The 41,464-nt window shown below is 69.1% G+C and carries 42 protein-coding genes and 1 pseudogene; 29 read left to right on the plus strand and 14 right to left on the minus strand.

The features are described 5' to 3' along the window. From WQ56_RS16220 to WQ56_RS16300, 17 genes and pseudogenes are all read left to right on the plus strand, one after another. A pseudogene (locus tag WQ56_RS16220) lies at nt 1-303 on the plus strand (ATP-dependent metalloprotease); the annotation flags it as partial. Between the two features lie 131 nt (nt 304-434). Next, nucleotides 435-1,334: a dihydropteroate synthase gene (gene folP / locus WQ56_RS16225; RefSeq protein WP_047138182.1), complete on the plus strand. Its 900-nt coding sequence runs from the start codon at nt 435-437 to the stop codon at nt 1,332-1,334. Nucleotides 1,335-1,425: 91 nt separating this feature from the next. Beyond that, nucleotides 1,426-2,913 carry a sodium/proline symporter PutP gene (putP, locus tag WQ56_RS16230; protein ID WP_047138183.1) on the plus strand — a complete coding sequence of 496 codons (1,488 nt, stop codon included), beginning with the start codon at nt 1,426-1,428 and terminating at the stop codon, nt 2,911-2,913. Nucleotides 2,914-2,982: 69 nt separating this feature from the next. Then, nucleotides 2,983-3,942 (plus strand): tRNA (adenosine(37)-N6)-dimethylallyltransferase MiaA, encoded by a 960-nt coding sequence (gene miaA / locus WQ56_RS16235; protein WP_047138184.1) that lies wholly within the window; start codon nt 2,983-2,985, stop codon nt 3,940-3,942. A 183-nt stretch (nt 3,943-4,125) separates the two neighbouring features. Continuing rightward, the gene (hfq, locus tag WQ56_RS16240) at nt 4,126-4,404 is read left to right on the plus strand and encodes an RNA chaperone Hfq (RefSeq protein WP_047138185.1); all 279 of its coding nucleotides are present in this window, start codon (nt 4,126-4,128) and stop codon (nt 4,402-4,404) included. Between the two features lie 20 nt (nt 4,405-4,424). Continuing rightward, nucleotides 4,425-5,744: a ribosome rescue GTPase HflX gene (gene hflX, locus WQ56_RS16245; protein WP_047138186.1), complete on the plus strand. Its 1,320-nt coding sequence runs from the start codon at nt 4,425-4,427 to the stop codon at nt 5,742-5,744. A gap of 208 nt (nt 5,745-5,952) precedes the next feature. Further along, nucleotides 5,953-7,113: an FtsH protease activity modulator HflK gene (gene hflK / locus WQ56_RS16250; RefSeq protein ID WP_047138187.1), complete on the plus strand. Its 1,161-nt coding sequence runs from the start codon at nt 5,953-5,955 to the stop codon at nt 7,111-7,113. Further along, nucleotides 7,110-7,973: a protease modulator HflC gene (hflC, locus tag WQ56_RS16255; RefSeq protein ID WP_047138188.1), complete on the plus strand. Its 864-nt coding sequence runs from the start codon at nt 7,110-7,112 to the stop codon at nt 7,971-7,973. The genes hflK and hflC overlap by 4 nt, the downstream gene beginning before the upstream one ends. Further along, nucleotides 7,973-8,164 (plus strand): DUF2065 family protein, encoded by a 192-nt coding sequence (locus WQ56_RS16260; protein ID WP_047138189.1) that lies wholly within the window; start codon nt 7,973-7,975, stop codon nt 8,162-8,164. Before hflC ends, WQ56_RS16260 begins: the two co-directional genes overlap by 1 nt. Before the next feature lie 291 nt (nt 8,165-8,455). Further along, nucleotides 8,456-9,748, plus strand: coding sequence for an adenylosuccinate synthase (locus WQ56_RS16265; RefSeq protein ID WP_047138190.1), 1,293 nt, complete (start codon nt 8,456-8,458; stop codon nt 9,746-9,748). 52 nt (nt 9,749-9,800) lie between these two features. Next, nucleotides 9,801-10,328: a YgjP-like metallopeptidase domain-containing protein gene (locus WQ56_RS16270; protein WP_047138191.1), complete on the plus strand. Its 528-nt coding sequence runs from the start codon at nt 9,801-9,803 to the stop codon at nt 10,326-10,328. A gap of 171 nt (nt 10,329-10,499) precedes the next feature. Then, the gene (locus tag WQ56_RS16275) at nt 10,500-11,135 is read left to right on the plus strand and encodes a hypothetical protein (RefSeq protein ID WP_047138192.1); all 636 of its coding nucleotides are present in this window, start codon (nt 10,500-10,502) and stop codon (nt 11,133-11,135) included. Next, on the plus strand, nt 11,135-11,857 hold the full coding sequence (locus WQ56_RS16280) for a hypothetical protein (RefSeq protein ID WP_047138193.1): 723 nt from the start codon (nt 11,135-11,137) through the stop codon (nt 11,855-11,857). The genes WQ56_RS16275 and WQ56_RS16280 overlap by 1 nt, the downstream gene beginning before the upstream one ends. A gap of 131 nt (nt 11,858-11,988) precedes the next feature. Further along, on the plus strand, nt 11,989-12,429 hold the full coding sequence (locus WQ56_RS16285) for a DUF2231 domain-containing protein (protein WP_047138194.1): 441 nt from the start codon (nt 11,989-11,991) through the stop codon (nt 12,427-12,429). Between the two features lie 14 nt (nt 12,430-12,443). After that, the gene (locus WQ56_RS16290; RefSeq protein WP_047138215.1) at nt 12,444-13,832 is read left to right on the plus strand and encodes a sorbosone dehydrogenase family protein; all 1,389 of its coding nucleotides are present in this window, start codon (nt 12,444-12,446) and stop codon (nt 13,830-13,832) included. 384 nt (nt 13,833-14,216) lie between these two features. After that, entirely contained in the window at nt 14,217-14,984 is a 768-nt protein-coding gene (locus WQ56_RS16295; protein ID WP_047138195.1) for a histidine phosphatase family protein, read from the plus strand. Further along, a complete protein-coding gene (locus WQ56_RS16300) occupies nt 14,981-15,880 on the plus strand; it encodes an NAD(P)H-hydrate dehydratase (RefSeq protein WP_047138196.1) in 900 nt (299 codons plus the stop codon). The genes WQ56_RS16295 and WQ56_RS16300 overlap by 4 nt, the downstream gene beginning before the upstream one ends. Nucleotides 15,881-16,249: 369 nt before the next feature. Here the strand turns inward: WQ56_RS16300 and WQ56_RS16305 are convergent, their stop codons facing one another. Continuing rightward, nucleotides 16,250-17,641 (minus strand): NAD-dependent succinate-semialdehyde dehydrogenase, encoded by a 1,392-nt coding sequence (locus WQ56_RS16305; RefSeq protein ID WP_047138197.1) that lies wholly within the window; start codon nt 17,639-17,641, stop codon nt 16,250-16,252. 289 nt (nt 17,642-17,930) lie between these two features. On the opposite strand from WQ56_RS16305, the gene WQ56_RS16310 reads away from it, so the two are divergent. From WQ56_RS16310 to WQ56_RS16320, 3 genes are all read left to right on the plus strand, one after another. Beyond that, the gene (locus tag WQ56_RS16310; protein ID WP_156170597.1) at nt 17,931-18,440 is read left to right on the plus strand and encodes a hypothetical protein; all 510 of its coding nucleotides are present in this window, start codon (nt 17,931-17,933) and stop codon (nt 18,438-18,440) included. Between the two features lie 68 nt (nt 18,441-18,508). Continuing rightward, complete coding sequence (locus WQ56_RS16315; protein WP_047138198.1) at nt 18,509-19,057, plus strand: YaeQ family protein; 549 nt, start codon at nt 18,509-18,511, stop codon at nt 19,055-19,057. Nucleotides 19,058-19,206: 149 nt separating this feature from the next. Continuing rightward, nucleotides 19,207-20,148, plus strand: a complete 942-nt coding sequence (locus WQ56_RS16320) for a Fic family protein (RefSeq protein WP_047138199.1) — start codon at nt 19,207-19,209, stop codon at nt 20,146-20,148. Between the two features lie 135 nt (nt 20,149-20,283). Here WQ56_RS16320 and WQ56_RS16325 read toward each other — a convergent pair whose 3' ends face one another. From WQ56_RS16325 to WQ56_RS18865, 6 genes are all read right to left on the minus strand, one after another. Continuing rightward, entirely contained in the window at nt 20,284-20,478 is a 195-nt protein-coding gene (locus WQ56_RS16325) for a hypothetical protein (RefSeq protein ID WP_047138200.1), read from the minus strand. 78 nt (nt 20,479-20,556) lie between these two features. Further along, a complete protein-coding gene (locus WQ56_RS16330; RefSeq protein WP_047138201.1) occupies nt 20,557-21,456 on the minus strand; it encodes a hypothetical protein in 900 nt (299 codons plus the stop codon). 212 nt (nt 21,457-21,668) lie between these two features. Continuing rightward, nucleotides 21,669-22,250 carry a His-Xaa-Ser repeat protein HxsA gene (gene hxsA / locus WQ56_RS18300; RefSeq protein ID WP_082132485.1) on the minus strand — a complete coding sequence of 194 codons (582 nt, stop codon included), beginning with the start codon at nt 22,248-22,250 and terminating at the stop codon, nt 21,669-21,671. Continuing rightward, a complete protein-coding gene (gene hxsC / locus WQ56_RS16340; protein ID WP_047138202.1) occupies nt 22,250-23,467 on the minus strand; it encodes a His-Xaa-Ser system radical SAM maturase HxsC in 1,218 nt (405 codons plus the stop codon). The genes hxsA and hxsC overlap by 1 nt, the downstream gene beginning before the upstream one ends. Further along, nucleotides 23,454-24,959: a His-Xaa-Ser system radical SAM maturase HxsB gene (gene hxsB / locus WQ56_RS16345; RefSeq protein ID WP_047138203.1), complete on the minus strand. Its 1,506-nt coding sequence runs from the start codon at nt 24,957-24,959 to the stop codon at nt 23,454-23,456. Before hxsB ends, hxsC begins: the two co-directional genes overlap by 14 nt. Then, nucleotides 24,956-25,261, minus strand: a complete 306-nt coding sequence (locus WQ56_RS18865; RefSeq protein ID WP_156170599.1) for a hypothetical protein — start codon at nt 25,259-25,261, stop codon at nt 24,956-24,958. Before WQ56_RS18865 ends, hxsB begins: the two co-directional genes overlap by 4 nt. Before the next feature lie 229 nt (nt 25,262-25,490). Between WQ56_RS18865 and WQ56_RS16350 the strand changes: the two genes are divergently transcribed. The 4 genes from WQ56_RS16350 to WQ56_RS18875 all read left to right on the plus strand — a co-directional run bounded on the left by WQ56_RS16350 (nt 25,491) and on the right by WQ56_RS18875 (nt 28,933). Continuing rightward, nucleotides 25,491-26,186, plus strand: coding sequence for a DUF429 domain-containing protein (locus tag WQ56_RS16350; protein WP_047138204.1), 696 nt, complete (start codon nt 25,491-25,493; stop codon nt 26,184-26,186). 571 nt (nt 26,187-26,757) lie between these two features. Continuing rightward, entirely contained in the window at nt 26,758-27,426 is a 669-nt protein-coding gene (locus WQ56_RS18870) for a hypothetical protein (RefSeq protein ID WP_047138205.1), read from the plus strand. Between the two features lie 190 nt (nt 27,427-27,616). Beyond that, entirely contained in the window at nt 27,617-28,027 is a 411-nt protein-coding gene (locus WQ56_RS17810) for a hypothetical protein (RefSeq protein ID WP_156170600.1), read from the plus strand. 156 nt (nt 28,028-28,183) lie between these two features. Continuing rightward, on the plus strand, nt 28,184-28,933 hold the full coding sequence (locus WQ56_RS18875) for a hypothetical protein (RefSeq protein WP_156170601.1): 750 nt from the start codon (nt 28,184-28,186) through the stop codon (nt 28,931-28,933). A 122-nt stretch (nt 28,934-29,055) separates the two neighbouring features. Here WQ56_RS18875 and WQ56_RS16370 read toward each other — a convergent pair whose 3' ends face one another. Further along, nucleotides 29,056-29,811 (minus strand): hypothetical protein, encoded by a 756-nt coding sequence (locus tag WQ56_RS16370; RefSeq protein WP_156170602.1) that lies wholly within the window; start codon nt 29,809-29,811, stop codon nt 29,056-29,058. A 49-nt stretch (nt 29,812-29,860) separates the two neighbouring features. Between WQ56_RS16370 and WQ56_RS18315 the strand changes: the two genes are divergently transcribed. The 3 genes from WQ56_RS18315 to WQ56_RS18880 are packed head-to-tail and all read left to right on the plus strand — an operon-like array spanning nt 29,861 to nt 32,118. Next, the gene (locus WQ56_RS18315) at nt 29,861-30,142 is read left to right on the plus strand and encodes a hypothetical protein (protein WP_082132486.1); all 282 of its coding nucleotides are present in this window, start codon (nt 29,861-29,863) and stop codon (nt 30,140-30,142) included. A gap of 3 nt (nt 30,143-30,145) precedes the next feature. Further along, entirely contained in the window at nt 30,146-31,420 is a 1,275-nt protein-coding gene (locus WQ56_RS18320) for an N-acetylmuramoyl-L-alanine amidase (RefSeq protein WP_082132487.1), read from the plus strand. Further along, nucleotides 31,417-32,118, plus strand: a complete 702-nt coding sequence (locus WQ56_RS18880; protein ID WP_156170603.1) for a hypothetical protein — start codon at nt 31,417-31,419, stop codon at nt 32,116-32,118. Before WQ56_RS18320 ends, WQ56_RS18880 begins: the two co-directional genes overlap by 4 nt. Before the next feature lie 180 nt (nt 32,119-32,298). Here the strand turns inward: WQ56_RS18880 and WQ56_RS16385 are convergent, their stop codons facing one another. Beyond that, on the minus strand, nt 32,299-33,228 hold the full coding sequence (locus WQ56_RS16385) for a LysR family transcriptional regulator (RefSeq protein ID WP_047138209.1): 930 nt from the start codon (nt 33,226-33,228) through the stop codon (nt 32,299-32,301). Nucleotides 33,229-33,319: 91 nt separating this feature from the next. On the opposite strand from WQ56_RS16385, the gene WQ56_RS16390 reads away from it, so the two are divergent. Further along, a complete protein-coding gene (locus WQ56_RS16390; RefSeq protein WP_052773066.1) occupies nt 33,320-34,525 on the plus strand; it encodes a serine hydrolase domain-containing protein in 1,206 nt (401 codons plus the stop codon). 203 nt (nt 34,526-34,728) lie between these two features. On the opposite strand, the gene WQ56_RS16395 is transcribed toward WQ56_RS16390, so the two are convergent. Further along, entirely contained in the window at nt 34,729-35,535 is an 807-nt protein-coding gene (locus tag WQ56_RS16395) for a formate/nitrite transporter family protein (protein ID WP_047138210.1), read from the minus strand. 278 nt (nt 35,536-35,813) lie between these two features. Between WQ56_RS16395 and WQ56_RS16400 the strand changes: the two genes are divergently transcribed. Then, the gene (locus WQ56_RS16400; RefSeq protein WP_047138211.1) at nt 35,814-35,999 is read left to right on the plus strand and encodes a hypothetical protein; all 186 of its coding nucleotides are present in this window, start codon (nt 35,814-35,816) and stop codon (nt 35,997-35,999) included. A gap of 24 nt (nt 36,000-36,023) precedes the next feature. Here WQ56_RS16400 and paoC read toward each other — a convergent pair whose 3' ends face one another. The 4 genes from paoC to WQ56_RS16420 form a co-directional block, all read right to left on the minus strand. Next, a complete protein-coding gene (gene paoC, locus WQ56_RS16405; protein ID WP_047138212.1) occupies nt 36,024-38,222 on the minus strand; it encodes an aldehyde oxidoreductase molybdenum-binding subunit PaoC in 2,199 nt (732 codons plus the stop codon). Beyond that, the gene (locus tag WQ56_RS16410; protein WP_047138213.1) at nt 38,219-39,178 is read right to left on the minus strand and encodes a xanthine dehydrogenase family protein subunit M; all 960 of its coding nucleotides are present in this window, start codon (nt 39,176-39,178) and stop codon (nt 38,219-38,221) included. Before WQ56_RS16410 ends, paoC begins: the two co-directional genes overlap by 4 nt. Further along, the gene (gene paoA, locus WQ56_RS16415; protein WP_047138214.1) at nt 39,175-39,828 is read right to left on the minus strand and encodes an aldehyde dehydrogenase iron-sulfur subunit PaoA; all 654 of its coding nucleotides are present in this window, start codon (nt 39,826-39,828) and stop codon (nt 39,175-39,177) included. Before paoA ends, WQ56_RS16410 begins: the two co-directional genes overlap by 4 nt. A gap of 390 nt (nt 39,829-40,218) precedes the next feature. Continuing rightward, nucleotides 40,219-41,265: an XdhC/CoxI family protein gene (locus WQ56_RS16420; RefSeq protein WP_082132489.1), complete on the minus strand. Its 1,047-nt coding sequence runs from the start codon at nt 41,263-41,265 to the stop codon at nt 40,219-40,221. Between the last annotated feature and the right edge of the window lie 199 nt (nt 41,266-41,464).

Genomic DNA, 41,464 nt, shown 5'->3' on the forward strand with positions numbered 1-41,464 from the left:
AGCGTCTCCGACGACACCGCGCGCAAGATCGACGAGGTGGTCCGCGAGATCCTGGACCGGGCCTACGCCCGTACCCGCGAGATCCTGACCGGCAACATCGACAAGCTGCACGCGATGTCCAAGCTGCTGCTCGAGTACGAGACCATCGACGTGCCGCAGATCGACGCGATCATGGAAGGCCGCGACCCGCCGCCACCGATGGGCTGGGGCAAGGCCAACCCGCCCGGCGGCGGTGGCGACGACGGCGACATGGGCGGCAAGCGCCCGCTGCAGCCGATCGGTGGCGCAGCGGAGCAGGCCTGAGGTCCGGGCATCGGGCATCGGGCATCGACAGGGCGGCATCCGGGCGACCGGGTGCCGTTCTGCGTTTGGGGTGATCGCCACGATGCTGGACGTCCGATAATCGAATCCCCGATCCCGATTCCCGAATCCCCATGTTCGACACCGCTCCCCAGCTCGACTGCAACGGCCGCGTCCTGCGGCTCGACCGCCCGCGGGTCATGGGCATCGTCAACGTCACGCCCGATTCGTTCTCCGATGGCGGGGCGCATGCGACGACCGAGGCGGCGGTCGCGCATGGCCTGCGGCTGGCGGAGGAGGGCGCCGACGTGCTCGATGTCGGCGGCGAGTCGACCCGGCCCGGCGCCGACGCGGTGCCGGTCGACGAGGAACTGCGGCGGGTGCTGCCGGTCGTCGAGGCGCTGGTCGCGCGCACCGGGCTGCCGGTCAGCATCGACACCTCCAAGCCCGAGGTCATGCGCGCTGCGGTCGAGGCCGGCGCAGGCATGATCAACGACGTCTACGGCCTGCGCCGCGAAGGCGCGCTCGACGCGGCGGCCGCGCTCGGCGTGCCGGTCGTGCTGATGCACATGCTCGGCGAACCGCGCGGCATGCAGGAGGCACCCGCGTACGACGACGTCGTCGCCGACGTGCACCGGTTCCTGGCCGAGCGCATCTTCGCCGCCGAGATGGCCGGCATCGAGCGCCGGCGCATCGTCGTCGATCCGGGCTTCGGCTTCGGCAAGACGACCGCGCACAACCTCGCGCTGCTCGCGCAGCTCGCGCGCCTGGCCGAGCTCGGTGTGCCGGTGCTGGCCGGCCTGTCGCGCAAGCGCAGCATCGGCGAGCTGACCGGGCGTGACGTGCCGGCCGAGCGCGTCGCCGGGTCGGTCGCCGCGCATCTGATCGCCGCCCAGAACGGCGCACGCCTGCTGCGCGTGCACGACGTCGCGGCCACCGTCGATGCGCTGAAGGTCTGGCGCGCAGTGGATGCGGTGCCCCGGCCGCGCGTCGCTGCCGGCGCGCCGGCGATCCAGTGGCCCGACGACGCCTGAGCGGAAAGAGGTCATCCGGCCGCAATCGCCCGGGTCCCATCCCTTGTAAGCTTCCGCCCCTGTCGCCGCCGCCCGCGGCAGGGGAGCCCGCATGACCGCAAACACGCCGCTGTACGTCACGTTCGCCGCCTATCTGCTGCTGATGGTCGGGATCGGCTTGTGGGCCTGGCACCGCACCCGGACCTTCGACGACTACATCCTGGGCGGACGGTCGCTGGGCAGCTACGTGACCGCGCTGTCGGCCGGTGCCTCGGACATGAGCGGCTGGCTGCTGATGGGCTTGCCGGGGGCGCTGTACCTGACCGGCGTCTCGGAGGCGTGGATCGCCATCGGGCTGACGATCGGCGCATGGTTCAACTGGCGCTACGTCGCCGGGCCGCTGCGGCTCTACACCGAGCGCACCCACAATGCACTGACGTTGCCGGACTATTTCACCCACCGCTTCGACGACCGCCGGAAGCTGCTGCGCGTGCTCGCCGCGCTGGTCATCCTCGTGTTCTTCGCGGTGTATTGCGCGTCGGGCATCGTGGCGGGCGCGCGGCTGTTCGAGAGCGTGTTCGGCATCCCCTATGCGGAGGCGCTGTGGTGGGGCGCGGCGGCGACGATCCTGTACACGCTGGTCGGCGGCTTCCTGGCGGTCAGCTGGACCGACATGGTGCAGGCGACGCTGATGATCTTCGCGCTGCTGCTGGTGCCGACGATCGTCGTCTTCGCCAACGGCGGCATCGGGCCGAGCCTGGCGCTGGTGGAGCAGGTCGATCCGACCCGGCTGGACTGGGTGGGCGCCGGCGGCATCGTCGCGGTGCTCTCCGCGCTCGCCTGGGGGTTCGGCTACTTCGGCCAGCCGCACATCCTTGCGCGCTTCATGGCCGCCGACAGCGTGTCGACGATCCCGCGCGCGCGGCGCATCGGCATGGGCTGGATGATCCTGTGCCTGGTCGGCTCGCTGTCGACCGGATTCTTCGGGGCGGCCTACTTCGCGGCCAATCCCGGCCTTGCCGGCCCGGTCGACGACAATCCCGAACGCGTGTTCATCGTGCTGGCCGAACTGCTGTTCAATCCCTGGATCGCCGGCGTGCTGCTGTCGGCGATCCTCGCCGCGGTGATGAGCACGCTCTCGTGCCAGTTGCTGGTGTGTTCGAGCGCGCTGACCGAAGACTTCTATCGCGGTTTCCTGCGCCCGGGCGCAGGGCATCGCGAGCTGGTGTGGGTCGGCCGGCTGATGGTCGCGGCGATCGCCCTGCTGGCGATCTGGATCGCACGCGATCCCGACAGCCGCGTGCTCGGGCTGGTGGCCTATGCGTGGGCCGGGTTCGGCGCCGCGTTCGGGCCGGTCGTCGTGATGTCGCTGTTCTGGCAACGCATGACCCGCAACGGGGCGATCGCCGGCATGCTCGCCGGCGCCTGCACCGTCGTGCTCTGGCGGCTCACCGGCAGCGCGCTCTACGAGATGGTGCCCGGCGTGGTCGCCTCGGCCGCGGCGATCGTCGTCGTCAGCCTGCTGGGCCGGGCGCCCCCGCAGCACGTCCAGGACACGCATGGGCAGGTGCGGCTGGCGCTGAAGCAGAGCGGGTACTGAGGCGCTGGACACGATCGCTGCGACATCGGCCCGCGGACGGGACGGAGGGAACGCGATGAGGGGGCGCGCATGACCGACGCGCGACCGCCCGCGATCGCGCTGATGGGTCCGACCGCGTCGGGCAAGTCGGCGCTGGCGCTGGCGCTGGCCGAGCGGCTGGGCGGGGAGATCGTCAGCGTCGACTCGGCGCTCGTCTACCGCGGTCTGGACATCGGCGCGGCCAAGCCCGACGCCGCCGAGCGCGCGCGCGTCGCGCACCACATGCTCGACCTGCGCGATCCCTGGCAGACGTACTCTGCCGCGGAATTCGCCGTCGACGCGCGCCGTGCGGTCGACGACGTGCTGGCGCGCGGGCGCCTGCCGATCCTCGCCGGCGGCACCGGGCTGTACTTCGCCGCCCTGCTCGAAGGCCTGTCGCCGATGCCGCCGGCCGATCCGGCCACGCGCGCGGCGATCGCCGCGCAGGCCGCCGCGCTCGGCTGGCCGGCGCTGCACGCGCAGCTCGCGACGGTCGATCCCGAGGCCGCGGCGCGCATCGGCCCGGGCGACCCGCAGCGGATCCAGCGCGCGCTCGAAGTGCATCGCCTCAGCGGCGTGCCGATCAGCGACTGGCAGCGCCGCCCGCCAGAGGGGCCGCGGTTCCCGGCGCGCGTGCTGCAGCTGGCGATCGCGCCGCCCGAGCGTGCCGAGCTGCATGCGCGGATCGCCGCGCGCTTCGATGCCATGCTCGCCGCCGGCTTTCTCGACGAGGTGCGCGCGCTGCGCGCGCTGCCGCAGCTGCGCACCCATCCCGCGCCGCTCGACCTGCCGGCGATCCGCGCAGTCGGCTACCGGCAGGCATGGGAACACCTGGATGGCCTGACCGACGCGGCGACGATGCGCGAGCGCGCGATCGCCGCGACCCGGCAGCTGGCCAAGCGGCAGTTCACCTGGCTGCGCGGCCGCCCGGGCCTGCGCTGGTTCGACCCCGTCCGCGACCGCGTCGCGCTCGAGGCCGCGGTGGACGCGGCGCTGGTGGGCGGGGCATGACGGCCGGGGCGCCCGCATCGGCGGCACGCGGTGCAGGGTCGCGTGACGCGCACCCGCAGCCATCGCAAGACGGACAATCCCGCACGCGCGACGCGGCGGTTGTGTAACATCGGCGGGTCGCGCCGCGGGGAGTGGCGTCGACGGGCCAGCGCCCGACAACAATAACCAAGCTGGGGAAACACCATGTCCAAGGGACAGTCCTTGCAGGATCCTTTCCTGAACGCATTGCGCCGCGAGCGCGTGCCCGTCTCGATTTACCTCGTCAACGGCATCAAACTGCAGGGCACGATCGAGTCGTTCGACCAGTTCGTGGTGCTGCTGCGCAACACCGTGAGCCAGATGGTCTACAAGCATGCGATCTCGACCGTGGTGCCGGCGCGCAACGTGCGCGTGGCGCCCGGTGGTGGCTTCGTGGAGTCCGCGAACGGTGCGGGCGACGAGGCCGCCGAACAGCCCGAATGACCCCAGAGGCCTGACCCCGCTTGTTCGAACGCTCCCGCAAGGGCGAAAACGCGCTGCTGATCCAGCCCCACGCGCACGGCCCGGCAGACGAGGGCGTGCTCGAGGAATTCTCCGAGCTCGCGCGCTCGGCCGGCGCCAACGTCGCCATGGTGATCGCCGCCCGCATCGACCGCCCCAATGCGGCCACGCTGATCGGCAGCGGCAAGCTGGAGGAGGTCAAGGCGGCCGCCGAGGCCAGCGGCGCCGACCTGATCCTCGTCAACCACCGGCTCTCGCCCGGCCAGGAACGCAACCTCGAGCGCGCGCTCGAGCGGCGCGTCGTCGACCGCACCGGCCTGATCCTCGACATCTTCGCCCAGCGCGCCCGCAGCCACGAAGGCAAGCTGCAGGTCGAGCTGGCGCAGCTGCGGCACATGGCCACGCGCCTGGTGCGCGGCTGGACCCACCTGGAGCGCCAGCGCGGCGGCTCGATCGGCCTGCGCGGACCTGGCGAGACCCAGCTCGAGACCGACCGCCGCCTGCTGCAGAAGCGCGTCGAGCAGTTGCAGGCGCGGCTGGGCAAGGTCGAGGTGCAGCGCACCCAGATGCGCCGCGCCCGCGTGCGCAGCGAGCTGCCGCGCGTCGCGTTGGTCGGCTACACCAACGCCGGCAAGTCGACGCTGTTCAACACGCTCAGCGGCGCGGATGCCTACGCGGCCGACCAGCTGTTCGCCACGCTCGATCCCACGGTCCGCCGGGTCGACCTGTCGGGCGGGGCGATCGTGCTCGCCGACACCGTCGGCTTCGTCCGCGACCTGCCGCACGAGCTCGTCGCCGCGTTCCGCTCCACGCTGAGCGAGGCGCGCGAGGCCGACCTGCTGCTGCACGTCATCGACGCCGCCGACCCGCTGCGCAACGAGCGCATCGCCCAGGTCGACGCGGTGCTCGGCGAGATTGGCGCCGGCGATCTGCCGCAGCTGCTGGTGTTCAACAAGATCGACCGGATCGAGGGCGCGACCCCGCGCTACGACGAGGACCCCGCCGCGCTCGCCGACGATGCCGTACGCGAGGCGGTGTGGATCTCCGCGCGCGACGGCCTCGGACTGGACCTGCTGTCGCAGGCGCTCGCGCGTCGGCTGGGCATGCGCCGCATCGTCGGCGACGTGCTGCTGCCGCACGAGGCCGGCAGGCTGCACGCGCGCCTGCACGCGCTCGAGGCGGTGCGCGAGGAGGTCGTGGAGTCGGACGGCTGGCGGCTGCGGGTCGACCTCGCGCATGCCGATGCCGCGCGCCTGGCCGCGCAGCCCGACGGCGCGCCGCTGCGGCCGCTCTTGCCTCCCGACGATCCCGACACCATCTGAATTCCCGACGTCCGGTGCGCTCCCGTTTTTCGGGAAGGCGCCGGGCGCGCCGCACGGACCGCGCTCGACCTCCCCATCGCCGAATTCCACCGCGCCGGCGCGCCTGTCCCGCCGCTGCGGCCGTGGCCTTCGCGGCCCGGGAGCCGGTTAGACTATGCAACCCCCGCGCCGCCGCCGACGCAGGCTGCGCGCCCAGACTGGAGCAGGCATGGCCTGGAACATTCCCGGCAAGAACAAGGACAACGGGTCGCCGGACCGTCGCGGTTCCGGCGGCGGCGACCGCAATCCCTGGCCGCCGCGCCAAAGCGGCGGTGGGCGCGGACGCGGTGGCGGTGCGTTCGATGGCCTGATCGACCAACTGCGCGGCCTGTTCGGCGGTGGCGGTGGCGGCAACCCGCTGCGCTGGATCGCCGTCGCGCTGGTCGTCATCGTGCTGCTCAACTGCTTCGTGCTGGTCGGCGAGCAGCAGCGCGGCGTGGTGCTGCGCTTCGGCCAGGCCACGCGCGTCATGGGCCCGGGCCCGAATTTCAAGCTGCCCTGGCCGATCGAGCGCGTGACCAAGGTCGACGCGACCACCGTGCAGTCCTACAGCAACACCGTGCCGGTGCTCACCCGCGACGAGAACATCGTCGTCGTCTCGTTCAACGTGCAGTACCGGGTCGGCAACCCGATCGAGTACCTCTACGGGACCCGCAACGCCCGCGAGATGCTCGAGCAGACGGCGGTCAGCGCGGTCCGCGAGCAGATCGGCCGCGCCAACCTCGACGCCGCGCTCAACGCGCGCGGTCCGTTGTCGAGCGCCGCGCAGACCTCGCTGCAGGCCTCGCTCGACAGCTACCGCACGGGCCTGGCCGTCACCGAGCTCAACCTGCAGGACGCGCGTCCGCCCGAGGAGGTCAAGCCGGCCTTCGACGAGGTCAACAGCGCCCAGCAGATGAACGAGCAGCTGGTCAAGGAAGCCGGCGCCTACGCCGCCAAGATCGTGCCCGAGGCGCGAGGCGAGGCCGCGCGGATCCGCGCCCAGGCCGAGGGCTACAAGACCGCCGAGATCGCCCGCGCCACCGGTGACGCGACCCGCTTCTCGCTGCTGGTCGAGGAATACGCCAAGGCGCCCGACGTCACCCGCAAGCGCCTGTGGCTCGAGACGGTGCAGCAGGTGCTCGCCGAGAACCGCACCGTGGTCGGCGGCGACGGCCGCCAGCTGATCTACGTCCCGATGGCCGGTGGCGGCACGTCGGCCCAGGCCGCGCCGTCGCTGGTGCCGCCCGAGGTGCTGTCGCCGACCGTCGAGGCGACCCGCGAGCCCGCCCAGGCGCCCGCGCGCGCCTCGCAGCTGCCGCGCCCGCCGCGCGATGGAGCCTCCCGATGAGACTGAACTTCGTCATTCCGCTGCTGATCGTCGTGCTGCTGGGCCTGATGGGCTCGGTGTTCGTGGTCCGAGAGGGCCAGGTCGCGCTGGTGCTCAACCTCGGCCGCGTGGCCCGCACCGACATCGGTCCCGGCCTGCACTTCAAGGTGCCGCTGATCGAGTCGGCGCGGATCTTCGACCGCCGCTTCAACGCCAGCGCGTTCTCGCCCGAGCGCTCGCTGACCTCCGAGCGCAAGGACGTGAGCGTCGACTTCGTCGCGATCGTCACCATCAGCGACCCGGCCGCGTTCTACCGCGCGACCCAGGGCCGCGAGGAGGACGCCAGCCTGCGCCTGGAGCCGATCATCAAGAACTCGTTGCGCAACGAGATCAACGCCAACACGCTGACCGAGTTGGTCTCGGGCAACCGCGCGCAGTTCGTCGAGCGGCAGTTGCCGGGCATCAACGAGGCGGCCAAGTCGCTGGGCATGCAGATCGTCGACATCCGCCTCAAGCAGATCGACCTGCCCACCGACAGCCAGGTCATCGTGCAGGTCTACGACCGCATGCGCGCCGAGCGTCGCGAGGTCGCCACGCGGCTGCGCGCCGAGGGCGAGGAGCAGGCGCGCGCGATCCGCGGCCAGGCCGACCGCGAGCAGACTGTGCTGCTGGCCGAGGCCGAGCGCGACGCGCAGAAGCTGCGAGGCGAGGGCGATGCCGAGGCGACCCGCATCTATGGCGAGGCCGCCAACCGCGACCCGGGGTTCTACGCGTTCCAGCGTAGCCTGGAGTCGTATCGCAAGGCGTTCGAGAAGGGCGACAGCGTGATCGTGCTCGAGCGCAACGACCCGTTCCTGCAGTACCTGCGCAGCGACCGCTGATGTCGCAGCTGTGGGGCGCGCTGTGCCTGGTGGCGGTGATCGAGGGCCTGATCCTGTTCGCCGCGCCGGGCCTGTGGAAGCGCACCGCCGAGCAGATGCTCGCGATGCCGACCGCGTCGCTGCGGCGCATCGGTGGCGTGGTCCTGCTGCTGGGCGTGACCGCGCTGGTGCTGGTGCGCGGCGCGGGCTGACACGCGTCGTCCCGCGCCCGGCGCGTCGGTCCCGGGCGGGGCCCGATGGCCGTCCCGGCGTGCATGAACGCCGGCCGCCACCCCGGGGTGGCCCCGCGCGACGAAAACCCGGAGAATGCACAAAAGCCGGTGGGGCCGCCTCTCGACAGCGCGCGCCCGCCGGCTTTTTCCGTGTACGGGTCCGGCGCGGCGGCAGTCTCCCCGATGGAGCGGTCCGCGGCAGCGCGTCGGTCCCGGACCGGGCCCACCCAGCGGCCCCGATGGCCGCACGCAATCCAGGAGTCATCGAAGATGGGTCAGTCAGTCGTGGTGCTCGGCGCCCAGTGGGGCGACGAAGGCAAGGGCAAGATCGTCGACCTGCTCACCCAGGACATCGGCGCCGTGGTGCGCTTCCAGGGCGGCCACAACGCCGGCCATACGCTGGTCATCGGCGGCAAGAAGACCGTCCTCCACCTCATCCCCTCGGGCATCCTGCGCGATGACGCGCTGTGCCTGATCGGCAACGGCGTGGTGCTCAGCCCGGCCGCGCTGATCAAGGAGATCGGCGAGCTCGAGGCCGCCGGCATCGACGTGCGCTCGCGGCTGAAGATCAGCCCGGCCACGCCGCTGATCATGCCGTACCACATCGCCCTCGATCAGGCCCGCGAGAAGGCCGCCGGCGGCAAGGCCATCGGCACCACCGGCCGCGGCATCGGCCCGGCGTACGAGGACAAGGTCGCCCGTCGCGGCATCCGCGTCGCCGACCTGCACTATCCCAAGCAGCTCGAGGAGCAGCTGCGCGCCGCGCTCGACTACCACAACTTCGTGCTGACCCAGTACCTGGGCGTGGAGGCGGTGGACTTCCAGAAGACCTACGACGAGGCGCTGGCGTTCGGCGAGTACGTCGAGCCGATGAAGTCCGACGTCGCCGGCATCCTTCACGACCTGCGCAAGCAGGGCAAGAAGGTGCTGTTCGAGGGCGCGCAGGGCGCGTTGCTCGACATCGACCACGGCACCTATCCCTACGTCACCAGCTCCAACACCACCGTCGGCGGCGCGCTGGCCGGCACTGGCGTGGGCGCGGACGCGATCGACTACGTGCTCGGCATCGCCAAGGCCTATGCCACGCGCGTGGGCGGCGGCCCGTTCCCGACCGAACTCGACGACGAGATCGGGCAGGGCATCCGCGACCGCGGCCAGGAGTACGGCGCTTCGACCGGCCGCCCGCGCCGCTGCGGCTGGATGGACATCGTCGCGCTCAAGCGCGCGGTCGCCATCAACGGCATCTCCGGCCTGTGCATCACCAAGCTCGACGTGCTCGACGGCATGGAGAAGCTCAAGGTCTGCATCGCGTACGAGTACCGCGGCAAGCGCACCGAGTACGCCCCGCTCGACGCCGCCGGCTGGGACGAGTGCACGCCGGTGTACCTCGAATTCCCGGGCTGGGAGGAGACCACGCACGGCATCACCGAGTGGGACGACCTCCCGCCCGCGGCCCGAGCCTACCTGCGCGCGCTCGAGGAACTGGCCGGCTGTCCGATCAGCATCGTCAGCACGGGCCCGGACCGTGCGCACACGATGGTGCTGCAGGATCCGTTCGCTTGATCGAAGCGACGTCCGCGCACGAGAAAACCCCGCGCAAGCGGGGTTTTTTCCGATGCGGCCGCTGAAGTACCTCGGCGGCTATCCGCCGGACGTGCAGGCGCGCGTGCGCGAGCTCATCGCGCACGACCGCCTGTGCGCGCTGCTGGCGGCCAGGTATCCCGACGCCCATGCGGTACGCAACGACGGCCAGCTGTACGCGTACGTCCAGTCGCTCAAGGATCGCCACATGCGCAAGGCCGCGCCGCTGGGCAAGGTGGTCTACGACGGCAAGCTGCAGGTGCTCAAACACGCCCTGGGCACCCACACCACGATCTCGCGCGTGCACGGCGGCCGCCTCAAGGCCAGCCGCGAAATCCGCATCGCCAGCCTGTTCCGCGATGCGCCCGCCGAGTTCCTGAAGATGATCGTCGTGCACGAGCTGGCCCATATGAAGGAGGCCGAGCACAACAAGGCCTTCTACCAGCTGTGCACGCACATGGCGCCCGACTACCACCAGCTGGAATTCGACCTGCGGTTGTATCTCACGCAGTTGGATGTCGCGCGGGACGGCGGCACCTGTGCGGAGCACGCCGCAGGTTGACGCCTGGCGGCGTGAGGGCGGCCGTGTCAGGCGACGATGCGCGGGGATTGTCGGCGCTGGCAGCGGTTCTGGATGGACTTTCGCACGCGACGACGGGAACTGGCTTTCGTCAGGTTTTCGGCTATGCTTGTCCTGTGTTTCAGGACAGGGGACGGGTTGTCTGGAGTCGCAATGAAAAGTCAAGACGTCCTCTTGTTGTTGAAGTTGGTCAGCCTGGAGCGCGGGCAGGCGGCGCGCGTGTCCGGCAGCCGTGCGGCGTTGGGGATTCCGGACGACTGGCGCGGCTGGCGAACGTCGATCGGGCAAGACGTCGAACCCGAGGCTTACCCGGGCGATGAGGGGTTTTCCATGCGTGGCCTGGAAGAAGCCACCGGAATCAGCAAATCCGAGGTCAGCAACGCACTCAGGCGCTGCATGGACGTCGGGCTGGCCAAGGCCGAGCGGGGCAGCGGCCTGCCGCGCGCCAACACGCGGGCACTGCTGGGTTTCGTGACGAACGGGTTGAAGTACGTGTTCCCGGCGCGCCCCGGCGCGTTGGTACGAGGCGTGCCGACCGCCCACGCCGCGCCAGTCCTCGCCGGCCGCCTGCTCTCGGCCGGCGAACACGTCTACGTCTGGGAAGACGGGCACGGCAGCGTGCAAGGGCAGCGCGTCGCGCCGCTGTACCGGAGCGTGCCGTACGCGGTGCGGCGCGATGCGGAGCTGTACGCGATGCTTGCCCTGGTCGACGCGATCCGCCTGGGGCAGGAGCGGGAATCCGCGCTGGCCGGAAAACTGCTGGCGCAGTACCTGCGCGAGGTGCCGTGATGGCCGGACAAGGCCATTGGGCCCTCCAGCAGTACATGCTGCAGCGCGTGGCCGATGCGCTCGGCCCGGAATTGCTGCGCGAGGTCGCGTTCGTGGGCGGCTGCACTACTGGCATGCTGATCACCGACGACGTGAGCCGGGAAGCCGTCCGCTACACCGACGATGTCGACCTGATCGTGCACGTGCTCGGACTGGGCAACTGGTATCAATTGCAGCGTGTCCTGGCTGAAAAGGGCTTCCGCACCACGGCCGAGGACGACGTGATCTGCCGCACGCGACTGCGCGATGGCGGCGCCGGCGAGCTGATCGTGGATTTCATGCCCGACGATGCCGCCGTCCTGGGATTCGGCAATCGCTGGTACGCCGATGCGCTGCGCGAAGCGGTCGACCACGCGCTGCCCAGCGGGACCGTGGTGCGTGTCGTGGGGCCTGCGTACTTCCTCGGCACCAAGCTCGAGGCGTATCGGGGGCGCGGCAACCGCGATCCACTGGCCAGTCGCGACGTCGAGGATATCCTCAACGTCGTGGATGGCCGCGCCAGCCTCGGCGACGAGGTGGCGCAGGCGCCGGAGGCCCTGCGGGCCGATATCGCGGGCGGGATCGCAGAACTGCTTCGCCATCGCGACTTCGACTACGCCGTGCAGGCTACGGCCCGCAACAATCGCGAGCGCGAGGCGTTGCTCTTCACCCGTCTGGAGGCGCTTGCCGCGCACGGCCGGTGACCGCAGGCGGTCAGGGCGTCGCTCATGCGCGCCGAACGTTCACCGCCTCTTGCACCCGGATGTAGGACCGTCTCCGGTGCTCCGCGCGCGAGAAGCGGGCGCGGGCCGCCTCCGCCGAAGACGAGACTCCCATGGACACACACCCCGTACTCGTGGCGCAGCCTTACCGGCCGCTGCATCCGGTGCACCTGCTGCTCGTCAGCAGTGCATTCCCGCTGTTCCTCGGCGGCCTGTTCGCCGACATCGCCTACGCGCAGACCTACGAGATCCAGTGGACGAACTTCGCCTCGTGGCTGATTGCCGGTGCGCTGGTGTTCGCTGGCCCGGCGCTGGTCTGGGCGCTGCTGTCGCTGCTGGCGCCGACCGCGCGCACGCGCACGCGGTTCGTCTACGTCGGCCTGCTCGCGCTGACCTGCGTGCTCGGCTTCCTCAACTCGCTGATCCACGCGATGGACGCCTGGCAGAAGATGCCGCAGGCGCTCGTGTGGTCGGTGCTGTGCGTGATCTCGATCTGCGCGACGCTGTGGTTCGCGCTCGGCGGCACGCTGCGTCGCCGGGAGGTGGTGGCATGAACATGACGACCTCGATGCGGCCGAAGACCGCGCTGCGCGTGCTGGTGCCCGCACTGGCCATCGCGTTGGCCGCCTGTGGCGGCACCCCTGACGAGACCTACGTCGGCCCGTCCCCCGACCTGCCCAAGCCGCAGCGCGGCCTGTTCCCGACGCTGAAGGTCTCGCTGCCGCAAGCGTGGGGCGACCAGCGCCCGCAGGTGCCCGAGGGCTACGAGATCACGCCGATCGCCGACAACCTGCAGATTCCGCGGCAGATGCTGGTGCTGCCCAATGGCGACATCCTCGTCGCCGAAGGTCGCGGCGGGCGGGCCCCCAAGCTCACGCCCAAGGACATCATCGCCGGCGTGATCAAGGCGCGCGGCAACACCCAGGTCGAGAGTGGCAACCGCATCACGCTGCTGCGCGATGCCGACGGCGACGGCACCTACGAGGGCCGTTCGATCTTCGCCGACGGCCTGGACGCCCCGTACGGACTCGCGTTCGGCAACGATTCGATCTACGTGGCCACGCAGGACGCGCTGTTGCGCTTCGACTACACGCCCGGTGCGGTCAATGCCGCCGGCCCGCCGCAGGAGATCACCCGGCTCCCGTCGGCGATCAACCACCACTGGACCAAGTCCCTGACGATCAGCCACGACGGGCGCTACCTGTTCGTGGGCATCGGCTCTGACAGCAACATCACCGAGCGCGGCCTGGCCGTGGAGGAGAGCCGCGCGATGATCTGGCAAGTCGACGCGCAGACCGGCTTCCATCGCGTGTTCGCCACCGGCCTGCGCAACCCGACCGCGCTGGCGATGCAGCCGGGCATGGACCAGCTGTGGGCGGTGGTCAACGAGCGCGACGAGATCGGCGACGAGCTCGTGCCCGATTACCTGACCAGCGTGCGCCCCGGCGGCTTCTACGGCTGGCCCTACAGCTACTGGGGCCAGCACGTGGACGAGCGCGTGCGTCCGCAGAAGCCGGAGAAGGTCGCCAGCGCGATCGTGCCCGACTTCGCGCTCGGCTCGCACGTCGCCGCGCTGGGCGTGGCGTTCTCGTCGCCGGCGATGGGCGCGCAGTTCGCCGACGGCGTGTTCGTCGGCCAGCACGGCAGCTGGAACCGCGATCCGCCGGTGGGCTACAAGGTGTCGTTCGTGCCGTTCCGTGACGGCCGCCCGGCGGGCGAGGCGATCGACTTCGCGACCGGCTTCCTCGGCGAGAACGGCAAGGCCCGCGGTCGCCCGGTGGGCGTGGCCGTCGACCCCCGGGGTGCGCTGCTGGTGGCCGACGACCTCGCGAACACGATCTGGCGCATCGTGCCGACCGGGGCCGGGGCGAATGCGCCCACAGCACCGGCCCCCGCCGCGCCGACGGCGGCGCCGGCCGACGCACCTGCACCGGCCCCCGCGCCGCCCGCAGGCTGACGTCGGACCACGGATGCGACGACGGGCCCTGCGGGGCCCGTCCTGTCGAGCGGGTCGCGCGCGGCATGCGGCTCAGCCGGCGTCGCGCGGCAGTGTCGCGATCACGCTGAACCCGAAGTCTGAGCTAGGTCGCGTGCAGTCATGGCGGTGTCCTTCGAAGATGGGGCGCCACCGCACACGTCTCCCCAGTCCTACGCATCCGGCGCCCGCGCGGATTCGCGCCTCCTTGACGATTCGCTGGCGATCCTGCGGTGCCCCGCAACGGAGAACTGCATGTCGATGCTCGCCTGTGGCCTTGGCCGCGTCCGGATCGCACCGTGGACCGGCCGCCTCGCGCCGGCTCCGCGTCCTGCCGGCGGCGCATGCCGCAGGAGCCGCTGACCGATGGCGCGGCTCCGCCACACCGACTGGCCCGACCGGCTGTGGATCGTGCGGCATGGCCAGAGTGCCGGCAACGTCGCGCGCGACGAGGCCGAACTCGCCCAGACCCACCTGATCGATATCGAGACCCGCGACGCGGACACCCCGCTGTCCGCGCTCGGCCATCGCCAGTCCGAGGCGCTGGCCGCGTGGTTCGCGGATCTGCCGGCCGACGAACGCCCGAACGTGCTGTTGACCTCGCCGTTTGTGCGCGCCCAGCAGACCGTGCACGCGGTGGCCGACGCGCTCGGCGTCGACCGCAGCGAGATCGGCATCGACGAGCGCCTGCGCGAGAAGGAATTCGGCATCCTCGATCGCTACACGGTCGCCGGCATCAAGGCCACGTTCCCCGAGCTCGCCGCGCAGCGCGCGCAGGTCGGCAAGTTCTACTTCCGCCCACCCGGCGGCGAGAGCTGGTGCGACGTGCTGCTGCGCCTGCGCAGCGTGACCGAGGTGCTGCGGCGCGACCACGTCGGCGACCGCGTGCTGATCGTCGCCCACCAGGTCATCGTCAACTGCTTCCGCTACCTGCTCGAATGCATGGACGAGCGGCAGATCCTCGACATCGACCGGGAAGCTGACGTGCCCAACTGCTCGATCACCGAGTACGGTCTCGACCGCGACCGCCGCGACGCGCGCTTCGAGTTGCAGGTCGCCAACTTCGCGTTGCCGCTGCGCGAGGCCGGTGCGCCGGTGACCGCCGCGGCCGACAAACCGGCCGGTCCGAAATGAGCCCGCCGCGGGAGGCCCGCGAGCCGGCCGCCCGCAGGCTCACGGCGCCGCTGCTGCGCGCCTGGCCGTTGCCCGACCCGTCGGGCGGCGAGAGCAAGGAGGACCGTGGCCGCGTGCTGGCGATCGGCGGGAGCGTGCAGATTCCCGGTGCCGTGCTGCTGGCCGGCCTGGCCGCACTGCGTGCCGGCGCCGGCAAGCTGCAGGTCGGCACCGTGGCCGAGGCCGCGCTGCCGCTGGCGATCGCGATGCCCGAGGCCAAGGTCATGGGCCTGCCGGGCACCCGCAACGGCGCGATCCGCGACCTCGGCCGCGAGGCCACGGCCGCCGCGGGCGCCGCCGGCGCGGTGCTGGTCGGCCCGGGCATGGACTGCACCGCCGCCACGCGCCGTGTCGTCGATGCCGCGCTCGCGGCCGCTTCGTGCCCGGTGGTGCTCGACGCCGGCGCGCTGCAGCCGGCCGTCGTGCGCGCGCTGCGGCGCCGGGCGGGCAAGGGCGCATCGATCCTGACCCCGCACGCCGGCGAGATGGCCGGACTGCTCGGTATCGACGAACGCACGATCGTCGCCGACGCCCAGGCCATCGCCCGCGATCATGCCCGCGCGTGGGGCGTGGTGCTCGTGCTCAAGGGCCCGACCACGACCATTGCCGCGCCCGACGGGCGGATGTGGATCAACACCGCCGGCAGCGTCGGGCTGGGCACGTCGGGATCGGGCGACGTGCTGGCCGGCATCATCGCCGGCCTGGCCGCGCGCGGCGCCACGCCCGAGCAGGCCGCCGCCTGGGGCGTCCACCTGCACGCCCGCGCCGGCGCCCGGCTGTCGCGCCGCCTCGGCCTCGTCGGCTTCCTCGCCCGCGAGATCGGCGACGAGATTCCCGCGCTGATGCAGCGGCTATAGCCACGCCCGGATGCTGACCCGCCCGTAGGCGCGCGCTCGCGCGCGCACGGGCTTTCTTCGGGAATGCCCAGCGCGCGCGAGCGCGCTCCTACAGGTACCGAATCCCGAAGAAGCGTCCGCTCTCTCCCCCGCGCGCGGGGGAGGGCCGGGGTGGGGGCGGGCACGCTTGCGCACGAACGGGCTGTCCCAGGCAACGCCCATCGCGCGCAAGCGCGCGCCTACGGGCGCCGTATCGCGAAGAGGCTCCGCTCCCTCCCCCGCGCGCGGGGGAGGGCTGGGGTGGGGGCGAGCGCGCTTGCGCGCGAACGGGCTGTCCCGGGAACGCCCATCGCGCGCGAGCGCGCGCCTACAGGTGCGTCGTTGGGAGGATCAGAACGACCCGTTGATGTCCGTGACCACCACGACCTTCTCGTTGACGAACTCGGTCAGCCCCAGGTCGATCAGTTCGTGGCCGTAGCCCGAGTTCTTGACCCCGCCGAACGGGATGTCCGCCTTTACGCCGGTCGGCTGGTTGATGTAGACCATGCCGGTCTCCAGCCGCGCCGCCACGCGCTTGGCACGATCGGTGTCCTGGCTGAACACCGAGCCGCCCAGACCGTACGGCGAATCGTTGGCCAGTTCGATCGCCGCGTCCTCGTCGGCCACGCGGTAGACCTGGCTCACCGGCCCGAAGAACTCGGTGCGGTAGGCCGGGTTGTCGGCGGTGATGCCGGTCAGAAGCGTCGGCTGGTAGAACGCGCCCTGCTCGGGCACCGGGGCGCCCAGCGTCTCGGCCTTCGCGCCATTGGCGATCGCTTCCTCGACCTGGCGTGCCAGCCCGTCGCGTGCGCCCTGCGACGACAGCGGCGCCAGCGTCGTCGCCGGATCCATCGGATCGCCCGCCCGCAGCGCGGCCACGCCGGCGCGGTAGTGCTCGAGGAACTGCTCGTACACCGGTGCCTCGACGATGATCCGCTTCGACGACACGCACACCTGGCCCGCGTTCCAGTGGCGGCCGAACACCGCCCACTTCGCCGCCTGCGCGACGTCCGCGTCCGACAGCACGATGAACGCATCCGCGCCGCCCAATTCCAGCGTGCTCTTCTTCATGTACTTGCCCGCCAGCGCCGCGACCGCCGAACCCGCGCGCTCGCTGCCGGTCAGTGCCACGCCGCGCACGCGCGGATCGGCGACCACGCGCTCGACGTTGTCGTGCGAGACGAACAAGTTGGTCAGCAGGCCGTCCGGCGCGCCGGCGTCGCGGAACAACTGCTCCATCGCCAGTGCCGACTGCGGCACGTTCGCCGCGTGCTTGAGCACGATCGCGTTGCCCGCGGTCGCCTGCGGCGCGGTGATGCGGATCACCTGGTAGAACGGGAAGTTCCACGGCTCGACCGCGAACAGCACGCCCAGCGGCTCCTTGACCAGTTGCACGTCGGTCTCGCCGAAGCCCTCGGCCGGCAGGTAGCGCGGGCCCATCGCCTTGGCGCCATGCTGGACGTAGTAGTCGAGGATCTTCGCGCACAGCTCGACCTCGGCCTCGGCCTCGCCGATCAGCTTGCCCATCTCCAGGGTCAGGATCTGCGCGAACTCGCGCGGCTTGGCGCGCAGCAGTTCGGCGGCGCGGCGCAGCACCTGCGCACGCTGCTCGAACGAGGTCTCGCGCCAGCGCAGGAACGCGGCGTGCGCGCGGCCCACGGCCGCGTCGATCTGCGCCGGCGTAGCCTCCTCGAACGTCTTGACGGTCTCGCCGGTGTAGGGATTGGTGGTCGCAAATGCCATGGGGGTGGTCTCCTTCGCAATGATGGGCAGCTCGTGGAGGCAACGGTCAGGGAGAGCTGTCCAAGGAGACCCTGAGCCGGCGGCGTCGCGATACAAGCGGCTGCGTCCGGTCACAACCACGTTGGGGCATCGCGCCGGCACGGCAATGCGACGCGATGCCGCGGACGCGGAACGATGCGTGCCGCATGCGGCCGTGCCAGCGCCGCGGTTTTCTGCACAACGGCGCCGGCCGCGTGCCGTCGGTATGCAGGTGCCCTACGATGCGCGTCCGTTCGCGATCTGCCGCGCCATGCCCCCACGCAACACCGACACGCCGTCCCGCCACGCCCGCTTCGCGAGCGCGCACCCGCCCGAAGTCGCCGCCGCGCGTCTCGCCTTGATGGTGCAGCGGCGCGGCATCCTGCCGCCGCGCGAGGAGGCCATGATCGGCCGCGTCTCCGAGGACCGGGTCGTGCTCGAGCACCACGTCCCGCGCACGCGCAACGCGTTCAAGCCGGTGTTCGTCGGCCGGTTCGCACGCGAGGGCAGGGGCGCCGTGCTCGCCGGCCGCTTCGCGATGCACTGGAGCGTGCGGATCTTCCTCGCGTTCTGGTTCGGCTTCGGCGTGCTGTGGACGGGCAGCGTCCTCGCGATGGCCGTCGCCGGCACCCCGCGCGCCTGGCTGTTGCTGCCGGTCGGCGCGGTGCTGCTGCTGATCGGTGTCGGCATGGTCGCGCTCGGCCGCAGCCTGGCACGGACCGACATCGCCTGGCTCTCGGCCCGCATCGCCGCCGCGCTCGACGCGCCGCCGGCGGACTGATCGCAGCGCGCCGGCCGGGTCCCGTCGCCACGCGCCTACAATGGCGCTCCCTTCGAGAAGACCCGTCCATGGCGCCCAACGCGACGATCTACCGGCTGGAGCTGCAGGTCAGCGACATGGACCGGCACTACTACGCCGAGCACAACCTCACGCTCGCCCAGCACCCGTCCGAGACCCCGAACCGGCTGATGGTGCGGCTGATCGCCTTCGCGCTGCACGCCCACGAGCGGCTGGAGTTCGGCCGCGGCCTGAGCAACGACGACGAGCCCGACCTGTGGCTGCGCGACTACACCGGCGACATCGAGCAGTGGATCGACCTCGGCCAGCCCGACGAGAGCCGCATCCGCAAGGCCTGCGCCCGCGCGCGCAGCGTGGTCGTGGTGACCTACAGCGGCGGCAGCGCCGAGATCTGGTGGAACAAGCAGGCGGCCGGGCTTGCGCGCCTGAAGAACCTCACCGTCCTCGACCTCGACCCCGCGGACGTCGAGGCCGCCGTCGCCCTGCTCGAACGCGGCATGCGCCTGACCGCGATGATCCAGGACGGCGAACTGCAGCTGATGAGCGAGCGCGCGAACATCGCACTGACGCCGACGGTGCGGATGGCGCCGGCCGGGTAGGGCGCCGGCGCTGGAAGGACGGCAGGCTGCGTCTTCGGTCACCGGTTGCGGTGTGTTTGCGCCTCGTGCATGGTCCGCATGAGCCGAACACGCACGACTGCGGATATCGAGTGCCCGCCTACCAGCCACCTTTCCAGCTGACGCATCGCATGACGACGGCGATCGCCAACATCGCCGAGTTGCTCGGTGCGTGGAAGGCGGTCAACCAGGATGCGCTGATGCCGGCGCTCCGCCGCGACAACCGCATCCGCACCATCCAGGCCTCGCTGGCAGTCGAGCAGAACACGTTGACGGTCGAGCAGGTCACGGCGGTGCTTGCCGGAAAGCCGGTCCTGGGGTCGCCTCGGGAGATCCAGGAAGTCCGCAACGCGTTCGCAGCCTACGAGGCCATGCCGGGCTGGGTGCCCAGCCGGCTCGAAGACCTGTTGGCCGCCCACGCACTGCTGATGGCCGGGCTCCGGGACGATGCCGGCAGGCTACGGGCGGGCGATGTCGGTATCTACCGCGGGGACCGGCTGGTCCACATGGCGCCGCCGACCAGCCAGTTGCCGCGGCTGGTGGGCGACCTACTGGACTGGGTTGGCAGGACCGACGCGCATCCGCTGATCGCATCGGCCGCCTTCCATTACGAATTCGAGTTCATCCATCCCTTCAGCGATGGAAATGGCCGGATGGGGCGGCTATGGCAGACCCTCATCCTGAGCCGATGGCAGCCGATCCTGGCTTATCTGCCGGTCGAGACCGTGATCAAAGCTCGCCAGCAGGCGTACTACGCCGAGCTGGGGGCGGCCGACGCCAACAGCGACTGCTCGTCCTTCATCGAGTTCCTCCTGGACGCGATCGAGACCAGTCTGCAGGAAGCGATTGAATCCGAAACGCCGGGGAAAACGCCGGGGAAAACGCCGGGGAAAACGCCTGACCGGATCCTCACTCTGCTCACCGACGCGCCGACGTTGTCAATCCCCGAACTGGCGGCTCGGCTCGGGAGGTCCGAGCGCGCCATCGAGCGTGCCATCCGCGCGCTGCGAGACGCCGGGCGTCTTGAGCGCATCGGGCCCGCGAAGGGCGGGCGCTGGCGGGTACACGCCTGACCTGCGGTCGAACGCGGCTCGGCCTTGGGCCCTGGAGCTGGGTGATGTCGGCGCAGGAGGCTTGGTACCCGAGGGGGCGCTGGCGAGGCAGTCGACAGCCCCGTGATTCGCCTCAGCGCGCGACCGGCGTCGCCGTCACCTCGATGCGCGCATCGCCCTGCAGTCGCGCCACACGACCTCGGCCGCGTGCGTGGGTGCGTAGGCGATCGCGAAGAAGCGCAGCACCGCGCCAGCGCCCGTGCGCTCCAGCGACGGCGGCGCATAGCGCCCGCCCAACTGGGTGATGGCCTCGATGTCGGCGGCGTTGCGCGCCCGCACGGCTTTGCCCAAGGCGAATGGCGTTGCAGCCCTGCGTCAGCCAGGACGTGTGACTGAACACGGCGCCGCCCACGCAAACGCTGATCGCGCTCAGTCGATGCGCGACCAGGCCGTGCCGTCGAAGGCCAGGATGTCCTTGGCGCCGAACGCCCACAGCACGCCATCGGCTGCGCTCAGATGGTGGAACGTCGCCGGCGCATGCTCCCCGAAGGCCACCGGCACCAGGGTGTCGGCCTGCAAGGTGTATAGGCCCCGCGCCGTCGCGACATAGAGCGACGATGCGTACCAAGCCAGGTCCTGGATGTCGCCGACGGTGGCGTTCTGGGCAAGGACGCGCCAGCGATCGTGTCGGCCGACAATCAGCAGGCCGCGCCGCCCGGACGCATACACCTGTCCATCGCCGGCGCACAGCACGCGGGTCAGCACCTGAGGCGTCGGACTGGCCTGCGGATGCCAGTGCGTGCCGTCGTACCGCCAGATCTCGCCATCCCAGCCCACCGCGTACAGATCGCCCGCGTTGAAGCCGTCGATGGACTCGAAGCCCTTGGTCTCGCCGATGGCCGGCCGGATGGCCTGATCCAGGCAGCTCCAATGGCCGACGCCCTCGCGCCTGTACACCTGCCGGCCCATGCCGACCGCAAAGGTGTGCTGGCCGATCGTGCGTACCTGCCGCAGATGGCCCCGATCCCGCGGGTCGTCCTCCGGCGTGCAGATCCGCTCATCGTTCTCCTGGCCACTGCCGAACAGCCGGACGTCGCCATACGGCGACATGAAAAGCACCTGTTGCAGTGGCTGTTGCGTGATCGTGATGCTGGCCGTCGGCCAGTCCTTCATGTCGTCATGGCCCCATGCACCGTCGTCCCAACTGTAGAGGTGGGAGTGCTCGATCCGCGCCTCCAGGCTGTCGTCCTGTGTCGCCACGTAGGCGAGGTCCCGGAAGCGGACGGCGCCGGTGATGATGGTGTCGGTGGGGGTCAGGGTGTCGGGCATGGCGATTGTTGGCAGTGTGACGAACATATCGTGCCGTCTTCGTGGCGATGGAGCGCTGACGGTGCACCGGAGACTGCCGGCTGGTGGGGCGGGCGGGTTGTGGCCGGCAGTGTCTCGAAGTCGATGCGTGCATCGTCTGACTACCTTGTCGAGACAACTTCCCTACCCGTGAGGCACTCAGATGGCTGTGAGGGCGTGTGGCACTGCCCGCTTCACAATCTCACACTCAACGCAGTCAGCGTCTCGGTCGTCATTGTGCCTGTGACGCTGAGACCGTGAGCAGTCTGAAATGCACGCAACGCCGCTTGCGTCTTGGTGCTCATTACGCCGTCAATCGCGCCTGGATCGTAGTTGCGGGAGAAGAGCGCGGCCTGCACCCGCATGATCAGCATGCGCAGGTCTTCGGCGTTGCGCTGGGGCGTCTGGGTCTGCAGGGTCGAGGGGCTCAGGCTGGTCCCCGTGCTCGTTGACTGGGTGCTCCGTGATTCATCGATTGGCCTCACCTGACTTGGCGGTGGCGGTGGCGGTGGAGTGTAAGTCGAAGGCGGCGTGTAAGAGCGGTAGGAACTGCCCGAGCCTGACGAATGCGACCGGTGCGAACTATGCGACCGGTGTGAGCTGTGGCTTCGATGTCCTGCGTAGAGGTTGTCAAGCCCGGCGTTGAGTGATGAGCTCAATACAGTCGAATACTTGGCATCAGCGGCGGCGAGTTCCATCAGGTCTGTCGGGCGCTGTGGGGGCTCCGGTGCGAAGGCACCTAACGCGCTTCCGGTAATGATGAGAGCGGTGGACATCAGGCGGCCTCCAGATCGAGTTCAATTGGGATGATTGCGCGGCTCGTCCATTGGGGAGTCACCCAGGAGAAGAAACCACTGCAACGATGCTTCACTGCGCACGAGGAACACGCATCGAGATAATCGTTCTTCCAGTTGGAGATGCTTTGGCGCGCGAACGGCCAAAGCGACTCCGGGATGGTGCACAAAGGCAGGTTGTAGAGCGAAACATCCGTTCCGCGACGGCTCAAAGCATCTACTGCACCTTGGATCTGTGCGGTGTAGTCAGCAGGATCCGCCCAAAGCGCCGCATGGTGCGCCTTGGCAAAACCAATGGGCTCTATGCCCATCAGCGCGACATGCTCGACGAACGGAAGATTGCGGAGAATAAAGCGGACCAGCGCCTCCAATCGTTCCAGTGACGGCTTCACCAGCACCACCCTGATTTCAATGCGTTGCCTGGCAGCGTCCAGTGCATAGAGGCCGCGGAGGGTCTGCGCGAATGCGCCCTCGCTCTGCACTACATAGTCATGCAGGGCATAGTGGTCGCCATAGAGCGGAATGCCCCACGTCAGATGGCGATGGAGGCCTTCGAACCGGTCAGCGAGGTCGACATCTCCGAGCAGACGCCCATTGGACAGCACGTGTACGTGGGTATCTGGCAGGCGCTCCGAGCATTTGGCCACAACAGTGGCAAGACCATCGCCCAGCAGTGTCGGCTCCCCGCCGCTGATCGCGAGTGATGGCTCGGTGCCATCGATGAGGTCCACCAGATCGCAGAGATGCTGGACGCGCCAATCATCCTCGACCTGGCGCGGCGGCTGGGAACACATCAGGCAGTAACTGTTGCAGCGCTCGGTGGCGAACAGCACATTGCCGTTGTCGCCGCGGCGATAGCGCACAGCGGCGCGCTGACGGTAGGGGTCGAGCTCGAGGACGTCCCCGGGCTTGGCGATGGCGCTGTCGCCTTGCAGCGCTGCCATCGGACGCCCGGACGACCAGGCCTGCGAGAGTAGGCTGTCAGGGGCGTTGTCAGCGAGTGGCTGGGCACCGACGAGCGCGCCCCACCGCAGGTCGAGCAGTTCGGGCGTCATTGCGTGCCGGGGGACCGATCTCAAGTCCAATGCCATTCGCTCCAGCGGAAATTGGCCTTCGGCGAGTTCGGGCAGCCCGGCAAGCTTGACTAGCAGTGGGCTCGTCAGGCCCGTAATCGCGGCTTTGGTTTCAAGCGGCAGCATCGAGCGTGTCCTCCGCTTGGTGGCTGCCGGCAGTCCCGAAAGCCCAGCTTTCCAGCACACGGCGGTCCGTCGTATCTGCGGATTCATAGCGTTGCAGCAACAGATCGAACATCCCCATCTGTCGCTGGCAGAAGTCGCTTGATGGGCGGTGGCCGATGGCGTCACCCTGACGGGCATAGTGCTCGATGGGGTCCGCGCCGCACATCGGGACGTATGCGCAATCGCTGCATGTGGGCAGCGATTCAGCCACTCCGGCAGCCATGAGGCGTTCCATGGCCGGTGAAGCCAACCAGTCGCTCACTGGCTGGCCAACGTGGCCGAGCGCGAACGAGGTGTCTCCCATGGCCGCCAGCATGCGTGCTTCATCGGAGGGGTAAACCCGACCATCGTAGTCGTAGATGACCGCGCCGAAGCCGCCACCCGTGGGTGAGCGTAGGTCTACATAGCCGTGCCCGAATGGACCAAGAAGCTGCGAGAGCAGCAGGCTGGCAAACGTCTCATCCATGACGTAGCCGGAGCGGTTGACCGCCAGCAGGTGTTCCAGCGCCTGCCTGTAGAACGCAAGATAAGCTGCCGTACTGTAGCCATTGCGCTCGCGAGTCTTTGCGGCAAAGCCGTAGGGGCTCAGCGGACGCAGCGAGATGGAATGGAGGCCGAGCTTTCGATACTCGTCGATGATGGCTTCAGGCGCCTCGAGGCTGCGCCTAGTCAGTGTGGTCAGCGCCGACACCGCATCATCCCCCAGCACCCTGCGGCCACGCGCCATGCCCTCGACCGTTCGCCGATAACTGTCGCGCTCCGGCCTTGGACGATTGGCGTTGTGGAGCCATTCGGGGCCATCGAGCGAGGTCGACAGTTTGAAGCGGTGCTCCTGGAAGAAAGCCAACTGCATGTCGGTGAGGTCGTGCAGCGTGGAGGCCAGTACAAAGCGCAATGCGCGCTTCTCGAACACATTACGCGCCACGATCTGTTCGGTAATGACCCGCACTTGGTCGAAATTGAGTAGCGGTTCTCCGCCCTGGAACTCGATGGTCAACTCGTGCGAAGGCCATTCGAACAGGCGTTCCACCGCAAGACGGGCAGAGTCGGCGTTTAGATCAAAGGCCGTCGCTGAGGTTTGCTGACGGGAAACTTGGCAATAGTTGCAAGTGTGGTGACATCGCAGTGACACCACGAAGATGTGAAGAGCCGGGCCACCGAAGAGGTAGGACTTCCGGGTTCGGTACTGGCTCAGCAACGGCGCAAACGTGCTGCGCTGCGGATCGACCATCGCCAGATGACGTGCTTGCAGGTCGGCTAGTAAGGGGTCATGCACGTCCAGCGCGTGGTTAACGAACTGCTCAAATGCGTCCCGGCGCATCATCAGCCAGTCGCCCGCCAGCGACGAGACGAACACGCGGTCGCGATCCCACGGAAGACGACGAAAGCGAAGCGGAAGCAGGCGGTAGCTTTGGGCAGAGCCAGTGAACGCGTCAGGCGAGCGAAACCTCATGGCGTGCCATCCGTGCGTCGCGGCATCGCTTCGCGTAGCGCTGCACGGATCAGTTCCGCATGTAGGTCGCACGTTTCTTCGCGGACGGATTGCCGTAGCCGTTCATCCAGCGCGTCGTCCCGAAAATGGGCTTTTAAGTCAGACGGCCTCTCGACGCCTGCGCGCGGTGTGAGCTCGACGCCGATCTCGTTTTCAGTGCTGTGGACGACAACGTGAAAGAAATTCGTGTAGCGGTGTGCTGTACGCGCGATGACCTCGTCGCCGAAGAGACCGCGGTCGAACCGGATCGTGGAGCTATCCATCGCTCATCCCCTGTGCCGCCCCCGCGGCTGGGGAACTGTGCGCTAGGTCGTGCCTCTGCGCAACTGGAAATTTAGCAGGAGGCCTCCTTACGCGTCAGATACCTATTCACTCAGCGCGAAGACGCGCAATGCGGCCTGGAGGGTCTCGATGTCCTGGCTCAAGCAGTGGCGTCCGTATCCCTGTTGGCTGGCAGTATAGGCGGGGCGGGGACGGCCGAGGATGCGACCAATGGACTGCGTGGGGGTGGATGGTGCCAAGGCGGGTTGGATCGCCGTTTGGCGTGCCGGCGATCGGTTCGCCTTCGAGGTGCATACCAGCGCGCAGGCGGTCGTGAGTGCCCATCGGCAGGCACGGGTCGTGGCGGTGGACGTGCCGATCGGCCTGGCCGAGCACGGGGCGCGCGAGGTGGACGTCCTGGCGCGCCGGTTCGTGGGCGGGCGCCGCGCATGCAGCGTGTTCTCGGCGCCGGTGCGGGGCATCCTGGATGCCGCCAGCCAGCCCGAGGCCTCCCGCCGGCACCGCGCGATCGACGGGCGCGGATTCGGGGCGCAGGCGTTCGGCTTGCTGGCGAAGATCCGGGATTGGGACACCGTGCTGCGGTCGGATGCCGACGCGGCAAGGATCGTGCGGGAGGTGCACCCCGAGGTGTCGTTCGCCGCGTTGAATGGCGGCGTGGGGCTGGCCGAGGGGAAGAAGTCTGTGGCCGGAGCCGCGAAACGCATGCAGCTGTTGTCAGCCGTCTTGGGCGCACAGGTCGAAGCTCTGTTGTCCGCGGTGCCCAGGCGCGCGGCCGCGCGCGACGACTTACTGGATGCATTGGTTGCGCTGTGGTCTGCCGAACGCATCGCGGCGGGCATTGCGTGTTCGCTGCCGTCACCGCCTGGGCGGGATGCAGTTGGACTTCCGATGGCGATTTGGTATTAGTTTTCGTCCACTCCCTCACTGGAAGCATGCCGTGATTGCTTTGAGCAGCAGCCAGTTTCGGCGCAACGTCGGTCGCGCGACGCGTGAATCCAAGCGAGGGCCGGTGTTCATCACCCACCGGGGGGGGAGCCTGCATACGTGTTGCTCTCCATCGGAGACTATCGCCACTTGCGATGCCGGGCGCTGCAGATGCCGAGTTCGATTTGCTGCGTCCTCGTGATTGTCCGTCGATGCCGGACTTGGTGAGCGAGACCGACGAATAGAGTCCATCCAAAACGATGACGAAAAAAAGTAAATCCAGGGGTTGACATCCCGCGCCCTCAGTCGCAATCTCATCCACGGAGCCTCGAAACTCCGCACACAGCGGTACCCACCTCCGACAAACCGGTGGGTTTTTTGTGCCTGCGATCTTTGCAGGTGCAACCGACGTGATTACCTACGTCGGGAGGGCGGTGAATAAAACACCCGAAAGGGAAATAAGCCCGCCGGCTGTGTGCGGTTTCGAGCCTCCCGACTTCCCGTCCGCCGTGCGCGGTGGGCGGGTCATTCCCCATGGAACGGAGGTAACGCGATGTCCAAGCATGACGATGACGCTCAGGATCGGCCCGGCTACTTCGTGCCGGAGGCCAGCCAGGTGCGGCTGGAACGGCTGATCGAGCACATGCGGTTTCTGTCGGAACTGGCGCAGCCGCGCTCGCTGCGTGACGAAGAAGAGGGCATACCGCAGGTGCGAGGCGGTGATGTGGCGACCTGCCTGGAGTTGTTGGCCGAACAGGCCGACCAGGTGCTCGAAGCGATGGCATGGCGGCCGAAGACGACGCAGGAGGGTGCACATGCGCCGCCGGAGACCTACACGCCGCCGGACGAGGCGGACTCGGCCGAGGCCACGAGTGCCGATGGCCCGCCGCCTGAGGCGACCATGGGCGCCTACGCCCAGGCGCGTGCAGCGGAGGCGTCTGAGGTGTCAGACGGTTTCTCGTTCGGCGTGACGCTTGACCAGGCCGATGCGCTTGACCGTCTGGTGCAGACGCTGATGGCGCATGGCGACGTGCTCGCGTCCGGCCACGAGGACGATTGGGCCGACGACACGGTGCCGACGCTGGGCCTGGCGATCTCCGAGGGTGCCGACACGGTGCGCGAGATCCTGCAGCAGGTGCAGGACCAGCGGCTGCGCACGCCGTTGCGCCCGCCGACCGGCGTGCGTGAGCCACGTCCCGCCTACGGGGCCGCGCTGCACTGATCGAAGGCGGTCGGGGCCGGGCGCGTTGCGACGACGTTGCGCGCCCGGCTCCGATTATCTAAACTTCAGATTGCGGATGGCGGGAACTTCAGGGTGTACGGCGGGTCGCGGATGGCCTGCGGCACCGACGCTCTCCGCGCCATGCCACACATCGACATTTCTGGACTCACTGCACAGGAAGCTTGCCGACATGACAGCGCAACGGATGATGACCGGGGTCACCCTGGACCAGGTCGACCGCCTCGACCACCTGCTGCAATCGATCACCGCCCTGGGCGACGTGCTCGCGATGGGCGACAAGAGCGTGCTGCACGCCCACACGGTGCCCACGATCGGGCACGCGGTCTTCAGCGCCGGGCTCGAGGCGCGCGGGATCCTGGAGGCCGTGGGCGCGCACGCACCCGGCGAGGCGCCGCCGGCCGATGCCGACGACGATGCCGACTCTGCGCCGCGCTCGGCCCGGGAAGAGGACATACGGCGCCGGCTCGCCGAGGCCCGCACGCCGGAAGAGTTGCAGCGTGTGCTCGACGACAGCTACTTCGACAAGATCCGACAGGTGCTGGCCGACGGGCCTGGTGGGCCTGACGAGGACGTGGCGTAGCAAGGATGCGGATGCGCGTTCGGGGTGAACCCCGATAGCGAGTGTGCTGCATGCCCGATGGCGCGCGTTGGGCGCGCCATCGATGATTGAATCCGACGCCTGCATCCGCGTGGTTTCGCTGGTGTTGGCGTCGTCCCCCACACACGGAGGTGAGTGATGACTGGATCATCGAACGACGCGGCCAGCCGGCCGGGCTACTACCTGTCGGAAGACGCGCAGTACCGCCTGGAGCGGCTGCGCGTGTTCATGCGCTTCATCGCGCGTCTGGCCGAACCGCGGACCAGTGCCGACGACCCGCCGCAGCTCGATTGGCACGAGCTGCAGTTCTGCATGGAGCAATTGGCCGAGCAGATCGACAGCGTGATGGCCGCGCTGGACTGGCCAGCGCGGCGGGAGGGGATGGATGCCGACGCGACCGCCACGCAGGCGGCCGAACCCGTTTCATCGAAGGCCGAGACCGCGGCGGCACTCGAGGCGACGGCAGCTGCGCCGGTGCACGGCACCCCTGCGGCTGCGCCGCCGTCCAGGGCCGAGCCCGCGCCCGCCGCGTCGACGGCCGGACAGGATGCCGACGGCGAGCCGTACCACTTCGGCGTCACACTCGACCAGGCTGACGCACTCGGCCGGCTGGTCCAGACGCTTTCGGCGCATGGCGACATCATCGCCTCCGGGCACGAGGACGACCTCGCCGACGCCACGCTGCCGGCCCTGGGCCAGGCGATCTCAGACGATGCCGACGCCGTGCGCGAACTCCTCGACCAGATCGAAGCGCAGACCCTCGAACTCGTGCACCGGCCGCGCCGCGGCGTCGAAGAGCCCCGGCCCGGCTACATGCCCGGCGTGGCCCACCTCGCACAGCGCTCGTCTGTGCGCCGTGCGGCAACGCCGGCGTATCGGGTGCATTGAGCGAACGCTGGCCCGACCCTGCTGCCGGATATGTCATTAATGTCCGGCAGCGGCGCGGGGAGGATCAGTCGACCAGCACACGCTGCTGGGAACTGGATATAAGAGACGCCCACAGGTACAGGTCAGGGAAGTGAGAGCGGAGTGGCTAACGATGACGAGCGCATGTTCGTTGCCTCGATTTGTGCGACACGCGTGGCGTCATCTGCGGAAAGCTCGAGGGTGACCAGTTGCCGAAAGCGCTCCGACATCTGCCAGAACGAACCGATTCCCGTCCGTTTATCCAGCATGCACACGTCGAAAGATGCCGTCACCAGATCGTCGACGGCGCTCTGGTCGCGGAAGAATCGTGTCAGAAGATCGAGATGGTGGCGCTGGAACTCGGCGATAGAGGAGAAAAAGAAAGAGGGGCGCAGTTGGCTGTTGAAGACCTCGTACGCGGAGGGCTCTGGCGCATCCCGATGCATCGAGAAACACGTGGTCAGTGGATCGATGGTCTCGTGAATGATGGTGTCTGCTGTGATGTGCAGGCCGTGCAGGTGGAAATTTTCGTTCCCGGGCAGCGTGAAGTAGATGCTGCCAGTGGAGTGATCGGGTGGGACGCCGGTCGCGGAGCGAGTCGCCTTTGCTTCGCGGGCAACCTGCAGCACATTGACGGGCCTGCCTTTGCTTGCGTGGTGCAAGAACAGGCGATAGATATAGGCCATCAGGAACACATCGCCGGAAGCGGCGATGGCGCCGTATTTCCAGGGGTAGACCTTTCGATAGTTGTCGAGCACTGCACGCGAAGCACCCGGGTTTGACACCCGAGACAGCACTGCGCAATGATCTCCGGCGAGAATCAGATGGTCGTGCGCGTCGGCTGCGATAATCAGCGTCATTGCTGAAGCTGCTCCATGGAAAGCGCATCGAAGATAAGGGAACTATCAGATGCCCGGCAACTTCATCGTCAAAGCCAGCCAGCATCCCTACCTGGAAGGGGTTCGCGGGGGTGCTGCGCTTCCCGAACTACCTGATACGCGAGCCAAGCTGTTCGACGAAGGCTTTGTGCTGAGGGACAAGGCGACCGGCGCACCGCTGCCCAACATGCCGTATCGCATCCTGCTCAAGGATGGTACCCCTCTCGATGGCGTCACCGACGCGTTGGGCCGCACCCTTGTCGTGAGTTCTGCCGACGTCGAGGACGTGATACTGGAAGTGAGGGAAGGGTGAGCCATGGCCGGTACTGCTGCCCGAATCGCCTATCGCCGCATTGCCCATTCGATCACCTCGCCCAGAACCGACACCAGGCGCCGCGAAGTCCTGATCGAAAGACCGCAGGACGTGTTGCATATCGATGCCATCGCGCTCGCGCCGCAGATCCTTGATGAAGAAGACGCCGTCGTGGAGGGTTCGACCGAACCCCAACCGATTCCGCACAAACACCCGATGGTCAAGGTCGAACCGCCGATCAACCGCATCGCGCATCGCGAATTGAGGATTCGGGTCTGGAGCGAGGGACGACCTGATGGTCACCATGTCGGCAAGACGGTCACATGGTCGATGGCGCCCCTGTTCGTGCAGCCTGTTGAAGAAGGCCAGGTGGCGGGCGATCCTGTGTTCCGGGGCGACTGGGCGCAGGCTGCTCCCGAACATCGCGACCGTTTCGAGTTGCCGGTCGCGTTCACTGCCACCGGGTTCGCCCGTATCAGCCAGGAACAGGCCACTACCACCGTGGACGACAGCGGCCACACCGCCATCCGCATCAACCTGCCGCCGATCGCCTTCAACGCCGCCCGCATCAGCGTGCAGTTGGAGGGCGAGGATGGAGCGATGGAACTGATCGATCTGGAGGTGCCGGGCATCATCGTGATCGATCCGGGGCATGGAGGCACTGAGAATCAACCTGGTTCCTCTGCCAACAATGCCACATCGCACACCAGCGGCATTCTCGAAAAGACCCTCACTCTGGACTTTGGATTGCGCATCAGGACAGCGTTGCGAGCCTTGCGATTGGGTGTGAATAGTAATGTTTTGATTTACATGACTCGCGACGATGATCGGAATGTTAGGGGGAGTGATCGGGCAAGGGTCGGTCGAGACAATGGTGCCGACATTCTGCTCAGCATTCACTTTAATGGGGCTAATGGCGTCGCAAGAGGTACGGAAACATTGATACGCCCTCAAGCCAGCAATCACAATTTCGACGCTGACATGGCTTTGGCGCGGCGGGTGAATGGTGCTGCGTACAACGCTATCTTCTCCCATGATGTCGATGCCCGGGATCGCGGAGTTAAATCGGAAACCGCGCTTGCGGTTCAAAGCGAAGGTGATTTAGGTAACACAGCCACTTGGCATCCTTTGAGGGCCGTGCTGCTTGAAGTTGAATTCATCGATAATAAAGCAGTAGATGAGCTACTCAGCATTAACGAGGGTTACGAGCAAGTCAGGCAAGATATATGTGATGCTGTTTCGGGTGCATTGCTCCAGGATTTGAGGCGCAATACATGAAGCTCTTGCGCAGCCTCGTTCTGCTCGTCGCATTTTTGGGTTCTGCATGCACTTTGAGCTTGCCTGCAGCAGGTTCGGCCTTTGGGGCGAAGAAGGAGCAGGTGTTTCGCTACATGCTGGTTGCCGTGCCGCTAGAGGATGGGGTTTCGCCAGCCCATAGACGCAAGCCTTCGCCCCTCGAACTACTTGGTAGAGGTTCGACGGGAAGAATTGTCGATGCGAAGGGGAACGTCGTGATGTCTGCTGTTCCTGGCAAACCGATCTACGGCCTGAGCTTGACCCCGGATCGAAGCAAGGCACTTATTGACTTCGGCGATGCGGAGTACTCACTTAATTCCGTCAATGACGTCAGGCACATTGCCACGCCTCCGGTGCGGCCGGATGAACCCGAGGATGCCACAAGCTTCAGCTGGCTCATCCTCGATGATGACCGGCTCATTGGGTATGCCGACCTGCCTTCGCTCGAGCCCAAGGAGGGTTTAACCGCTTCTGAGGCGGATGGGCTGCCGCCGCGGGGCACGTTGGTCTATATCTACGCCATCTCCACCGGTGCCATGAGTCCTGTCGAGATCGACAATTCGGTGCCGCAGCCGTTCGGCATCTCTACAGACTCCCATGGGAAGCTCATGATCTCGCCCCTGCTTGGGCTGGATATGCTAGAGATGAAGATTATCCCAGACCGATCGAACGAGCCGTAGTTGTCATTCCGTTTCTGTAAACGCGGTCATCGAGAAAAAAATGAGGTGCTTTGGATTCAGAGTATTTCGCCAGTTGGTCGCTTCGTCTGATCAGTACATGTGGCGGCTGCTGGGGGTTGCGCGAAGCAGACGCTGACGTAGCGCCTGGGCGCGCGTCGGTTGATGAGCCGGACACACCAATCAAGGCGCGGCGGCGGGTACCTCGGTTGGTGCCGCCCCGTCCCCGCAGAAGAAATCCACGAACACGCGCAGCTTCGGCGCCATCAATTCGCGCGCGGGGAAATAGAGGTAGAAGCCCGGCTGCGCGCAGCGGTAGTCGGCCAGCACCTCGACCAGGCGCCCGGCGGCGAGATCGTCGGCGATGCTCTGCACGAACTGCCGCGACAGGCCCAGGCCGTCGCGTGCGGCCTCGCGGACGAGGCGGTCGTCGGCGAACACCAGCCGGCCCTGGACGTCGAGCTCGAAGGTGCCGCTGGCGTCTGCGAAGCGCCAGGCCTCGATGCGGCCGCTGCCGGGTAGGCGGAAGCGGATGCAGTCGTGCGCGGCCAACTCGCCTGGCGAGGTGGGCGTGCCGTGCCGGCGCAGGTAGCCGGGTGTACCGACGACGATGCGCTGTTGCTTACCGCCGATCGGCCGGGCGATGACGTCGCGCGCCAGCGACTGGCCGAGCCGGATGCCGGCATCGAAGCCGCCGGCGACGAGGTCCGACAACGTGTCGTCGGTGAACAGCTCGACCTGGATGTCGGGATAGCGGGCGACGAACGCGGGCAGCCGGGGCACCACCAGCAGTTCGGCCGCCAGGCGCGAGAGATTGAGCCGCAGCAGCCCGCTCGGCTGGCCGCGGCCGGCGCGCGCCTGCTGCATGGCGATGTCGATGCGGTCGAGCGGGACGTCGATCTGTTCGAGGAACACGCGCCCGGCCTCGGTGAGCGTGACCCGGCGGCTGGTGCGGTGCAGGAGCCGCACGCCGAGCCTGGCCTCGAGCGCACGCACGCCCTGGGACACGGCCGAAGGGCTGATGCCGGCAGCATCGGCGGCGCGGGTGAAGCTGCCCAGCCGGGCGACGCTGCGGAACGCGCTGAGGCCGGCAAGGGTTTCGTGCTTGGACATGAAGCAGAACTTACAGGCCGGTGAAGTCCGATCGTCTGTTTCCGGCGTATCGCCGGCGGGACAGTGTGTGCCCCCATCCCGAGAGTCCGTCATGACCGCACTGTCCGCCTTGCTCGCCCTGTCCATCGCCACCGGCGGCGCGCCCGCCGATGCACCGTCGCCCGAACTGGCGCGGCGGCTCGACGCCGTGCTCGACACCGCGGTGCGCGAGCAGCGGATCGTCGGTGCCGTGGTGCTGGTGAGGCATGAAGGGCGCACGGTCTACCGGCGGGCCGTGGGCCTGATCGATCGCGAGGCGGGCCGCGCGATGCCGGAGGATGCCGTGTTCCGCCTGGCCTCGGTCACCAAGCCGATCGTGACGTTGGCCGCGCTGCGCCTCGTCGACCAGGGCCGGTTGCGCCTGGACGACCCGGTGACACGCTGGATTCAGGACTTCCGCCCTGCGCTGGCCGACGGCACCGTGCCGACGATCACCGTGCATCACCTGCTGACGCACAGCGCCGGGCTCGACAATCCGGGCGCGCAGCCCGCGGACGGGCCGTATCGGCGGCTCGGCGTGTCGGATGGGCTCGACCGGGCGCCGTTGACGCTGGCGCAGAACGTGCGACGGATCGCGGAGGCGCCGCTCGCGTTCGCGCCCGGCGCGGGCTGGCGGTACTCGCTGGCGACCGACGTGCTCGGCGAGGTGGTCGCGCAGGCGCACGGCACCGACCTGCCGCGTGCCGTCGCCGATCTGGTCACCGGGCCGCTCGGCATGGCGGACGCGGCGTTCTCGGTGGCGCCATCGGCGCGCGTCGCAGCACCGTATCTCGATGGCGCGCCGGCGCCGCGCCGGATGACCGGTGCGGTGGACGTGCCGATGCCGCCGGGGCTGGGGGTGTCGCTGCGCTTCGATCCCGACCGTGCGTTCGATGCGGACGCCTTCGCGTCGGGCGGCGCGGGCATGCTCGGCACCGCCGACGACGTCACGCGCGCGCTCGACGCCTTCCATGCCCGCGGGCCGGGCTTCCTGCATACCGCGACCGCAGCCCTTGCGATGCGCGACCACGTCGGCACAGAAGCGGCCACGCAGGGGCCGGGCTGGGGCTTCGGCTACGGCGGCGCGGTGCTCGTCGACCCTGACGCCGCCGCGACGCCGCAGGCGCGCGGCACGCTGCAGTGGGGCGGGGTCTACGGCCACACCTGGTTCGTCGACCGCGCCAATGGCCTGACGGTCGTGCTGCTGACCAACACCGCCTTCGAGGGCATGTCCGGCGCGCTGCCGCGCGCGATCCGCGATGCGGTGTATGCCGAGTAGGTTGGATGGCGCTTCCCGGGGCCTTCGCGCACCTGCTGAGGGGCTGCAAGCAGGACATTGATTACCCCTATTCGCCGCAGCATATGCGGCGAATAGGGAATCCAATCATCTCAAGGTCAGTCATGATGAGGGCTGTCGCACCGCGTTGACCGATGGGCGGGTGATGTCGGCCCAGCGCTTGGCACTTCGACCTACGCGGAGCTTCATTTCCGCAGATGGATCGCCCAGTAGCCCAGTCCGACGCAGGCACCGCCGAGGATGTTGCCGAGCGTCGACCACAGCAGGTTGGCGCCGGCGGCGGCCCAGGACAACTCGGCAGGCGGTGCGACGCCGTTGGCCGACGCGGCCAGCAGGCCCAGCGGCAGCAGCGACATGTTGGCGACCGAATGCTCCAGTCCGAGCGCGACGAACGCGGCGATCGGCGGGACGATCACGGCGACCTTGTCGACCGCGGTCTTGGCGCCGGCGGCCATCCACACGGCGAGGCAGACGAGGATGTTGGCGAGCACGCCGCTGGCGACGATCGTGGCGGCCGGCTTGGCGGTCTTGGTCGCGGCGAGTTCGATCGCCGACGCGGCGACGGCGCCGTCGCCGGCAGTGTGCAGCCCGGCGCCGATCGCGAGCAGCACCAGCGCCAGCGCGCCGACGAGGTTGGCGAGCCAGACCACGCTCCACGCGCGCAGCAGGCGTGCCGGGCCGAGGCGGCGCTGCGCGAGCGGCAGGGTCATCAGGGTGTTGCCGGTGAACAGTTCAGCGCCGGCGAGCAGCACGAGGATCAGGCCGAGCGCGAAGCCGGTCCCGATCGCGAGCTGCGCGGGCCCGTAGGGCAGCCCGGACGTGCCGGCCCCGAGCAACGCGGCCATCAGGCTGCCGAAGCCGATGTAGGCACCGGCCAGCACGCCGAGTCCGGCCATTGCGCCGAACGGCAGCGCGGCCTTGTCGGTGCAGGTGTCGGAAATGGTCTTGGCGATGTCCTCGGGCGGCGTCATCGCAGGAGAGGGCGTCGTCATGGGCGCGATCCGTGCGGAGGGCACAGGTGTAGCGGATGCGGGGTGAACGTGGCGGCCAGGAGCAGGCTTTCGCCAAGCGCGCTCCCCACCCGAATTCTTCTGCCCGCAAAAGGCGCAATGCCCCGACAGGCGCATAGGCACTTCCCCCGCGTGCGGGGGAGGTCGACGCGCGCAGCGCGTCGGGTGGGGGCACGGGCCTTCCGCAGCAAAGCGTGAATCAGGCCACGCCTTCACGCATCCCGCCGTAGCCTCCAAGTTCCACCGTACGGGACATCGACATGACCACGCAGACCGGCAAGCCGAAGGACGATACCGAGCCGCAGAACGGCAAGACCACGCAGACGCCGCCGCGCGACCCGAAGACAGGCCTCGACCGCGAAGTCGGCGATCTCGACGATCCGGACGCGCCGGACAACGACGATGCGTTGCCCGGTCGCGCAGGCGGTGGCCTGGCCGGCGGGTGAGCCGCCGCAGCCGGTGCGTCGCCGTCAGGCGACGTCCGGCAGCCCAGGCAGCAGCTTGTCGAGTGTGATCGGGTAGTCGCGCACGCGCACGCCGGTGGCGTTGTGGATCGCGTTGGCGATCGCGGCGCTGACGCCGCACAGGCCCAGTTCGCCGACGCCCTTGGCCTTCATCGGCGAGCTGTCGGCGTCGGCCTCGTCGAGGAACACGACTTCCTGCTCGGGCACGTCGGCGTGCACGGGCACCTCGTAGCCGGCGAGGTCGTGGTTGACGAAGAAGCCCAGGCGTTCGTCGACCGCCAGTTCCTCCGACAGCGCGGCGCCGATGCCCATCGTCATCGCGCCGATGACCTGGCTGCGCGCCTGCTTCGGGTTGAGGATGCGGCCGGCCGCGCATACCGCGAGCATTCGGCGCACGCGGGTCTCGCCGGTCAGCGCGTCGACGCCGACCTCGCAGAAATGCGCGGCGAATGTCGACAGCTGCTTCTGCTTGTCGAGATCGCCGAACTCGATCGCATCCTCGACGACGATCTGCCCGTCGCCGGCGACCTCGGCAAGTTTCACCGCGCGCCCGCCGCCACGCACTTCGCCGTCGACGAACTCGGCGGTCGCGGGGTCGAGCTCGAGCCGGGTCGCGACGACCTCGCGCAGCTTCATGCAGGCGGCGTAGACGCCGGCGGTCGCGCTGTTGGCACCCCACTGGCCGCCCGAGCCGGCGGAGGCCGGGAAATCCGAGTCGCCGAGCTTGACCTCGATGCGCTCGATCGGCAGACCCATCGTCTCGGCCGCGGTCTGCGCGATGATCGTGTAGCTGCCGGTACCGATGTCGGTCATGTCGGTTTCGACGGTGACGTGTCCATCGGGATGCAGGCGCGCGCGGGCGCCGGATTTCATGACCGGGGCGTTGCGGAAACCGGCAGCCATGCCGAGACCGACGAGCCAGCGGCCGTCGCGCACGCTGCCGTGTGCGGCGCGGCGATCCCAGCCGAAGCGCTCGGCGCCCTGCCGCAGGCATTCGACGAGCTGGCGCTGCGAGAACGGCCGTTCGGGCTTCTCGGGATCGACCTGGGTGTCGTTGCGGATGCGGAACTCGACCGGGTCCATGCCGAGCTTCTCGGCCATCTCGTCGATCGCGATCTCCAGCGCCATCATGCCGGGCGTCTCGCCGGGCGCGCGCATTGCGTTGCCCTCGGGCAGGTCGACCGTGGCCAGGCGCATCCTGGTCATGCGGTGCTCGCCGGCGTAGAGCAGGCGGGTCTGCTGGATCGCGACCTCCGGATCGCCGCCGGGCAGGTTGCCGGACCAGCTCTCGTGGCCGATCGCGGTGATGTGGCCGTCGCGGCCGGCGCCGATGCGGATGCGCTGCTCGGTCGCCGGGCGGTGGGTGGTGTTGTTGGCGATCAGCGGGCGGTGCAGCGCGACCTTGACCGGGCGCTTGGCCGCGCGCGCGCCGAGCGCGGCGAGGATGGCGTCGGCGCGCACGAACAACTTGCCGCCGAAGCCGCCGCCGATGTACGGCGACACCAGGCGCACCTTCTCCGGCGCGAGGCCGAGCGTGCGGGCGACGTCGCTCTGGCTCCAGGCGATCATCTGGTTGGAGGTCCAGATCGTCACCTGGTCACCGTCCCACGCGGCGAGCGAGGCCATCGGCTCCATCATCGCGTGCGACTGGTCGGGTGTGGTGTAAGTGGCATCGAGCGTGACCTCGGCCGACGCGAACGCGCCGTCGAAGTCGCCCACCGCTGTGTCGGCCGGTGTGTCGCCGCCGGGCTTGATCGCGCGGTCCTTTTCCGCATGCAGCGAGAAGCGACCGGGTTCGCGGGCGTAGGTCACGCGGACCAGCGCGGCAGCGGCGCGCGCCTGCTCGAAGGTCTCGGCCACGACCAGCGCGATCGCCTGGTGGTAGTGCTCGATCGCCGGGCCGCCGAGCAGCGTCGCGGTGTTCATCTTGCCCTTGCCGAGCTTGCCGGCGTTGCGCGCGGTGACGACCGCCAGCACGCCCGGCGCGCGTTCGGCGGCGGAGGTGTCGAGCGCGGCGATGCGGCCCTTGGCGATGCCGGCGCCGACGACGTGGCCGTAGGCCGCGCGCTCGGTGACGTCGTGCCACTCGTAGGCGTAGGACGCGGTGCCGGTGACCTTGTGCGGACCGTCGATGCGGTCGAGGGGCTGGCCGACGACGCGCAGGCGGTCGATCGGGTTGGTGCCGGCGGGGGTGTCGAATTTCATGCGCGGGTCTCCTGCGCCTCGACCAGCACGGCGGCGATCGTGCGCTGGGCAAGCGTGAGCTTGAAGCGGTTGTCGTCGGTCGGGGTGGCGCCGTCGAACAGGCGTGCGGCCACGGCCGCCGCGCCGCGAGGCAGTTCGGCATCGGCGGCGTCGCTCCGCCAGGGCTTGTGCGCGACGCCGCCCACGGCGATGCGGCCGCGGCCGTCGTCGTGGACGATCGCCGCGACCGACACCAGCGCGAATGCGTACGAGGCGCGGTCGCGGACCTTGCGGTAGAGCTGGCGGCCGCCGACCGGTGGCGGCAGCACGACCGCGGCAATCAGTTCGCCCGGCGCGAGCGCGGTCTCGCGCTGCGGCGTGTCGCCCGGCGCGAGGTACAGGTCGGCCACCGCGATGCGGCGTTCGCTGCCGTCGGGCCCGACCGTTTCCACGACGGCGTCGAGCGCACGCATCGCGACCGCCATGTCACTGGGATGGGTGGCGATGCAGGCGCGGCTGCCGCCGATCACCGCGAGCTGGCGGCTGTAGCCCTCCAGCGCGCCGCAGCCGCTGCCGGGCAGGCGTTTGTTGCACGGCTGGTCGGTGTCGTAGAAGTACGGGCAGCGCGTGCGCTGCAACAGGTTGCCGGCGGTGGTCGCGCGGTTGCGCAACTGGCCCGACGCGCCGGCGAGCAGGGCGCGCGACAGCAGCGGATAGTCGCGGCGCACGCGGGCGTCGGCGGCGAGGTCGGTGTTGCGCACGAGCGCGCCGATGCGCAGGAAGCCGTCGCGTGTCTTCTCGATCGTGTCGAGCGCCAGGCCGTTGACGTCGATCAGTTGCGCGGGCGTCTCGATCTCGAGCTTCATCAGGTCGAGCAGGTTGGTGCCGCCGGCGATGAACTTGGCGTTCGGGGTGCGGGCGGCGGCCGCGGCGGCCTCGGCCGGGGAGGCGGCACGCGTGTAGTCGAAGGCCTTCATGCGCCGGCTCCCGCTGCGCGGCGCGTGCCGGCGACGTCCTCGATCGCGTCGAGGATGTTGGCGTAGGCGCCGCAACGGCAGAGGTTGCCGCTCATGCGCTCGCGGATCTCGTCGGGGCTGAGCGCGGGTCGGGCGGTGAGGTCGCCGGTGACGTGGCTGGGAATGCCGTCGCGTACCTCGTCGAGCACCGCGACCGCCGAGCAGATCTGCCCCGGCGTGCAGTAGCCGCACTGGTAGCCATCGTGCTTGACGAACGCGGCCTGCATCGGATGCAGGCGCTCGGGCGTACCGAGGCCCTCGATCGTGGTGACCTCGGCGCCTTCGTGCATCACCGCCAGCGTCAGGCAGGTGTTGACGCGGCGGCCGTCGACGATGGCGGTGCAGGCGCCGCATTGGCCATGGTCGCAACCTTTCTTGGTGCCGGTGAGCTGCAGGTGCTCGCGCAGCAGGTCGAGCAGCGAGGTGCGGGTATCGACCTCGCGCTCGACGCGGCGGCCGTTGACCTCGAGCGCGACGCGTTGCAGCACCGGCGCGCGCGGCGGCGTGGACGTCACGGCCGCGGTGGCGGCGTGGGCGATGCCGGGCGCAGCGACGGCGCCGGCCGAGGCCGCGCCTGCCTTGAGCAGGTCGCGACGGGTGAGCGGGGACATGGCGGAATCCTTCTGGCTGGCGACCGGAGGCACGGGCTGGCTGGAATGAAGACGGGGAGCGCGTTGCACGTCCGCATGGATGCGCGTACTGCGAGGACCGAGCGTGCCGGGCGCGGTGTGTCGAGAGGGTCAAAAAAACGCAGGCGCTCTGCCTGCGAGGGTTCGCGTTGCGCGTATTCATTCGGCTCGAGGTGCCGCCTTCGAGATCCGGGTCATGTGGGCCGTTGTGCGCTTTCGTGCGCGATCACACTGCTGCGCGACGGTGCAGGTCATGGGCCGTGCGCATCGATTCACGCGATTGCGATCCGACACCGACAGGGGATGGTGTCCGCGATGCTCTTTGAAAATGCGCGTGTCCTGCTCGAGCATGGACCCGAACTACAGAGCGCGTCAGGCGTGTGCGCCGCGCCAGAGCTGCAGCTGCGTGGCGATGCTCAGCGCGATCGCGGCCGCGCCGCGGCCGCAGCCGGGGACGCCGACCGGCGATTGCAGCCGCGCGACGAGCGCGTCGCGATCGGCCGGGCGCAGCAGCTTGAACAGGTCGCGGCGGCGTCGCTCGGGGCCGAGCAGTCCGACGAACGGGATGCGCGAGGCGGCCAATGCCTCGAGCGCATCGCGGTCGGCCTCAAAGCCGTGGTGCATGACCAGCGCGACGTCGGCGTCGGGCTGCGCGGCGATCGCGGCGGTGGGTGCCAGGTCGGCGACGTCGATATCCGGCGCGACACGTTCGCGCCACGTCGGGCGGGCATCGGCGACGCAGACGCGCCAGCCGAGCGCGCGCAGCATCGGCACGAGCAGCGGTGTTTCCGGGCCGGTGCCGAGCACCAGTGCCGAGGGGGCGCGTCGCACGGCGACCGGCCAGCGGTTCACTGCGGATGGCGGCACCGGATCGCTGGGCAGGCGCCAGTGCCCGCGGTGTGCGCCGATGCGCCAGTCGATGTCGCCATGGCGATCGAGTGTGATCGCCAGGTCCTGGTGATCGGCAAGCCAGGCCTGCAGGGGGGCGTCGAAGCCCGGCAGCGCGGCGAGCGGCAACAATGCGATCAACTGGCGGCCGCGGCAGCCGACTGCCGAGCCGAGGAACAGCGCGCCGTCGTCAGTGGTATCGATCTCCAGCCAGCCGATGCGTTCGGCGGCCGCGGTGTCCATCGCCAAGCGCGCGATCTCGGGTTCTAGACACCCGCCGCTGATCCATCCGTGCTGCAGGGCCTCGCCGAACAGCGCGAGCGTGCCGGGCGCGGCGTAGGTCGAGCCCTCGGTCTCGACGACGATCGCCAGTATCGGGCGTGTACCCGCCGCCAGCGCATCGCGCGCCGCCCGCAGCACCGCGCCCGGGTCGCCGTCCGCAAACCGGGATGGCGGCGCCTGCGCGCGCGGCACCGATGCCGGTGCGGTCGGTATCGGCGGCGTGCGAAGCAGGGGGGCGACTGCGGCCATCGGGATCGGTGGGCCGGCAACGGGGTGCGATGCCGGACAGAAGCGAAAGGAGCCGCCAGCCTCCACGAGCGCTCGTGAAGAGGGGTTGTAGGCGGCTGCCGGCGCACGCGATCGCAATCGCACCTCCTCCGCTTGCGGGGGAGGTCGCCACGCGAAGCGCGGCGGGTGGGGGCACGGGCCGTCGCCGGAAAGCGCCCCC

Source organism: Luteimonas sp. FCS-9 (assembly GCF_001014645.1).
Classification (GTDB): domain Bacteria; phylum Pseudomonadota; class Gammaproteobacteria; order Xanthomonadales; family Xanthomonadaceae; genus Luteimonas.

Coding starts and splice junctions, on each gene's coding strand:
- hfq (WP_047138185.1), top strand. CDS start 4,126: ATGTCCAAGGGACAGTCCTTGCAGGATCCTTTCCTGAACGCATTGCGC.
- hflC (WP_047138188.1), top strand. CDS start 7,110: ATGAGACTGAACTTCGTCATTCCGCTGCTGATCGTCGTGCTGCTGGGC.
- WQ56_RS17810 (WP_156170600.1), top strand. CDS start 27,617: ATGACAGCGCAACGGATGATGACCGGGGTCACCCTGGACCAGGTCGAC.
- WQ56_RS16395 (WP_047138210.1), bottom strand. CDS start 35,535: ATGACGACGCCCTCTCCTGCGATGACGCCGCCCGAGGACATCGCCAAG.
- WQ56_RS16280 (WP_047138193.1), top strand. CDS start 11,135: ATGGCCGGACAAGGCCATTGGGCCCTCCAGCAGTACATGCTGCAGCGC.
- WQ56_RS16275 (WP_047138192.1), top strand. CDS start 10,500: ATGAAAAGTCAAGACGTCCTCTTGTTGTTGAAGTTGGTCAGCCTGGAG.
- WQ56_RS18315 (WP_082132486.1), top strand. CDS start 29,861: ATGCCCGGCAACTTCATCGTCAAAGCCAGCCAGCATCCCTACCTGGAA.
- WQ56_RS16390 (WP_052773066.1), top strand. CDS start 33,320: ATGACCGCACTGTCCGCCTTGCTCGCCCTGTCCATCGCCACCGGCGGC.
- hxsC (WP_047138202.1), bottom strand. CDS start 23,467: ATGCTGCCGCTTGAAACCAAAGCCGCGATTACGGGCCTGACGAGCCCA.
- paoC (WP_047138212.1), bottom strand. CDS start 38,222: ATGAAATTCGACACCCCCGCCGGCACCAACCCGATCGACCGCCTGCGC.
- WQ56_RS16295 (WP_047138195.1), top strand. CDS start 14,217: ATGGCGCGGCTCCGCCACACCGACTGGCCCGACCGGCTGTGGATCGTG.
- WQ56_RS16370 (WP_156170602.1), bottom strand. CDS start 29,811: ATGACGCTGATTATCGCAGCCGACGCGCACGACCATCTGATTCTCGCC.
- WQ56_RS16315 (WP_047138198.1), top strand. CDS start 18,509: ATGGCGCCCAACGCGACGATCTACCGGCTGGAGCTGCAGGTCAGCGAC.
- WQ56_RS16305 (WP_047138197.1), bottom strand. CDS start 17,641: ATGGCATTTGCGACCACCAATCCCTACACCGGCGAGACCGTCAAGACG.
- WQ56_RS16270 (WP_047138191.1), top strand. CDS start 9,801: ATGCGGCCGCTGAAGTACCTCGGCGGCTATCCGCCGGACGTGCAGGCG.
- WQ56_RS16410 (WP_047138213.1), bottom strand. CDS start 39,178: ATGAAGGCCTTCGACTACACGCGTGCCGCCTCCCCGGCCGAGGCCGCC.
- WQ56_RS16330 (WP_047138201.1), bottom strand. CDS start 21,456: ATGCCCGACACCCTGACCCCCACCGACACCATCATCACCGGCGCCGTC.
- putP (WP_047138183.1), top strand. CDS start 1,426: ATGACCGCAAACACGCCGCTGTACGTCACGTTCGCCGCCTATCTGCTG.
- WQ56_RS16420 (WP_082132489.1), bottom strand. CDS start 41,265: ATGGCCGCAGTCGCCCCCCTGCTTCGCACGCCGCCGATACCGACCGCA.
- WQ56_RS16265 (WP_047138190.1), top strand. CDS start 8,456: ATGGGTCAGTCAGTCGTGGTGCTCGGCGCCCAGTGGGGCGACGAAGGC.
- folP (WP_047138182.1), top strand. CDS start 435: ATGTTCGACACCGCTCCCCAGCTCGACTGCAACGGCCGCGTCCTGCGG.
- hxsA (WP_082132485.1), bottom strand. CDS start 22,250: ATGTCCACCGCTCTCATCATTACCGGAAGCGCGTTAGGTGCCTTCGCA.
- WQ56_RS18875 (WP_156170601.1), top strand. CDS start 28,184: ATGACTGGATCATCGAACGACGCGGCCAGCCGGCCGGGCTACTACCTG.
- hxsB (WP_047138203.1), bottom strand. CDS start 24,959: ATGAGGTTTCGCTCGCCTGACGCGTTCACTGGCTCTGCCCAAAGCTAC.
- WQ56_RS18320 (WP_082132487.1), top strand. CDS start 30,146: ATGGCCGGTACTGCTGCCCGAATCGCCTATCGCCGCATTGCCCATTCG.
- WQ56_RS16260 (WP_047138189.1), top strand. CDS start 7,973: ATGTCGCAGCTGTGGGGCGCGCTGTGCCTGGTGGCGGTGATCGAGGGC.
- WQ56_RS16350 (WP_047138204.1), top strand. CDS start 25,491: ATGGACTGCGTGGGGGTGGATGGTGCCAAGGCGGGTTGGATCGCCGTT.
- paoA (WP_047138214.1), bottom strand. CDS start 39,828: ATGTCCCCGCTCACCCGTCGCGACCTGCTCAAGGCAGGCGCGGCCTCG.
- WQ56_RS18880 (WP_156170603.1), top strand. CDS start 31,417: ATGAAGCTCTTGCGCAGCCTCGTTCTGCTCGTCGCATTTTTGGGTTCT.
- WQ56_RS16320 (WP_047138199.1), top strand. CDS start 19,207: ATGACGACGGCGATCGCCAACATCGCCGAGTTGCTCGGTGCGTGGAAG.
- WQ56_RS16385 (WP_047138209.1), bottom strand. CDS start 33,228: ATGTCCAAGCACGAAACCCTTGCCGGCCTCAGCGCGTTCCGCAGCGTC.
- miaA (WP_047138184.1), top strand. CDS start 2,983: ATGACCGACGCGCGACCGCCCGCGATCGCGCTGATGGGTCCGACCGCG.
- hflK (WP_047138187.1), top strand. CDS start 5,953: ATGGCCTGGAACATTCCCGGCAAGAACAAGGACAACGGGTCGCCGGAC.
- WQ56_RS16300 (WP_047138196.1), top strand. CDS start 14,981: ATGAGCCCGCCGCGGGAGGCCCGCGAGCCGGCCGCCCGCAGGCTCACG.
- WQ56_RS16285 (WP_047138194.1), top strand. CDS start 11,989: ATGGACACACACCCCGTACTCGTGGCGCAGCCTTACCGGCCGCTGCAT.
- WQ56_RS16400 (WP_047138211.1), top strand. CDS start 35,814: ATGACCACGCAGACCGGCAAGCCGAAGGACGATACCGAGCCGCAGAAC.
- WQ56_RS16310 (WP_156170597.1), top strand. CDS start 17,931: ATGCCCCCACGCAACACCGACACGCCGTCCCGCCACGCCCGCTTCGCG.
- WQ56_RS16290 (WP_047138215.1), top strand. CDS start 12,444: ATGCGGCCGAAGACCGCGCTGCGCGTGCTGGTGCCCGCACTGGCCATC.
- WQ56_RS18870 (WP_047138205.1), top strand. CDS start 26,758: ATGTCCAAGCATGACGATGACGCTCAGGATCGGCCCGGCTACTTCGTG.
- WQ56_RS18865 (WP_156170599.1), bottom strand. CDS start 25,261: ATGGATAGCTCCACGATCCGGTTCGACCGCGGTCTCTTCGGCGACGAG.